At 64.5% G+C, this 51,996-nt stretch carries 47 protein-coding genes; 34 read left to right on the top strand and 13 right to left on the bottom strand.

Features of this window, described 5'->3' with window-relative positions:
• Positions 1-162: 162 nt before the first annotated feature.
• Positions 163-978, bottom strand: coding sequence for a pyruvate, water dikinase regulatory protein (locus tag AB4Y44_RS34930; protein ID WP_028204047.1), 816 nt, complete (start codon positions 976-978; stop codon positions 163-165).
• Positions 979-1,379: 401 nt separating this feature from the next.
• Between AB4Y44_RS34930 and ppsA the strand changes: the two genes are divergently transcribed.
• The 3 genes from ppsA to AB4Y44_RS34915 all read left to right on the top strand — a co-directional run bounded on the left by ppsA (position 1,380) and on the right by AB4Y44_RS34915 (position 5,424).
• On the top strand, positions 1,380-3,779 hold the full coding sequence (gene ppsA / locus AB4Y44_RS34925) for a phosphoenolpyruvate synthase (RefSeq protein ID WP_342921358.1): 2,400 nt from the start codon (positions 1,380-1,382) through the stop codon (positions 3,777-3,779).
• A 143-nt stretch (positions 3,780-3,922) separates the two neighbouring features.
• Positions 3,923-4,408, top strand: a complete 486-nt coding sequence (locus AB4Y44_RS34920) for an NfeD family protein (protein ID WP_342921357.1) — start codon at positions 3,923-3,925, stop codon at positions 4,406-4,408.
• 56 nt (positions 4,409-4,464) lie between these two features.
• Positions 4,465-5,424 carry a stomatin-like protein gene (locus AB4Y44_RS34915; protein WP_342921356.1) on the top strand — a complete coding sequence of 320 codons (960 nt, stop codon included), beginning with the start codon at positions 4,465-4,467 and terminating at the stop codon, positions 5,422-5,424.
• A 78-nt stretch (positions 5,425-5,502) separates the two neighbouring features.
• Here AB4Y44_RS34915 and smpB read toward each other — a convergent pair whose 3' ends face one another.
• Positions 5,503-5,949 (bottom strand): SsrA-binding protein SmpB, encoded by a 447-nt coding sequence (gene smpB, locus AB4Y44_RS34910; protein ID WP_069265630.1) that lies wholly within the window; start codon positions 5,947-5,949, stop codon positions 5,503-5,505.
• A gap of 102 nt (positions 5,950-6,051) precedes the next feature.
• Here smpB and AB4Y44_RS34905 point away from each other — a divergent pair, with 102 nt between their 5' ends.
• Together AB4Y44_RS34905 and AB4Y44_RS34900 are read left to right on the top strand one after the other, a co-directional pair.
• Entirely contained in the window at positions 6,052-6,489 is a 438-nt protein-coding gene (locus AB4Y44_RS34905) for a type II toxin-antitoxin system RatA family toxin (RefSeq protein ID WP_368702078.1), read from the top strand.
• On the top strand, positions 6,486-6,818 hold the full coding sequence (locus AB4Y44_RS34900; RefSeq protein ID WP_342921355.1) for an RnfH family protein: 333 nt from the start codon (positions 6,486-6,488) through the stop codon (positions 6,816-6,818). Before AB4Y44_RS34905 ends, AB4Y44_RS34900 begins: the two co-directional genes overlap by 4 nt.
• 98 nt (positions 6,819-6,916) lie before the next feature.
• Here the strand turns inward: AB4Y44_RS34900 and AB4Y44_RS34895 are convergent, their stop codons facing one another.
• Complete coding sequence (locus AB4Y44_RS34895) at positions 6,917-7,969, bottom strand: DMT family transporter (protein WP_342921354.1); 1,053 nt, start codon at positions 7,967-7,969, stop codon at positions 6,917-6,919.
• Positions 7,970-8,239: 270 nt separating this feature from the next.
• Between AB4Y44_RS34895 and guaB the strand changes: the two genes are divergently transcribed.
• The 3 genes from guaB to guaA all read left to right on the top strand — a co-directional run bounded on the left by guaB (position 8,240) and on the right by guaA (position 12,192).
• Entirely contained in the window at positions 8,240-9,700 is a 1,461-nt protein-coding gene (gene guaB, locus AB4Y44_RS34890) for an IMP dehydrogenase (RefSeq protein WP_342921353.1), read from the top strand.
• A 6-nt stretch (positions 9,701-9,706) separates the two neighbouring features.
• On the top strand, positions 9,707-10,429 hold the full coding sequence (locus AB4Y44_RS34885; RefSeq protein WP_368702077.1) for a hypothetical protein: 723 nt from the start codon (positions 9,707-9,709) through the stop codon (positions 10,427-10,429).
• Positions 10,430-10,608: 179 nt separating this feature from the next.
• Entirely contained in the window at positions 10,609-12,192 is a 1,584-nt protein-coding gene (gene guaA / locus AB4Y44_RS34880; RefSeq protein ID WP_368702076.1) for a glutamine-hydrolyzing GMP synthase, read from the top strand.
• 134 nt (positions 12,193-12,326) lie between these two features.
• On the opposite strand, the gene AB4Y44_RS34875 is transcribed toward guaA, so the two are convergent.
• The 4 genes from AB4Y44_RS34875 to AB4Y44_RS34860 form a co-directional block, all read right to left on the bottom strand.
• On the bottom strand, positions 12,327-13,319 hold the full coding sequence (locus AB4Y44_RS34875) for a sugar-binding protein (protein WP_165979471.1): 993 nt from the start codon (positions 13,317-13,319) through the stop codon (positions 12,327-12,329).
• A gap of 185 nt (positions 13,320-13,504) precedes the next feature.
• On the bottom strand, positions 13,505-14,500 hold the full coding sequence (locus tag AB4Y44_RS34870) for an ABC transporter permease (protein WP_342921351.1): 996 nt from the start codon (positions 14,498-14,500) through the stop codon (positions 13,505-13,507).
• Between the two features lie 158 nt (positions 14,501-14,658).
• A complete protein-coding gene (locus AB4Y44_RS34865) occupies positions 14,659-15,399 on the bottom strand; it encodes an ATP-binding cassette domain-containing protein (protein ID WP_342921350.1) in 741 nt (246 codons plus the stop codon).
• 211 nt (positions 15,400-15,610) lie between these two features.
• Complete coding sequence (locus AB4Y44_RS34860) at positions 15,611-16,084, bottom strand: Lrp/AsnC family transcriptional regulator (protein WP_069265638.1); 474 nt, start codon at positions 16,082-16,084, stop codon at positions 15,611-15,613.
• A gap of 254 nt (positions 16,085-16,338) precedes the next feature.
• On the opposite strand from AB4Y44_RS34860, the gene AB4Y44_RS34855 reads away from it, so the two are divergent.
• The 12 genes from AB4Y44_RS34855 (at position 16,339) to AB4Y44_RS34800 (ending at position 28,370) form a co-directional block, all read left to right on the top strand.
• A complete protein-coding gene (locus AB4Y44_RS34855; protein WP_368702075.1) occupies positions 16,339-17,733 on the top strand; it encodes an amino acid permease in 1,395 nt (464 codons plus the stop codon).
• Positions 17,734-17,776: 43 nt separating this feature from the next.
• Positions 17,777-18,973, top strand: coding sequence for an amino acid aminotransferase (locus AB4Y44_RS34850; RefSeq protein ID WP_368702074.1), 1,197 nt, complete (start codon positions 17,777-17,779; stop codon positions 18,971-18,973).
• Between the two features lie 292 nt (positions 18,974-19,265).
• Positions 19,266-19,676, top strand: coding sequence for a DnaJ family domain-containing protein (locus AB4Y44_RS34845; RefSeq protein WP_342921347.1), 411 nt, complete (start codon positions 19,266-19,268; stop codon positions 19,674-19,676).
• 98 nt (positions 19,677-19,774) lie between these two features.
• Positions 19,775-20,368 (top strand): tRNA adenosine(34) deaminase TadA, encoded by a 594-nt coding sequence (gene tadA, locus AB4Y44_RS34840; RefSeq protein WP_368702080.1) that lies wholly within the window; start codon positions 19,775-19,777, stop codon positions 20,366-20,368.
• A gap of 31 nt (positions 20,369-20,399) precedes the next feature.
• Positions 20,400-21,326, top strand: a complete 927-nt coding sequence (gene ldcA / locus AB4Y44_RS34835; protein WP_368702073.1) for a muramoyltetrapeptide carboxypeptidase — start codon at positions 20,400-20,402, stop codon at positions 21,324-21,326.
• A gap of 310 nt (positions 21,327-21,636) precedes the next feature.
• Positions 21,637-22,359 (top strand): GntR family transcriptional regulator, encoded by a 723-nt coding sequence (locus tag AB4Y44_RS34830; protein WP_368702072.1) that lies wholly within the window; start codon positions 21,637-21,639, stop codon positions 22,357-22,359.
• 299 nt (positions 22,360-22,658) lie between these two features.
• On the top strand, positions 22,659-24,173 hold the full coding sequence (locus AB4Y44_RS34825) for an NCS1 family nucleobase:cation symporter-1 (RefSeq protein ID WP_368702071.1): 1,515 nt from the start codon (positions 22,659-22,661) through the stop codon (positions 24,171-24,173).
• 37 nt (positions 24,174-24,210) lie between these two features.
• Positions 24,211-24,999, top strand: coding sequence for an aspartate/glutamate racemase family protein (locus AB4Y44_RS34820; RefSeq protein ID WP_368702070.1), 789 nt, complete (start codon positions 24,211-24,213; stop codon positions 24,997-24,999).
• Positions 25,000-25,257: 258 nt separating this feature from the next.
• Entirely contained in the window at positions 25,258-26,217 is a 960-nt protein-coding gene (puuE, locus tag AB4Y44_RS34815) for an allantoinase PuuE (protein ID WP_368702069.1), read from the top strand.
• The gene (gene uraD, locus AB4Y44_RS34810; protein ID WP_342921342.1) at positions 26,214-26,735 is read left to right on the top strand and encodes a 2-oxo-4-hydroxy-4-carboxy-5-ureidoimidazoline decarboxylase; all 522 of its coding nucleotides are present in this window, start codon (positions 26,214-26,216) and stop codon (positions 26,733-26,735) included. Before puuE ends, uraD begins: the two co-directional genes overlap by 4 nt.
• An 81-nt stretch (positions 26,736-26,816) precedes the next feature.
• On the top strand, positions 26,817-27,827 hold the full coding sequence (gene alc, locus AB4Y44_RS34805; protein ID WP_368702068.1) for an allantoicase: 1,011 nt from the start codon (positions 26,817-26,819) through the stop codon (positions 27,825-27,827).
• An 18-nt stretch (positions 27,828-27,845) separates the two neighbouring features.
• Complete coding sequence (locus AB4Y44_RS34800; protein WP_342921340.1) at positions 27,846-28,370, top strand: ureidoglycolate lyase; 525 nt, start codon at positions 27,846-27,848, stop codon at positions 28,368-28,370.
• 493 nt (positions 28,371-28,863) lie between these two features.
• Here AB4Y44_RS34800 and AB4Y44_RS34795 read toward each other — a convergent pair whose 3' ends face one another.
• Together AB4Y44_RS34795 and uraH are read right to left on the bottom strand one after the other, a co-directional pair.
• Complete coding sequence (locus AB4Y44_RS34795) at positions 28,864-30,057, bottom strand: urate hydroxylase PuuD (protein WP_368702067.1); 1,194 nt, start codon at positions 30,055-30,057, stop codon at positions 28,864-28,866.
• Between the two features lie 214 nt (positions 30,058-30,271).
• Entirely contained in the window at positions 30,272-30,625 is a 354-nt protein-coding gene (gene uraH, locus AB4Y44_RS34790; protein ID WP_342921338.1) for a hydroxyisourate hydrolase, read from the bottom strand.
• A gap of 589 nt (positions 30,626-31,214) precedes the next feature.
• Here uraH and AB4Y44_RS34785 point away from each other — a divergent pair.
• Positions 31,215-32,624 carry an 8-oxoguanine deaminase gene (locus tag AB4Y44_RS34785; protein ID WP_368702066.1) on the top strand — a complete coding sequence of 470 codons (1,410 nt, stop codon included), beginning with the start codon at positions 31,215-31,217 and terminating at the stop codon, positions 32,622-32,624.
• 70 nt (positions 32,625-32,694) lie between these two features.
• Here the strand turns inward: AB4Y44_RS34785 and AB4Y44_RS34780 are convergent, their stop codons facing one another.
• Complete coding sequence (locus AB4Y44_RS34780; RefSeq protein ID WP_133186718.1) at positions 32,695-33,627, bottom strand: LysR substrate-binding domain-containing protein; 933 nt, start codon at positions 33,625-33,627, stop codon at positions 32,695-32,697.
• 254 nt (positions 33,628-33,881) lie between these two features.
• Here AB4Y44_RS34780 and AB4Y44_RS34775 point away from each other — a divergent pair, with 254 nt between their 5' ends.
• The 4 genes from AB4Y44_RS34775 (at position 33,882) to AB4Y44_RS34760 (ending at position 38,829) form a co-directional block, all read left to right on the top strand.
• Positions 33,882-35,510, top strand: coding sequence for an ABC transporter ATP-binding protein (locus tag AB4Y44_RS34775; protein WP_368702065.1), 1,629 nt, complete (start codon positions 33,882-33,884; stop codon positions 35,508-35,510).
• Positions 35,511-35,576: 66 nt separating this feature from the next.
• Positions 35,577-36,683, top strand: a complete 1,107-nt coding sequence (locus tag AB4Y44_RS34770; protein WP_342921335.1) for an ABC transporter permease — start codon at positions 35,577-35,579, stop codon at positions 36,681-36,683.
• A 39-nt stretch (positions 36,684-36,722) separates the two neighbouring features.
• The gene (locus AB4Y44_RS34765) at positions 36,723-37,652 is read left to right on the top strand and encodes an ABC transporter permease (protein ID WP_342921334.1); all 930 of its coding nucleotides are present in this window, start codon (positions 36,723-36,725) and stop codon (positions 37,650-37,652) included.
• 91 nt (positions 37,653-37,743) lie between these two features.
• Complete coding sequence (locus tag AB4Y44_RS34760; RefSeq protein ID WP_368702064.1) at positions 37,744-38,829, top strand: BMP family ABC transporter substrate-binding protein; 1,086 nt, start codon at positions 37,744-37,746, stop codon at positions 38,827-38,829.
• 150 nt (positions 38,830-38,979) lie between these two features.
• Here AB4Y44_RS34760 and AB4Y44_RS34755 read toward each other — a convergent pair whose 3' ends face one another.
• Entirely contained in the window at positions 38,980-39,189 is a 210-nt protein-coding gene (locus tag AB4Y44_RS34755; protein WP_133186728.1) for a dodecin, read from the bottom strand.
• 188 nt (positions 39,190-39,377) lie between these two features.
• Between AB4Y44_RS34755 and AB4Y44_RS34750 the strand changes: the two genes are divergently transcribed.
• The 5 genes from AB4Y44_RS34750 to AB4Y44_RS34730 all read left to right on the top strand — a co-directional run bounded on the left by AB4Y44_RS34750 (position 39,378) and on the right by AB4Y44_RS34730 (position 45,810).
• On the top strand, positions 39,378-40,277 hold the full coding sequence (locus tag AB4Y44_RS34750; RefSeq protein ID WP_368702063.1) for an NAD(P)-dependent oxidoreductase: 900 nt from the start codon (positions 39,378-39,380) through the stop codon (positions 40,275-40,277).
• Positions 40,278-40,475: 198 nt separating this feature from the next.
• Positions 40,476-42,068, top strand: coding sequence for an ABC-F family ATPase (locus AB4Y44_RS34745; protein WP_368702062.1), 1,593 nt, complete (start codon positions 40,476-40,478; stop codon positions 42,066-42,068).
• A 226-nt stretch (positions 42,069-42,294) separates the two neighbouring features.
• Positions 42,295-43,728 carry an aldehyde dehydrogenase family protein gene (locus tag AB4Y44_RS34740; protein WP_368702061.1) on the top strand — a complete coding sequence of 478 codons (1,434 nt, stop codon included), beginning with the start codon at positions 42,295-42,297 and terminating at the stop codon, positions 43,726-43,728.
• Between the two features lie 165 nt (positions 43,729-43,893).
• A complete protein-coding gene (locus AB4Y44_RS34735; RefSeq protein ID WP_342921329.1) occupies positions 43,894-45,084 on the top strand; it encodes a nitronate monooxygenase family protein in 1,191 nt (396 codons plus the stop codon).
• A gap of 126 nt (positions 45,085-45,210) precedes the next feature.
• Positions 45,211-45,810, top strand: a complete 600-nt coding sequence (locus AB4Y44_RS34730; RefSeq protein ID WP_342921422.1) for an OmpW family outer membrane protein — start codon at positions 45,211-45,213, stop codon at positions 45,808-45,810.
• A gap of 59 nt (positions 45,811-45,869) precedes the next feature.
• Here the strand turns inward: AB4Y44_RS34730 and AB4Y44_RS34725 are convergent, their stop codons facing one another.
• Entirely contained in the window at positions 45,870-46,073 is a 204-nt protein-coding gene (locus AB4Y44_RS34725; RefSeq protein WP_069265662.1) for a DUF1289 domain-containing protein, read from the bottom strand.
• 469 nt (positions 46,074-46,542) lie between these two features.
• On the opposite strand from AB4Y44_RS34725, the gene AB4Y44_RS34720 reads away from it, so the two are divergent.
• The 4 genes from AB4Y44_RS34720 to AB4Y44_RS34705 all read left to right on the top strand — a co-directional run bounded on the left by AB4Y44_RS34720 (position 46,543) and on the right by AB4Y44_RS34705 (position 50,674).
• Positions 46,543-47,643, top strand: a complete 1,101-nt coding sequence (locus AB4Y44_RS34720; RefSeq protein WP_133186742.1) for a polyamine ABC transporter substrate-binding protein — start codon at positions 46,543-46,545, stop codon at positions 47,641-47,643.
• A 120-nt stretch (positions 47,644-47,763) separates the two neighbouring features.
• Positions 47,764-48,927, top strand: a complete 1,164-nt coding sequence (locus tag AB4Y44_RS34715; protein WP_368702079.1) for an ABC transporter ATP-binding protein — start codon at positions 47,764-47,766, stop codon at positions 48,925-48,927.
• Entirely contained in the window at positions 48,924-49,859 is a 936-nt protein-coding gene (locus AB4Y44_RS34710; RefSeq protein ID WP_368702060.1) for an ABC transporter permease subunit, read from the top strand. Before AB4Y44_RS34715 ends, AB4Y44_RS34710 begins: the two co-directional genes overlap by 4 nt.
• The gene (locus AB4Y44_RS34705; protein WP_342921327.1) at positions 49,856-50,674 is read left to right on the top strand and encodes an ABC transporter permease subunit; all 819 of its coding nucleotides are present in this window, start codon (positions 49,856-49,858) and stop codon (positions 50,672-50,674) included. Before AB4Y44_RS34710 ends, AB4Y44_RS34705 begins: the two co-directional genes overlap by 4 nt.
• A gap of 86 nt (positions 50,675-50,760) precedes the next feature.
• Here AB4Y44_RS34705 and AB4Y44_RS34700 read toward each other — a convergent pair.
• Positions 50,761-51,996 (bottom strand): methyl-accepting chemotaxis protein (locus AB4Y44_RS34700; protein WP_368702059.1); only part of this gene is annotated, 1,236 nt, incomplete at its 5' end.

The following is a 51,996-nucleotide window of genomic DNA, read 5'->3' as shown; positions in this document are numbered from 1 at the left end:
CGAGCAGAAAGGTCAGGTGACTGGAAAGCATCGCGCCGAAAAGTTAACAGCTCGGCGCGTCGTTTACAACACCTTCTCGCCATCAAAACAACAATGCCGTTCAGGCTTAACTGAACGGCATTACCGCTCAGATGCGGGCTTTTTCGTTTCAGGCGCGCCGTTTCAATACGACGGCTTGTCGATGCGGATTTCCTGCAGGATCGTGGTGGCGATTTCCTCGATCGACTTGTGCGTCGACGAGAGCCACTTGATGCCTTCGCGCCGCATCATCGCCTCGGCTTCGTTGACCTCGTAGCGGCAATTTTCCAGCGCGGCGTACTTGCTGCCCGGGCGCCGCTCGTTGCGGATCTCGGTCAGGCGCTGCGGATCGATCGAGAGGCCGAAGATCTTCGTGCGATGCGAAAGCAACGCATTCGGCAGCTTGCCGCGCTCGAAATCGTCGGGGATGAGCGGGTAGTTCGCGGCCTTCACACCGTACTGCATCGCGAGATACAGGCTCGTCGGCGTTTTGCCGCTGCGCGACACGCCCACGAGGATCACGTCGGCGTCGGCGAGATTGCGGTCGGACTGGCCGTCGTCGTGCGCGAGCGAGAAGTTGATCGCCTCGATACGGTTCTTGTATTCGTCGGTGTCGGCGTTCTGGTGGCCGCGGCCCATGGCGTGGCTCGACTTGAGCTCCAGCTCCTGCTCGAGCGGTTCCACGAAGGTCTGGAACATGTCCATCACGAGCGCGTTCGCGCGCTTGACGATCTCGTTGGAGTTGCTGTCCACGAGCGTCGTGAACACGATCGGGCGGCGGCCTTCCTGCACGGCGGCTTCGTTGATCTTCTCGGCGGTCGAGTAGGCCTTTTCGGACGAATCGACGAAGGGCACGCGCACGAGGCGAAATTTCTGGTCGAACTGCGACAGGATCGAATGCGCGAAAGTTTCGGCAGTGATCCCGGTACCGTCGGAGACGATGAATACGGTAGGCGGCATCGGTTGAGGCTGGGTACGTGAGCTGCAGGGCCGCTCGGGACAGGCTTGGGCGCCCGGAAAGCCCCGTCCGGCGGGACCGAGGGGCAATTCTCGCCGACTGGCACAAATTCCAGAGTCGGCACGGTAGAATAGCGGCAACCTGTTGGATAAGCAATTGCAGTGCAACCGCGCCAAACAGCCGCCTATCGCGGTGCATTCTGGTGTCAATTCGCAGCGATTCCGTCTAACTTCATGCAATCGCGCGCATCTTCGTGCTTTTCCATTGAATGGAAATTCGTTCGCGCCCCGTGAGCGATTGCTTCTCCAACAGGTTGCGCAAGACGCGAATCCGCTTCCAATGGGCGGACCGCGTTCGAGCCCACTTGCGCAATCGTGAATTTTTTTCACACTTAGGGGCTTGTATGACTAACACCGTTGCCAAGGATCAGGCGTATGTAGTGCCTTTCGAGCAGTTGCGGATGACCGATGTCGAGATCGTGGGCGGCAAGAACGCCTCGCTCGGCGAAATGATCAGCCAGTTGGCTGAGGCAGGCGTGCGAGTGCCCACAGGCTTCGCGACGACCGCGCTCGCCTTCCGCGACTTCCTGAAACATAACAACCTGACCGAACGGATCGCCGCTCGTCTGGAGACGTTCGACGTCGACGACGTGAAGGCGCTGGCCGAAGCCGGCAAGGAGATCCGTCAATGGATCATCGACGCGCCGCTGCAGCCGAAACTCGAAGCGGAGATCCGCGCCGGTTTCGAGACGCTGCAGAACGGTTCGCCGTCTGAGCTCTCGTTCGCCGTGCGTTCGTCGGCAACGGCGGAAGACCTGCCCGACGCGTCGTTTGCCGGTCAGCAGGAAAGCTACCTCAACGTGGTCGGCATCGAAGACGTGCTCGATCGCCTCAAGCACGTGTTCGCGTCGCTCTACAACGACCGCGCCATTTCCTATCGCGTCCACAAGGGCTTCACCCACGCCGAAGTTGCGCTGTCGGCTGGCGTGCAGCGCATGGTCCGTTCGGACCGCGGCGCCGCAGGCGTGATGTTCACGCTCGATACGGAATCGGGCTTCAAGGACGCCGTCTTCATCACGTCGAGCTACGGCCTCGGTGAGACGGTCGTGCAGGGCGCCGTGAATCCGGACGAGTTCTACGTCTTCAAGACCACGCTCGCTCAGGGCAAGGCGCCGATCATCCGCCGCTCGATCGGCTCGAAACTCATCAAGATGGAATTCACGCAGCCGGGCGAGCCGGGCCGCGTGAAGACGGTCGACGTCTCGCACGAACAGCGCAACCGCTTCTCGATCACCGACGAAGACGTGATCGAACTGGCCAAGTACGCCGTCATCATCGAGAAGCACTACCAGCGTCCGATGGACATCGAGTGGGGCAAGGACGGCCTCGACGGCAAGATCTTCATTCTCCAGGCGCGTCCGGAGACCGTGAAGAGCCAGGCCGCCGGCAAGGTCGAGCAGCGCTTCAAGCTCAAGGGCCAGTCGCAGGTGCTCGCAACGGGCCGCGCGATCGGCCAGAAGATCGGCGCGGGCCGTGTGAAGGTGATTCACGATCCGTCCGAAATGGAACGCGTGCAGCCGGGCGACGTGCTCGTCGCCGACATGACCGACCCGAACTGGGAGCCGGTGATGAAGCGCGCTTCGGCGATCGTCACGAACCGTGGCGGCCGCACCTGTCACGCCGCGATCATCGCGCGTGAGCTGGGCGTGCCGGCCGTGGTGGGCTGCGGCGACGCGACCGACGTGCTGAAGGACGGCGCGCTCGTGACGGTTTCGTGCGCAGAAGGCGACGAAGGCCGCATCTACGACGGGCTGCTCGAAACCGAAGTCAGCGAAGTGCAGCGTGGCGATCTGCCGGCCATTCCGGTCAAGATCATGATGAACGTCGGCAACCCGCAGCTCGCGTTCGACTTCTCGCAACTGCCGAATGCAGGTGTTGGCCTCGCGCGTCTCGAGTTCATCATCAACAACAACATCGGCGTGCACCCGAAGGCGATTCTCGAGTACCCGAATGTCGACGCGGACCTGAAGAAGGCCGTGGAAAGCGTGGCCCGCGGCCACGCCTCGCCGCGCGCGTTCTACGTCGACAAGCTCACGGAAGGCATCGCCACGATCGCGGCGGCGTTCTATCCGAAGCCCGTGATCGTGCGTCTGTCGGACTTCAAGTCGAACGAGTACAAGAAGCTGATCGGCGGTTCGCGCTACGAGCCGGACGAAGAAAACCCGATGCTGGGTTTCCGCGGCGCGTCGCGGTACATCGCCGAAGACTTCGCGCAGGCGTTCGAAATGGAGTGCCTGGCGCTCAAGCGTGTGCGTGAAGAAATGGGGCTTTCGAACGTCGAGATCATGGTGCCGTTCGTGCGTACGCTCAAGCAGGCGGAGCGCGTAGTCGGCCTGCTCGAGAAGTTCGGCCTCAAGCGCGGCGTGAACGACCTCAAGCTGATCATGATGTGCGAAGTGCCGTCGAACGCGATCCTCGCTGAAGAGTTCCTGCAGTACTTCGACGGCTTCTCGATCGGCTCGAACGACCTCACGCAACTCACGCTCGGCCTCGACCGGGACTCGGGCATGGAACTGCTGGCCGTCGACTTCGACGAGCGCGATCCGGCCGTGAAGTTCATGCTCAAGCGCGCGATCGAAACCTGCCGCCGTCTGAACAAGTACGTCGGCATCTGCGGTCAGGGCCCGTCCGACCATCCGGACTTCGCCCAGTGGCTCGCGGAAGAGGGCATCGCTTCGATCTCGCTGAATCCGGACTCGGTTGTCGAGACGTGGCAGCAGCTGGCGAAGTCGCAGTCGAAGTAAGCGCGGTGCCGGGGGATTCAATCCTCGGCGCATACGGAGCTTGATGCAGCTTCCCGTGCGTCGTTGCACGCTGCGGAAAAAAGTGTCAGCTTCGTGCTATAACACCCCGGTCTATCCGGGGTGTTTTACTTTGGGAGGTCGTCGTGGGTCCGCATGGTTTGTTCTGGTGGATTGCCGCTGGCGTGCTCATCGTCGCCGAGCTGATGACCGGCACCTTCTACTTGTTGATGATCGCGCTCGGCTTTCTCGCCGGCGCGCTCAGCTATGAGCTTGGCTGGCCGCTCGACGTGCAACTGCTCGTCGCGGCGGCGGTCGGGCTCGCGGCCGTGGTTACGCTGCGGCGCTCGCGCTTTGGCCGCCGCCGGCGCATGACCGACGCCTCGACCGATCCGGGCGTGAACCTCGATATTGGCGCGACGCTTGTCGTCGCAGCCTGGCGCGACGGCCGCGCACGCACGATGTATCGCGGCGCCGAATGGGACGTCGAACTCGCGCCCGGCGAGCCCGAAGACGCGCCGCTCTACGAAATCAAGGCGGTACGCGGCAGTTGCCTCGTCGTGGCGGCGAAGCGCGAGCGGCGCGAAGCCAATGCGCCCGGCGCCGCTCGCGACGACGCGCGCCACGCGTGACGGGCCGCATTCAAAATCACACCAACACACCACACAGATGCGAACGGAGGTCCCGTATGCAAGTCCCAGTCGTCGGCCTGATTCTGCTCGTGATCGTCGTCGTGCTGATCGCGCAGACCATCAAGATCGTGCCGCAACAGCATGCCTGGGTGCTCGAACGGCTTGGGCGCTACCACGCCACGCTCACGCCGGGTCTGACGATCGTGCTGCCGTTCGTGGATCGCGTGGCCTACAAGCACGTGCTCAAGGAGATTCCGCTCGACGTGCCGAGCCAGGTCTGCATCACGCGCGACAACACGCAGCTTCAGGTCGATGGCGTGCTGTACTTCCAGGTGACCGATCCGATGAAGGCGTCGTACGGCTCGAGCAATTTCGTGTTCGCGATCACGCAGCTTTCGCAGACCACGCTGCGCTCGGTGATCGGCAAGCTCGAACTCGACAAGACCTTCGAGGAACGCGACTTCATCAACCATAGCGTCGTGTCGGCGCTCGATGAAGCCGCATCGAACTGGGGCGTGAAGGTGCTGCGCTACGAAATCAAGGATCTCACGCCGCCGAAGGAAATCCTCCACGCCATGCAGGCGCAGATCACCGCCGAGCGGGAAAAGCGCGCGCTCATCGCGGCCTCGGAAGGGCGCAAGCAGGAACAGATCAACCTGGCGGCCGGCGCGCGCGAGGCGGCGATCCAGAAGTCGGAAGGCGAGCGTCAGGCGGCGATCAATCAGGCGCAGGGTCAGGCGGCCGCCATTCTGGCGGTGGCCGAGGCGAACGCGCAGGCCATCCAGAAGATCGGCAACTCGATCCAGGCGCAGGGCGGCATGGATGCCGTCAACCTCAAGGTGGCCGAACAGTACGTGAATGCCTTCGCCAATCTGGCGAAGCAGGGCAATACGCTGATCGTGCCGGGCAACATGGGCGACCTGAGCACGATGATCGCTTCGGCGCTGACGATCGTGAACCGCGCGGGCCTGCGCGAGGGGCAGATCAGCGGGGCTGGGGCGACGAAGGGCGCATGAGCGCTCAGGTCGCCGGAAATGACAACGGGCCGCGCTAGCGGCCCGTTGTCCATCTGAACGCTTGCTGCTGCGGACCAATCACGTGGGCGAGCGCATCAGGCGCGCCTTCTCGCGCTCCCAGTCGCGCTTCTTCTCGGTTTCGCGCTTGTCGTGCAGCTTCTTGCCCTTGGCGAGGCCGATTTCGCACTTCACGCGGCCGCCCTTGTAGTGAAAGTTCAGCGGCACGAGCGTGAAGCCGCGCTGCTCGACCTTGCCGATCAGCTTGTCGATTTCCTCGCGATGGAGCAACAGCTTGCGGGTGCGCGTGGGGTCCGGCTGGATGTGCGTCGAGGCCTCGGGCAGCGGGCTGATGTGCGTGCCGATCAGGTAGAGTTCGCCGTCCTTGATCACGACGTAGCTTTCCTTGATGTTGGCTCGCCCGGCGCGCATGGCCTTGACTTCCCATCCTTCCAGCACGAGCCCGGCCTCGTGGCGCTCTTCGATGAAGTAATCGAAGAACGCTTTTCTGTTGTCGATGATGCTCATAGGAAAATGGGATTGGCCCAACTCGTTTAAAATTACGATTTTAGCAAAGCGGGCTTCCGAAAGCCCGTGGCGCTTTCACCCTAGCCACGCATTGCGCAATTTATGGCGGATGTCCAGAAAACCGTGTTGATTCGCCATTCGGCGGAACAAATGTTCGACCTCGTCACCGACGTCGCCGACTACCCCAACTTCCTGCCGTGGTGCGGCGGCGTCGAGATTCGCCGTCAGGACGACAGCGGCATGGAGGCGAAGATCGACATCAACTTCAAGGGCATCAAGCAACACTTCGCCACGCGCAACTCGCAAAAGCGGCCCGAGCGCATCGACATGGAATTCGCCGATGGTCCGTTCCGCAAGTTCACGGGCTACTGGCGTTTCACGCCGCTGCGCGCCGACGCCTGCAAGATCGAGTTTGCGCTGCATTACGAGTTTTCAAACATCATTCTCGAAAAGCTCATCGGGCCGGTGTTCCATCACATCGCGAACACCTTCGTCGACTCCTTCGTGAAGCGCGCCGATCAGCGCTACGGCAGACCATGAGCGCGAATCTCTCCATCGACGTTTGCTATGCACTGCCGGATGCGCAGACGCTCATCAGCATCGAACTGCCCGCGGGCGCGACCGTCCAGCAGGCCATCGACGCGAGCGGCATTCTCGCGCGCCATCCCGAGATCGATCTGGCGAAGCTCAAGGTGGGCGTCTACGGTAAGCTCAAGCCGCTCGACACCGTTCTCGCCGACCACGACCGAGTGGAGATCTATCGGCCGCTGATCGTCGACCCCAAGATGGCGCGCCAGCGCCGCGTCGAAAAGACCCGCAAGGAAGGCTCGATCGAAGGGCGCAAATGGTTGCCCAAGGACTCGCGCTAAGGTTCCCGCCCGGTGTTGCAACGGATTTGCCGCACAAACGGAATGGGCGGGACAGCTTGCGCTGTCTCGCCCATTCGGCATTTTTTGGCCCGGTGCGCTCAGGCGGCGGTCGTGCGGCCGTTTTGCTTCGCGTCGGCGTCGGGTTGCGCGAGGCGGGTTTCGTTGCCGATGCCCGGCAGATCGCCGTCCGGCACGATGCCGTCGCCGTGCGCGGTGTCTTCGGGGCCGCCCGAATGCTGGCGCACCGACCAGCTCACGCCCGCCACCAGCAGCACGATCGCCGCGATCTCCAGCCCGCGCGGCAGCCGGTGATCGTAGATAAACCCGTAGAGCAGGGCGAACAGCGTCTCGAACACGATCATCTGGCCCGAGAGCGTGAGCGGCAAGCGCTTGGCGGCGGCGTTCCAGAGGCCGTTGCCGAGCCACGAGGCGCCGATCGCGAGCACCAGATTCAACTGCCAGAACGTGGTCCAGCGGCCGGCGGCCACGGTGTCCTGCACCCAGTGCGACGGCACGAGGAGAATGCCTGGCCAGAGCAGGCCGCCGAGCGCGCCCGTGACCACGCCCCAGAGGACCGACCATTCGTTGCCGCTGAAGTGCGCATTGCGCTGCAGATAACGCGCGTTCTCGACCGCGAACCAGGTCCAGCACACGAGCGCGCCGACGGCGCAGCCAATGCCCGCGATGCGCGTGAGGATGCTCGCGCCGCCTGCGTCGCCGGCAGCCGTGAACACGTCCACGTTGATGCAGACGATGCCGGCCGCGATCATCGCGAGCGGCCAGGCCAGACGCGAAAGCGGCACGGCGCCATGGTCGCGTCGCCCGAGCAGCGTGACCGTGACGGGCAGCACGCCGACGATCAGCGAGGCCGGTGCAATGCCCACCAGATGGATGGCGCTCGCGAGAAAGAGGTAATAGAGCACGTTGCCCACGAGCGCGAGTTTCACGAGCGCGACGAGATCGGCGCGCGTCATGCGCGGCCAGACACGGCGCAGCATGGGCAAAAGCGCGGCGAGCGAAACGAGCCCATACATCGCGTAGCGGCCCGCGCTCAGGAGCAGTGGCGAGAACTCCGCCAGTTGCCGGGGCACGACGAACACCGTTCCCCATAATGCGCCGGCGAGCACGCCGTACAACACACCACGCTGCATTTGTATTGCCTCCAGATACTTCGGGTGGCCCAAGGCGGGCCGTTTTGACAGGACGGCCCGAAGCTTAACTGGAGGTGTGCGCACCCGTCTTGTTCAATCCTGCAGCGTGCGCCCGATATTCGGGTCGGAGGCGTGCCATGCCCGCACGGCTCGCACCGGCAGGGCCGGAGCGTGGAAATAATCCCGAAAACGGCGCTAAGCTACTGTTAGCGCTGATGATTTCCAGGGCGCTATCGCGTATAATCTGCTTTTGCGCCTATAGGATTTGCCATGCGTCTGATCCAGAAAGCACTCACGTTCGATGACGTGCTCCTCGTCCCCGCCTTTTCCGACGTTCTCCCGCGCGACACCAGCCTGAAGACCCGGCTGACCCGCAATATCTCCCTGAACATTCCGCTCGTGTCGGCCGCTATGGATACCGTCACGGAAGGCCGTCTGGCGATCGCCATGGCGCAGCAGGGCGGTGTCGGCATCGTTCACAAGAACCTCACGCCGGCCGAGCAGGCGCGCGAGGTCGCGAAGGTGAAGCGCTTCGAGTCGGGCGTCGTGCGCGATCCGATCACGGTTCCGCCGCAAATGAAGGTCGCCGACGTCATCGCGCTCTCGCAGCAGCATGGCATTTCGGGCTTCCCGGTCGTGGAAGGCGCGCAACTCGTCGGCATCGTCACGAACCGCGACCTGCGTTTCGAAACGCGTCTGGATGAGCCGGTGCGCTCGATCATGACGCCGCGCGAACGGCTCGTCACCGTCAAGGAAGGCACGCCGCTCGTCGACGCCAAGGCGCTCATGCACAGCCACCGCCTCGAGCGCGTGCTGGTCGTGAACGACTCGTTCGAACTGCGCGGCCTCATGACCGTCAAGGACATCACCAAGCAGACCGAGCACCCGGCCGCCTGTAAGGACGAGCACGGCAAGCTGCGCGCGGGCGCGGCAGTCGGCGTCGGTCCGGACAACGAAGAGCGCGTCGAGCTGCTGGTGCAGGCCGGCGTGGACGTGATCGTCGTGGATACGGCGCACGGCCACAGCAAGGGCGTGCTCGAGCGCGTTCGCTGGGTCAAGAAGAACTTCCCGCACGTCGAAGTGATCGGCGGCAACATCGCCACGGCCGACGCGGCGCGCGCGCTCGTCGAGTACGGCGCGGACGGCGTGAAGGTCGGTATCGGCCCGGGCTCGATCTGCACGACGCGTATCGTGGCCGGCGTGGGCGTGCCGCAGATCAGCGCGATCTCCAACGTCTCGGAAGCGCTCAAGGGCACGGGCGTGCCGTGCATCGCCGACGGCGGCGTGCGCTACTCGGGCGACGTTTCGAAGGCGCTGGCCGCCGGCGCGAACGCCGTGATGATGGGCAGCATGTTCGCGGGCACCGAAGAGTCGCCGGGCGACGTGTTCCTGTATCAGGGCCGCCAGTACAAGTCGTATCGCGGCATGGGCTCGGTCGGCGCGATGAAGGACGGCGCCGCGGACCGCTACTTCCAGGACAACTCGGCGAACATCGACAAGCTCGTGCCGGAAGGCATCGAAGGCCGTGTCGCCTACAAGGGTCCCATCAACGCGATCCTGTTCCAGCTGATCGGCGGCGTGCGCGCATCGATGGGCTACTGCGGCTGCCGTACGATCGAAGACCTGCATGCGAAGGCGGAGTTCGTGCAGATTACCGGCGCCGGCCTGCACGAGTCGCACGTGCACGACGTGCAGATCACGAAGGAAGCGCCCAACTATCACGTGGACTAAGCCCCGATGAAGCCGCTGCTGCGCGTGCTGCTGATTGTCGATGCGTTGACGTTGCTGGGGTTCGGCGTGCTGTTCGTTCTCACGCCCTGGACCCTCGTCTACGACGCGTTGCAACTGGTGCAAACGCAGCCGGCGCTCGTTGGGCAGGCGTTCGGCGTGGTGCTGCTGGGTTTCGCGTGGCTTGCGCTGCGCGCGGCCTTCCACGGGGAGATGACACTGCCTGTGGGCCGTACCGTAGGGCACGTCAACTGGATCGCCGGCGTGCTGATGCTGGTCTGGCTGATCGGGCTGCGTGCGCCGCAGCTCACGGGTTTTGGCCAGTTGGTGGCGGGTGCGGTCGGGGTGTGGATGATCGTCCTCGGCCTCGGCGGCGTCCGGCTCGCGGGCGCGGTGCGCAAGCGCCAGAAGGGGCAGGCGAGCGGCAGTTCCACGCAGCAGCGCAAGGCGGAAAAGGCGCAGTCCGATCGTCGCGAGGAGCCGGTGTCGTACGCGAAGCCGGGTTTTCTGCGAACGATGGCGTGGGGCGGTGCGCAAGAGGCAAAACGGCCGGCGGCGCCGGTCGAACCCGTTGTGGAAGTCCCGACCGTGACGCCCGCGGCGGTTCCGCCGGTTACGCCCCGTCCAGCGCCGGTTACGCCGCCGCCCGCCAGTCCGGCGCAGGCTCGAGAGGCTCGCCAGACGGCTCGCGACGAAGCGGCCGACGCACCGAGGCCGCCGCTGCGTGGCTGAGGCCGCGCGCAAACCCGGCCTCCCAAACAGCAGACGCAGTGCGCCCGAAGCACACCCGAACTTGCGCCACCCGGTGCCGCCGTAGCACGGCGCTCCGGTCCTGATGAATTCACGCTGCGCGCGTTTGAACTGTCGCGCGGCTTTCCGTATCCGTTCTTTTTTAGGTCTCGTCCGCAGCCATGCACGACAAAATCCTGATCCTCGACTTCGGCTCGCAAGTCACCCAGCTCATCGCGCGCCGCGTGCGCGAAGCCCACGTCTATTCGGAAATCCATCCGTACGATGTGGACGACGCATTCGTGCGCGAATTCGCACCGAAGGGCATCATCCTTTCCGGCGGCCCGAATTCGGTCACCGACACCGACACGCCGCGCGCGCCGCAAGCCGTGTTCGAACTGGGCGTGCCGGTTCTCGGCATTTGCTACGGCATGCAGACGATGGCCGAGCAGCTCGGCGGCAAGGTGGACGGCGGCCACCTGCGCGAGTTCGGCTACGCCGAAGTGCGCGCGCGCAACCACACCAGCTTCCTCGAAGGCATCGAAGACTTCCGCACGAGCGAAGGCCACGGCATGCTCAAGGTGTGGATGAGCCACGGCGACAAGGTCACGGAAATGCCGGCGGGCTTCCAGCTGATGGCATCGACGGAATCGTGCCCGATCGCGGCCATGGCCGACGAAGCGCGCCACTTCTACGGGCTGCAATGGCACCCGGAAGTCACGCACACGGTGCAGGGCCGCGCGATGCTCGAGCGCTTCGTGCTCGGCATCTGCGGCGCGAGGGCCGACTGGGAGATGGGCCACTACATCGACGAAGCCGTCGAGACGATCCGCAAGCAGGTGGGCAACGAGCACGTGATTCTCGGCCTCTCGGGCGGCGTGGATTCGTCGGTGGCGGCGGCGCTGCTGCATCGTGCGATCGGCGACCAGCTGACCTGCGTGTTCGTCGATCACGGCCTGCTGCGTCTGAACGAAGCCGAGCAGGTGATGTCGATGTTCGCCGACAACCTCGGCGTGAAGGTGATCCATGTCGACGCGAGCGAAGCGTTCATGTCGAAGCTCGCGGGCGTGACCGATCCGGAAGCGAAGCGCAAGATCATCGGCGCGGAGTTCGTCGAAGTGTTCCAGACCGAAGCGGGCAAGCTCACCGACGCCAAATGGCTCGCACAGGGCACGATCTATCCGGACGTCATCGAGTCGGCCGGCAAGGGCAAGAAGGCCGCGCACACGATCAAGAGCCACCACAACGTGGGCGGCCTGCCGGAGACGCTCAACCTCAAGCTGCTCGAACCGCTGCGCGAGCTCTTCAAGGACGAAGTGCGCGAACTGGGCGTGAAGCTCGGCCTGCCGCACGAAATGGTCTATCGCCATCCGTTCCCGGGCCCGGGCCTCGGCGTGCGCATTCTCGGCGAAGTGAAGCGCGATTTCGCGGATCTGCTGCGCCGTGCCGATGCGATCTTCATCGAGACGCTGCGCAACATGATCGACAAGGAAACCGGCAAGTCGTGGTACGAACTCACGAGCCAGGCGTTCGCCGTGTTCCTGCCGGTGAAGAGCGTTGGCGTGATGGGCGACGGCCGCACCTACGAGTATGTCGTTGCGCTGCGCGCGGTGCAGACGCTCGACTTCATGACGGCGCACTGGGCGCACCTGCCGCACGAACTGCTGGGCCACGTGTCGAATCGCATCATCAATGAAGTGCGCGGCATCAACCGTGTGGTGTACGACATCTCGGGCAAGCCGCCCGCGACGATCGAGTGGGAGTGATGTTCTCCCGCTAGCCTGCTGGCGATGCGAAAAACCCGCGTTCGGCACGGTGTGCCGGCGCGGGTTTTTTACTTCTGGTGCGTGCCGGTCGGCATCTGTGCAGACTGCGCCCCAGGCTACGCACGGTGATGCCCTCAATGCTTCAGACACGTATCCGCATTCTTCCAGGTGCAAACATCAAGACCCGTGTGAACGATCGGCTTCACCGTCTTTCCTTCGGCGAGGTCGCGCATCACCATCGCCGCCTGATAGCCCATTTCCTCAGGCCGCTGCCCGACCAGCGCATTGACCTTGTGGTCCTTGAGGGCTTGCAGCTCCGGTCCGAGTGTATCGGCTGAAACGATCACGAACTGGCCGCTGTTGATCTTGTCCATGATCGGCGCGACGACCTGCGAATACGCCTCGGGGGCGAAGAGCGGCCAGCCGCCCTCGAACACGAACGCCTGAAGCGTGCTGGCGTTCGCGGTGAGCGTGTCCTGCATCATCTGGTTCGCTTTCGCGGCGTCGTCGTTCACGTAGAGCGGGCAGGCGCTGATCTCATGCCAGTTGTTTTCACCCGCCAGCTTCTTGATGCCTTTTTTGCCCGAGAGCACGTCGCGCGTGCCCTGGGCGCGCTGGTTGATATTCTCGGCTGCGGGGTTGCCCATCACGAGACAGATGTTGCCGCCCTTGGGCATCAGCGTCTTCAACTGCTCGCCGAGCTTCACGCCCAGCTCGTAGTTGTCGGTGCCCACATACGCCTTGCGCAACGACTGGTCCTTCGGCAGCAGATCGGCGTCCGCGGTGATGATCGGGATCTTCGCGTTGCGGCGGCGGATCACCTCGGCAATGGCCGGCGCGTTCGACGGCGAAATGGCAATCGCCGCGACGCCCTTGGTCAGCAGGTCGTCGACGATCTGTACTTCGGCGCTTTCGTCCGCCGCTGTCGCGGGGCCCGTGTAGTAGCAGTTGTAGCCCTGTTTGCTGAGCTCCTTGTTGGCCCGGTCGCAGCCCTGGTGCATGAGGTCGAAGTACGGATTGTCGAGGCCCTTCACGACCAGCGCGAGGGTCTTGTCGGCTGCGTAGGCGGAAGAGGCCAGCATCGCGAGCCCTCCGATCGCAGCGAGATACTTCCACGCTTTCTTCATGGTTTCCTCCTGTTCGGCGCCGGTTGTACGGCGCGCGTGTCTCGTACAGTTTTCGTCATCGGAAGGAAAGCCCGCGCCCGTGCCTTGGGCTTTCTGCGGAACCGCGCGCAATGAGTCGCGCTTCTTGTGATGGCTGACGGCCGGCGGTTCCGCGTGCAGTCCGGCCGCGCCTCCCTGAATTCCGTTCAGTCTCCTTGCCGCTCGCCGCCGAGCCGGTTGAACAGCACGGCGATGATGATGAAGCCGCCCACCACCGTGCCCTGCCAGAACGAATCGACGCCGAGCAGGATCAGGCTGTTGCGGATCACTTCGATGAGCGCGGCGCCGACGATCGTGCCGAACGCGCTGCCTACGCCGCCCGCGAGATTGGTGCCGCCAATCACCGTGGCGGCGATCACGCGTAGTTCGTCGCCGGTGCCAAGGCCGGTGGTCACCGCGCCGAGCCAGCCCACTTCGAGAATGGCTGCGACGCCTGCCATCAGGCCGCCCAGCACATAGACCGAGCAGATCACGCGCCGAACCGGCACGCCCGTGAGATTGGCCGCATGACGATTGCCGCCGACCGCGAAGACATAGCGGCCCCAGCGCGTGAAGGCGAAGGCGAACCAGAACAGCACGCCGAGGACGATCAGAAACCACACGGGATTAGCCACGCCGAGCGTTTTGCCGCCGCCGAGCACGAGGAGCTTGTGGCCGTCGGGTCCGAATTCGAAGATGGTCCGGCTCCCGGAGATCACGAGCGCGAGGCTGCGGCCCACGCTCAGCATGCCGAGCGTCACGACGAACGGCTGCATGTTGAGATAGGCGATGAGCAGGCCGTTCACGAGGCCGACCACGCCCGCGGTGAGCAGGCCGAGGCCGATGCCGGCCCAGATCGGGTAGCCCGCGTTCATGGTGACGGAAAGCACGATGCCGCTCAGGCCGATCGTCGAGCCGACCGAAATGTCGATCCCGCCCGTGACGATGATGGCCATCATCCCCAGCGCAACGATGGCGACGAAGGCGAAGTTGCGCGTGACGTTGAATAGATTTTGCTGGGTGGCGAACGTCGAGGTGACGAACGAGAGCAGGACGCAGGCGGCGAGCGTCGCGAGCACCACCCAGAACACCTGGCTCGCGAGCAGTCCGCTCCAGCGGGTGTGGGTCTTCGCGGATTGGGGATCGTCAAGCAGTGTCGGCATCGGATTCGGCCTTTGCGGCGCATCGTTCAATTTCGGGTCTCCTGTCGGCCGCACTTAGCGCTTCAGCGCTTAGTGCGGCCCCATGCAAAGCGGTCGGCACGCACTTAGCGCTTCAGCGCTTAGTGCGGCCCCAAGCAACGCCTTCGCGCGGGCCGGCTTCAGGCGGTGGCGATGGCTCCGGTGATCAGGCCGGTGACCTCCTCCGGCGAAGAGGCTTCGGTCTGCTTGTCCGCCACCTTGCGCCCGCGCCGCATGACCACCACGCGGTGGGCGACTTCGAAAACGTCGGGCATGCGGTGACTGATGAGAATCACGGCAATGCCGTGTTCCGACAGGCGTTTGATGAGGTCGAGCACCTGTGCCACCTGACGCACGCTGATCGCGGCGGTGGGTTCGTCCATGAGCACGAGCCGCGCCTCGGACAGTCGCGTGCGTGCAATCGCCACGGCCTGGCGCTGGCCGCCCGACATCTGCCGGACGAGATCGCGCGGACGCGTTTCGGACTTCAATTCCTTGAACAGTTCGGCGGCGCGCCGAAACATGGCCGCGTGATCGAGCACGCGAAAGGGCCATATGCCGATGCGCGGCTCGCGCCCGAGAAAGACGTTGGCCGCCGCCGTGAGGTTGTCGCACAGCGCGAGGTCCTGATACACGACTTCGATGCCCTTGGCGCGGGCATCCACGGGGCGGCTGAAATGAACGGGCTTGCCGTCGATGAGGACTTCGCCATGAGAGGGCGGGAAGTTGCCGGCGATGACCTTCACCAGCGTCGATTTTCCGGCCCCGTTGTCGCCCATGAGTCCGACCACCTGGCCGGGTTCCAGGCTCAACGTCACGTCGGTCAGCGCCTGGATGGCGCCGAAGTGCCTGGAAACGCCTCTGAGCTCAAGAAGACTCATGGACTGTCGCGCTCGCGCTTGTGAAGCCGCCCGTTGCCGTGTCCAGGGTGGCCAGGAGACATGCTAACTAGCATGTTTTTTAGAGCACGATGGGGCTTTTAGCAAGACTATTTCATCAGGCGGTCTTGCGACGCCGCGAGCAGGCCGCTGATGAGATAAAATTGCGTTTTCGCCGAAAACCCCCGCCAGACCGACCTGGCGCGCGCTTGTCTCAGGCTTCCAGCGGCATCGCGCTCGTCCCCTTGAGCTCATCGAGGCAGACGATCGATTGCACGCTGTTCACGCCGGGGGCGCGCATCAGCGTATCGAGCAGGAACTCGGAAAGCGCCTTGAGATCGCGCGCCACCACCTTCAGAACGTAGTCGATATCGCCAGTCACGGAGTAGCACTCCTGCACCTGCGGCAGCGTCGCAACGAGTTCCTTGAACTTGACGAGCTCGCGCATGTGCCCGCGTTCCATCGTCACCTGAATGAAGGCGACCACGCCGAAGCCGAGCGCCTGCGCGTCGAGGCGCGTCTCGTAGCGCCGGATCACGCCGAGCTCTTCGAGCCGCCGGTGACGCCTGAGTGTCTGCGCGGGCGAAAGCTTGATCGCGGCCGCGAGTTCGAGGTTCGAAGCACGTCCGCGCTCCTGCAGTGCGGCGAGAAGCCGCATGTCGATCGTATCGAGCGCGAGATTTTGCATTTATCTTGCGTGAGATGGGTTTGGGGAGAGAGGGAATTGTATCAATCAGGGTTTGCCTGCGTACGAGATGAAATCATATTTTTCCGCGTCAACTATACACTGGGCGCACCCGATCGGGCTGGCAGCCAATACCACCAAGCCCGGCAGCGCGCCGATGCAGAACGTTGTGCGCGCAATTTTATTTCGTGGAGCGGAGCCTGCGTCCTACCCGGATGCTTTGGCCCCGCGCAGATAAGTCGGAGACAGGACGAGACATGGTTTCAAACGACACGCGTGAAAATCGCGGCCAGCTAAAACGCGGCCTCAAGAATCGCCACATTCAGCTCATTGCGCTGGGCGGGGCGATCGGCACGGGCCTGTTCCTCGGCATTGCGCAGACGATTCAGACGGCCGGCCCTTCGGTGCTGCTCGGCTACGGCGTCGCCGGCATCATTGCGTTCTTCATCATGCGGCAACTGGGCGAGATGGTCGTGGACGAGCCCGTCGCCGGTTCGTTCAGCTATTTCGCCGACAAGTATTTCGGCCCGTTCGCGGGCTTTCTGTCGGGGTGGAACTACTGGGTGCTCTACGTGCTAGTGAGCATGGCCGAGCTTTCGGCGGTCGGCATCTACATGCACTACTGGTGGCCGGCGCTGCCCACGTGGGTCTCGGCGCTCGTGTTCTTCGTCGTGATCAACGGCATCAACCTCACGAGCGTCAAGTCGTACGGCGAACTCGAGTTCTGGTTCGCCATCATCAAGGTGCTCGCGATCGTCGGCATGATCACCTTCGGCGGCTGGCTGCTGTTCTCGGGCTCGGCGGGTCCTGAAGCGAGCGTTTCGAACCTCTGGCGCAATGGCGGTTTCTTCCCGCACGGCGTCTCGGGCCTCGTCATGGCCATGGCGGTCGTGATGTTCTCGTTCGGCGGCCTGGAGCTGGTCGGCATCACCGCGGCAGAGGCCGATGATCCGTCGCACAGCATTCCGCGCGCGACGAACCAGGTGATCTACCGCATCCTGATTTTCTACATCGGCGCGCTCGGCGTGCTGCTCTCGCTCTACCCGTGGCAGAAGGTCGTGGCCGGCGGCAGCCCCTTCGTGCTGATCTTCCACGCGATGAACAGCGACCTCGTGGCCAACGTGCTGAACCTCGTCGTGCTGACGGCGGCGCTCTCGGTCTACAACAGCGGCGTGTACTGCAACAGCCGCATGCTCTACGGTCTCGCGCAGCAAGGCAATGCGCCGAAGGCGCTGCTCAAGGTGAGCCGACGCGGCATTCCGCTGGCGGCGCTCGGCCTGTCGGCGTTCGTCACGGCCGCCTGCGTGATCATCAACTACTTCATGCCGGGCAAGGCGTTCGAACTGCTGATGGGGCTCGTCGTGTCCGCGCTCATCATCAACTGGGCGATGATCAGCCTGATTCACCTGAAGTTCCGCCGCGAGAAGGCCCGCGCGGCTCAGACGACCACGTTCCGCAGCCTCGGTTATCCGCTGACGAATTACGTGTGTCTCGCGTTCCTCGGCGGCATTCTCGTTGTAATGTATCTGATTCCGGATCTGCGCATTTCCGTGTACCTGATTCCGGTGTGGCTGGGCGTGCTTGGGCTCGCCTACCGCCTGTGGTGCCGCAAGTCGGCGCCGGCGCTGCAACGCGGCGTGCCGGCACCGTAAGCGCAGATATTCGTCCCGAATTTCGTCCTGAGAGTTAAACAGCATGTTCGAACACATCGATGCCTACCCCGGCGACCCGATCCTCTCGCTCAACGAGAATTTCCAGAAGGACCCGCGGCAGAACAAGGTCAATCTGAGCATTGGCATTTACTTCGACCACGAAGGCCGTCTGCCCGTCATGAAGGCCGTTCACGCGGCCGAGGCGGCGATTCTCGAGGAGCCGGGTCCGAAGCCGTATCTGCCGATGGCCGGTTTCGCGCAGTACCGCGACGCCGTGCAGGCACTGGTGTTCGGCGCCGACTGCCCGTCGCGCGCGGCCGGCCGCATCGCGACCGTGCAGACGCTGGGCGGCTCGGGCGCGCTCAAGGTCGGCGCCGATTTCATCAAGCGCTACTTTGCGACCAGCCAGGTGTGGGTGAGCGATCCGACGTGGGAGAACCACCGTTTCATTTTCGAGCGCGCGGGCTTCACGGTGAACACGTACCCGTACTACGACGAGGTGACGGGCGGCCTGAAGTTCGAGGCGATGCTCTCGGCCATCGACGCGCTGCCGGCGAAGAGCGTCGTGCTGCTGCACGCGTGCTGCCATAACCCGACGGGCGTCGACCTGGATCGCGCGCAGTGGGAGCAAGTGATCGACGTGCTGCAAAAGCGCGACCTGCTGCCGTTCGTCGATATGGCGTATCAGGGCTTCGGCGCGGGCCTCGAGGACGACGCGTTCGCCGTGCGCGAGCTTGCGCGCCGTGGCGTGCCGACGCTCGTGGCGAATTCGTTCTCGAAGAACTTCTCGCTCTACGGCGAGCGTTGCGGCGGACTGCATGTGATCTGCGAAGATGCGGCAGCCGCCGACCGCGTGCTCGGCCAGCTCACGGGCTCGGTGCGCGCGAACTACAGCAATCCGCCGACTCATGGTGCGAAGATTGTCACGCGCGTGCTGGGCACGCCGGAACTGAAGGCGTCGTGGGAGCAGGAGCTGGCGGCGATGTGCGAGCGCATTGCGCGCATGCGCGTGGCGATTCACGACGGCCTGCGCGCGCATGCGGGCGAAGCGGCGCTCGCGCGCTACGTGAAGCAGCGCGGCATGTTCACGTACACGGGCTTGAACGAGAAACAGGTCGAGCGCCTGAAGGAGGAATTCGGCGTGTACATCCTGCGCTCGGGCCGCATGTGCGTGGCAGGCCTGAACGAGAAGAACGTGAGCGTGGTGGTCGACGCGGTCGGCAAGGTGATGAAGGACTAAGGGAAGGGCGGGGCTGCGTGCCCCTGGATGCTTCCAGCGCCGCTGGGGTGCCGGTATGAGCCGGACACGCCAGCGGCGTTTTCGCATCCAGCCCCCAGAATCGCATGCCGTATCCTCCGGCAACGCCGCCTGCCATCAGGCGATTCCGTATTTCGTCGCCAGTGTCAGTTCATCCGCATCAAAGCGCCGGTCTGTCAAGCTGCAGGGGGTAGATGGCACACATGCCGGCCGCGCACGGCCTTCCAGGCCTTACCCTGATAGAATGCGTGAGCCGCAACGTAGTGGATTGCTGATGAAATTGCTTGATGCCCTCGTCGAACAACGGATTGCCGCCGCGGCCGCGCGCGGTGACTTCGACGACCTGCCCGGCGCCGGTGCGCCGCAGACACTCGACGACGACCTGCTCGTGCCCGAAGAAGTGCGCATAGCCCACCGCATCCTGAAGAACGCGGGCTTCGTGCCGCCCGCAGTCGAACAGCTGCGGGCCTTGCGCGACCTCGAGGACGAGCTCGCCACGGTGGGCGACAAGGCCGCGCAATGCCGTCTGCGCGCGCGCATGCTGGCGCTTGACATGGCGCTCGAATCCTTGCGCGGCGGACCGATGGTCGTGCCGCACGAATATCGCCGCCGCATCGCGGAGCGTTTGTCCGAACGCGCAGCGGGCGAGCCCGGCCTCCCGGGGCTCCCGGCGGGGGCGGCGTGACGGGCTCTCCCGTCCAGCCAGACGCCCCCGGCGGCGAACGCGAAGAGGCGCACCCCGTGGTCACTTCGCCTGCGGGATCGGTTCCCGCCGATCCGCTCGTGACGGCGTCCACCGCCGCGCCTCAATCCGACGTCCAATCCGACCCCGTCTCCGAGCGTGACCGGCATTTCATGCGCCTCGCGCAGGCCGCCGCCAAAGCGGCGCGCGCCGCCGGCGAAGTGCCCGTGGGCGCGGTGCTCGTGCGTGGCGACGAAGTGATCGCCTCGGGCTTCAATCACCCGATCGGCGCCCACGATCCCTCCGCGCACGCCGAAATGGCGGCCTTGCGCGCGGGCGCGCACGCGCTGGGTAACTACCGCTTGCCGGGCTGCGAACTCTATGTGACCCTTGAACCGTGCCTGATGTGTGCCGGCGCGATCATGCACGCGCGCATCGCACGCGTGGTGTTCGGCGCACATGACCCGAAAACCGGCGCGTGCGGCAGCGTGGTCGACGCCTTCGCCAACGAGCAGCTCAATCATCACACGAGCGTGTCCGGAGGCGTGCTGGCGGACGAATGCGGCGAGGCGCTGCGCGCGTTCTTCGCCGATCGGCGCCGCGCGAGCCGGGAAGCGCGCCGCAAGGTTCGGGAACAGGCTGAGCAGGCGCAGGGAGGGACTGGCGTGGCCGGTCCGGACGAACCCGCGGGTTGAATCTCAATCTCACGGTTGAATCGAATTCGACATGACCATTCATCGCACCATCGAGCTGGTTGCTCCGTCCGGTTATCCGCATGATGCGGAAGCGGTGCACCGAGCACTTGCCCGGTTGAAGGCGCAAGGCCATCACGTCAACGGCGTGCAGTCGACCGAGCGGCGCTATCAGCGCTTTGCCGGCACGGATGGCCAGCGCGCGGCCGAACTGAATCGCCTCGCCGACCCATCGCGTGACCTGCCGGACATCGTACTCGCCGTGCGTGGCGGCTATGGCGCGGTGCGCATCCTGCACGGTCTCGACTACGACGGACTGCAGCGGCGTTTGACGGATCAGCCCATCGCGTTCGTGGGGCATAGCGATTTCACCGCCATCCAGCTCGCGCTGCTCGCGCGCGCCGGGCTCACGACGTTCGGCGGCCCGATGCTTTGCAGCGACTTCGGTGCCGAGAGCCTCAGCAGCTTCACGATGCGTCACTTCTGGGATGCGCTCTCGAAACCGAACTACACGCTTAAGGTCAACACGCCGCAGGCCCAGTCGACGAATGTTTCGGGCACGCTCTGGGGCGGCAATCTGGCGGTGCTGACTTCGTTGATTGGCACGCCTTATTTGCCGCCAGTCGAGGGCGGCATCCTGTTCGTCGAAGACGTGAACGAGCAACCGTTTCGCATCGAGCGCATGATTTACCAGCTGCATCTGACCGGCATTCTTGCTCGCCAGCAAGCCCTGGTGCTGGGCGACTTCACCGGCCACAAGCAGTTCGATTACGACAACGGCTACGATCTGCGAGAAATGGTGGAGCAGGTGCGTGCCCTGGTTGGCATTCCAGTCGTGACGGGCCTGCCGTTCGGCCATATTCCGGATATGGTCACGCTGCCGATGGGCGCACCTGCGCAGTTGACCACCACCGCACACGGTTTCGAACTGACCGTGAGCGGGTATCCGCATCTAAGTTGATTCCGCCTCGACACAGAAGCGCTTTCGGGCGCTTTTTTCACGGAGTCTTATGCAACTAACGGCCAGTTCCGGGCGGCGTCTGACAATGTTCATGCCAACGCTTCTTTTCTAGATTGTTGACAAAAAAATATGCCTGGTTTGGGGCAGTGAATCACCATGCAGGTGCTGAATTCCCCGAAATAAAGCGCATTTCACCGATAAGAGGCGCGTGGCAGCCGCTGTGGACGTGGGGATCTTCCCCAGGTTCGCCCACAAAATTGTTGACAATATTTATGTCCAACCTAGGATACCCAACATAGAGACACGAGCCATGCGAAAGACCGATATCGACGCCGAAGCAACCGGCATGAAGCCCGAGGCAATCGCCGCGCGAATCCGCGCGGCGATTCTCGAGCACCGGCTGCCGCCCGGCGCGAAGTTGACCGAAGCACAGTTGTGCGAAGTATTCGGCGTGAAGCGCGGCCCGATCCGCCAGGCGCTCGCGCTGCTCGCGAAGGACCATCTCGTGGATCTGGAGCCCAATCGTGGCGCGTTCGTCGCAAGCCCGTCGCTCCAGGAAGTGCACGAGGTGTTCGAGATGCGGCGGATCATCGAGTTGGCAGTAGTCGGGCGCATTTGCAGCGCGCAGCACGGCAACCGTCGGCTGAAGACCATCGGCGAGACGATCCGGCGCGAGCGCAAGGCCTTTGAAGGGCGCGACTTTCCGACGTGGATCCGGCTTTCGGGCGAGTTTCATACGTCGCTCGCCACGCTCACCGGCAATACGGTGCTGTGCGATTGCCTGGGCGGGCTGGTGGCGCGCTCGACGCTGATTTCAGCGCTATACGAATCGCCTGGACGTAGTCCGTGTTCGTTCGACGATCACGAGGCGATTCTCGCGGCGCTCGAGGCCGGAAACGAAAAAGAGGCTGTCGACCTCATGGTGCGCCATTTGCAGGCCGTCGAGCTCAGGATGCTCGACCGGCCGGCGGGCGCTTCGGTCGATTTGCAGGAAGTGTTCAGCGCGCGCGAGGCGACCTCGCTTGCACGCTGATGCACTTCTAAGGCGGCACTGAAACGGATTGCAGTAAGGGATTGCAGCAACGCGCGGCGGCCCGCTACGAACGGTGGGCGCCGCGGCTGAAAAGGATGGAGTGGGGCGCATGCAGTGCATGCGTACGGCAAGAACAGGCACAGCGTTACAGGGCGCCAGCAGGCGGCGACCGGCGCAGTGCCTGCGAAGGCCAGACCATTCGGGGATATCGCGGCGGCCGCGTCCAGCGGCGGTACGCACGCGTTTCGAGGCGTTCAGGCGTCTTTTTTCCGTCGGCATATCCATCCAAGGAGCGGATCATGGCTCAGTTCAGCGCGTCACCTGGCAGTCCGGCAGTGCCCAACTTCGAATCCGGCGAAAGCAGCGAATCCGCAGACAATCTGCGCTTGCCGGCCGGCTACAGCGAGCGGCTCTACAACCACGACCTTGCACCGCTCAAGGAGCAGACCTGGGGCGCGTACAACATCTTCGCGTTCTGGATGTCCGACGTGCATAGCGTCGGCGGCTATGTGTTCGCGGGGAGCCTCTTCGCGCTCGGCCTCACGAGCTGGCAAGTGCTCGTCGCGCTGATCGTCGGCATCTCCATCGTCAATGTGCTCTGCAACCTGATCGCGCGGCCGAGCCAGCGTCACGGCGTGCCGTATCCGGTGGCATGCCGCGGCACCTTCGGCGTGCTCGGCGCCAACATTCCCGCCGTGATTCGCGGCCTCATCGCCGTGGCGTGGTACGGCATCCAGACCTATCTCGCTTCGAGCGCGCTCGTGATCGTCGTGCTCAAGTTCGTTCCGCAACTCATGCCATACGCCGACGTGCACAAGCACGGTTTGCTCGGGCTTTCCGCGATCGGCTGGGCCGGCTTCATGACGCTCTGGGTGCTGCAGGCGTTCGTGTTCTGGAACGGCATGGAGACCATCAAGAAGTTCATCGACTTCGCGGGGCCGGCGGTCTATGTCGTGATGTTCGCGCTCGCGGGCTACATGGTGTATCGCGCGGGCTGGCACAACATCGGCCTGAATCTCGGCGGCGTGAAGTATCACGGCACCGAAGTGATTCCCGTGATGATTACGGCGATCTCGCTCGTGGTGTCGTATTTCTCGGGGCCGATGCTCAATTTCGGCGACTTCTCGCGCTACGGCAAGTCGCTCAAGAGCGTGCACAAGGGCAACTTCTGGGGGTTGCCGGTCAACTTCCTCGCCTTCTCTCTCGTCACGGTCATCACGACGTCGGCAACGCTGCCTGTGTTCGGAGAACTGATTACCGATCCCGTCGAAACGGTCGGCCGCATCGATCATCCGACCGCGGTGATTCTCGGCGCGCTCACGTTCACGATTGCGACCATCGGCATCAACATCGTCGCGAACTTCGTGTCGCCCGCGTTCGATTTTTCCAACGTCGCGCCGCGGCTCATCAGCTGGCGTGCGGGTGGCATGCTCGCCGCCGTGGCTTCGATCTTCATCACGCCGTGGAATCTCTTCAACAACCCGGCCGTGATTCACTACACGCTCGACGTGCTTGGCGCCTTCATCGGGCCTTTGTATGGTGTCCTGATCGTCGACTTCTATCTCGTGAAGCGTGGTCGTCTTGCCGTGGATGATCTCTACACGGTGTCGCCGAAGGGGGCGTACTGGTATCGCAACGGCGTGAACTGGCGTGCGGTGTCGGCCTTGCTGCCCGCGGCGGTGATCGCGGTTCTCTGTGTGATGGTGCCTTCGCTCGGCGGCGCGGCGAACTTCTCGTGGTTCATCGGCGCCGTGCTCAGCGCGTTGTTCTACCGCGCGCTCACGATGGGCGAACGCGCTCGCGCAAACGCATGAGCTTCGCGCAAAACCAGGCATCGACGAAGGAATCGAAATGCGCATCAAACTGATCAATCCGAACACCACGCAGCGTATGACCGCCGCGATGGAGCAGTGCGCGCGCGCCGTGATCGCACCGGGCACGGAAGTAGTGGCGGTGAGCCCGACGATGGGCCCGCCGTCGATCGAAGGCTATTACGACGAGGCGCTCGCCACCCCTGGCCTGCTCGCCGAAGTGGAGGCGGGCGAGCGCGAAGGCTTCGACGGCTACGTGATCGCATGTTTTGGCGACCCGGGCCTGTACGCGGCGCGCGAGTTGGCGCGCGGGCCCGTCGTGGGCATCGCGGAGGCCGCGATGCATGCGGCGAGTGTGCTCGCGCCGGGCTTCTCGGTCGTGACGACGCTCTCGCGCACGCGCGCCATGGCCTGGCACCTTGCCGAGCGTTACGGCATGACGCGTTTTTGCCGCAACGTGCGCGCGATCGATGTGGCCGTGCTCGAACTCGATGAACCGGGATCGGCCGCGCGCCGCGCGATCGTCGACGAGTGTGGTCGCGCGCTCGAAGAAGATGGCGCAGACGCGATCGTGCTCGGTTGCGCGGGCATGACGAGCTTATGCGCGCAGGTGGAGGACGCGCTCGGCGTCCCGGTGGTCGACGGCGTGACGGCCGCCGTGAAGTGGGTGGAGGCGCTCGTCGCGCTGCGCCTCACGACCGCCAAGCGCGGCGACTTCGCGCGCCCGCTCGCCAAGCGCTATGACGGCGAATTCGCGCGTTTCAGCCCGGCGAATCCCGCCCCGGCCACGGAAACGCAGCCGCCCGTGCGGCCGCTGCGCTACGGGTAAACGCGCAGCGCGTGCAAGCGGAGATAGCCGCCCGGATCACGTCATATCGGGCGGCCACATACACCTCGCTTGACCCGTACTATCTGAGCGTGCGTATGGGCGCGTACAGGTGATTTCGCTACACTGGTCCGGTCCTGTAAGCAGGTTGCGCGGACCGTCCGCGAGGCCCTGCGAAGCAGCGCCAGCGGCCGCTTCACGGTGCCTCGCCGTTGTGCGGATATTGCGTTTCATTCTCTCTATTCGATTGATTCGACCAGCATGCCACTCGATCCCCAATATCCCCGCGATCTGATCGGTTATGGCCGGTATCCGGTGCAGGCCAACTGGCCCGGCCAGGCGCGCGTCGCGGTGCAGTTCGTGCTCAACTACGAAGAGGGCGGCGAAAACTGCGTGCTGCACGGCGACCCCGGCTCCGAGCAGTTCCTCTCCGAAATCGTGGGCGCCGCGGCCTATCCCGCGCGCCATATGAGCATGGAGTCGATCTACGAATATGGCTCGCGCGCGGGCGTGTGGCGCATCCTGCGCGAATTCGAAAAGCGCGGCCTGCCGCTCACCGTGTTCGGTGTGGGCATGGCGATCGAGCGTCATCCCGAAGTCGCGCGTGCGTTCGTCGAGCTGGGCCACGAGATCGCGTGCCATGGGTATCGCTGGATTCACTACCAGGACGTCTCGCCCGCCAAGGAAGCCGAGCATATGAAACTCGGCATGGAAGCGATCGAGCGCGTGACGGGCGTGCGCCCGCTCGGCTGGTACACGGGACGCGACAGCCCGAACACGCATCGCCTCGTGGCCGAGTATGGCGGCTTCCTCTACGACTCCGATTACTACGGCGACGACCTGCCGTTCTGGACGGACGTGGAGGTCACGGGCGGCACGTCGGTGCCGCAACTGATCGTGCCTTACACGCTCGACACCAACGACATGCGCTTCGCATCGCCTCAGGGCTTCAACACGGCGGACCACTTCTTCACCTATTTGCGCGACGCATTCGACGTGCTTTACGAAGAAGGCGACGAAGCGCCGAAGATGCTCTCGATCGGCATGCACTGCCGGCTGCTCGGGCGCCCCGGGCGTTTTCGCGCGCTGCAGCGCTTTCTCGATCACATCGAAAAACACGAGCGCGTGTGGGTCACGCGCCGCGTGGACATCGCGCGCCACTGGCGCGAGCATCATCCCTATCAACGGCAGCAGAACGACCACCGCGGGGCCGCCGCATGAAGGCAATGCACTACACCCTCGAACAGCTGAATCAAGCCTCGGTCGACGCCTTCGTGGCGGCGCTTTCGGGCATCTTCGAGCACTCGCCCTGGGTCGCCGCTGCGGCCGCGCAGCAGCGCCCGTTTGCGAGCATCGACGCGCTGCATCGCACCATGTCGCAGGCCGTGGAAACCTCGGGCGAAGCGCAGCAGCTTGCGCTCATCAACGCCCACCCGGAGCTTGCGGGCAAGGCCGCCGTGCGCGGCGAGCTGACCGCCGAATCCACGCGCGAGCAAAGCGGTGCGGGTCTGAACCAATGCACGCAGGAAGAATTCGACAAGCTGCTCGCGCTCAACGGCGCGTATCGCGAGAAGTTCGGATTCCCATTCATTCTCGCGGTGCGCGGCTATGACCGCCACGGCATCATCGCGAACTTCGAGGCACGCTTGAACAACAGCCGCGCCGATGAAATGCGCGCGAGCCTCGACCAGATTTACCGCATTGCGCGCTTCAGGCTGGACGAGCTGATCGACGCGTAACGTGGCGATGCGCCCCCGGCTTTTCGCGGAAGGGGCGCAGCGCCGTTTTGATCTACAGAAAAGACACGAAGGAAGACAACGATGGCACTCCCGACTCTCGACCCCAACGCCCCCGATTTCACGCGCCGCTTCGTGAATCTCGCGGACCCGCGCCTGGGCGCGCAGGCGCTCGAGGCGAGCGACGACTTCTTCGCGCCGAAGGATCGCATGCTCAATCCGGAGCCGGCCGTCTTTATTCCGGGCAAGTACGACGAACACGGCAAGTGGATGGACGGCTGGGAGACGCGCCGCAAGCGCACGACCGGCTATGACTGGTGCATCGTGAAGCTCGCGCGTCCCGGCGTCATCAAGGGCCTCGATGTCGACACGAGCCACTTCACGGGCAACTACCCGCCGGCGGCGTCGGTGGAGGGCGCGTACGTGACCGATGGCGCACCTACTGCCACGACGCAATGGACGGAGATCGTTCCCTCGACCTCGTTGAACGGCAATAGCCACCATTACGTGGAAGTGTCGAGCGACAAGCCGTACACGCACCTGCGCGTGAATATCTATCCCGACGGCGGCATCGCGCGTCTGCGCGTGTACGGCCAGCCGCAGGTGGACTGGGCGGGCGCGAGCCGCACCGAACTGTTCGACCTGGCTGCGATGGAAAACGGCGCGTACCTGGTTAGCGCGAACAATCAGCACTTTGGCATGGCCTCGACGCTCCTCATGCCGGGCCGCGGCGTGAACATGGGCGACGGCTGGGAAACGCGCCGCCGCCGGGAGCCGGGCAACGACTGGGCGATCATCGCGCTCGCACAGCCGGGCATCATCAAGAAGATCGAAGTCGATACGGCGCACTTCAAGGGCAACTACCCCGATCGCTGCTCGTTCCAGGCCGCGCGCGTGGTGGGCGGCACGGACAGCTCGCTCGTGACCCAGGCCATGTTCTGGCCGATGCTGCTTGGCGAGCAGAAGCTGCAGATGGACAAGCAGCACTACTACGAAAGCGAGCTCGCGGCACTTGGCCCGGTGACGCACGTGCGCTTCAACATCATCCCGGACGGCGGCGTGTCGCGTGTGCGCCTCTGGGGCACGCTCGCCTGATACGCTGACGAGGCCATCATGAGTGAAACAAGGACGACGCTGACGATCGAGCCGCTCACGCCCGAGGCGTTCGCGCCTTTCGGCGACGTGATCGAGCTCGCGGGCGCGAAGCAGATTCCGATCAATCTGGGCACGACCATCCGCTTTCACGATCTCGCGAAAGTGGATGTGACCGACGAGGGCGGGCGCACGCTCGTGAATCTCTTTCGCGGGCAGCCGCGCGAGCTGCCGTTCGAAGTGAAGATGCTGGAGCGCCATCCGCTGGGCAGCCAGGCATTCGTGCCGCTCAACGACAAGCCGTATCTCGTGGTGGTCGCGCCGGCAGGCGATCTGGACGTCACCCGGATTCGCGCGTTCGTTTCGCGCGGTTGGCAGGGCGTGAATTATGCGAAGGGCGTTTGGCACCACCCGCTGATTGCGTTGGGCGAGGTGAGCGATTTCATCGTCGTCGACCGCGGTGGGGATGGGCTCAATCTCAACGAGCAGGATCTGCCTGAGTCGCTTTGGTTGACGGAGGAAGCGATGAAGGCAGCGATGCGCTGATTCGTGCATTTACGCAGCAGTACGTATCAACAGGAAAAAGCTACGTCCGAGACGTGGCTTTTTTTGCGTTTGGCGGATGAAGTAGGGTGGTGGACCCAAGTCGAGCCGGCTACTCAAGGCGCGGTGAAACGTGGCGAGTCATGCACGGCTGTGTGCGACGCTTCGATACTTCGATTGGATCAGGTGGTGAGGGTCGTTGGCATACGCGCTCTGTATGATTTGCTCAGCGGGCACCCGACTGCGTGATGCATCTGTCGCCAGCGCGAATGGTTGAGCAGTGTTCGCGCTCGTTGCATCTTGCACGCCGCGCTCCGCGCATTCGTCGAATGCCTGACGCCGATTCGCCATATCCCGCGCATCGCTCGCAGCCCAACGCGCAACCCCTTCGCAATGACCTTCTCAAAAGAAAAAGGACCCGAAGCGCAACGCATTTCGGGTCCATCCAGTTACAGCTCACGTAGCGCGCGGCAAACCACTCGCGCCGCCAACTACGTCACTGCTTCGCACCATCCTGGAACCAGGCGGCGATCTTCTGCCGCTCGTCGTCGGTCATGTGCGTGACGTTGCCAAGCGGCATCGCCTTGAGCGTCACGGCCTGCTGATAGAGCCGCTGCGCGTTCTGCGAAATTTCGTCGGGCGTATCGAGCATCACGCCGGCCGGCGCCGCGCCCATCAACGTCGGGTGCGCCGAGTGACAGGCCGCACAGCGCTGCTGCAGGATCGGCTGAATGTCGGAAACCTTCAGCGACGGTGCGTTCGCGGCTTCGGCCTGCGGCACGACCGGGCGCGGCAGCGTCCACACCAGCGCGACAAACATCAGCGCCACGCCGCCGATCGGCAGATACCAGAGCTGCTGACCACGGTGACGCATCACGAAGAACTGACGAATCAGCGCGCCGGCCAGCATGATCACCACGAGCACGGCCCAGTTGTAGGCGTGGGCGTAGGTCATCGCGTAGTGGTTCGAGAGCATCGCGAACACCACGGGCAGCGTGAAATAGGTGTTGTGCACCGAGCGCTGCTTGCCGCGCTTGCCGTAGATCGGGTTCGGCACTTCGCCCTTGAGCATCGCAGCGACCATCTTGCGCTGGCCCGGGATGATGACGAAGAACACGTTGGCCGACATGATCGTCGCGAGCATCGCGCCCATGATGAGGTACGCTGCACGGCCCGAGAAGATGTGGCAGGCGAGGTAGGCGGCGATCACGACATAGAGGCCCACGCACACGCCCAGCAGCTTGTCCTTCGTGCCGAGCACGCGGCACAGCGAGTCATAGACGATCCAGCCCGCGGCGAGGAAGCCGAGCGCCGAGAAGATCGCGACGACCGGACCCATGTCGAGCACGTTCTTGTCGATCAGATACGTGTTCGGCGCCATCAGGTACAGCACCGTGAAGAGCGACGCGCCCGAGAGCCACGTGGTGTACGACGGCCACTTCGACCAGTGAAGGTCGTCCGGCATTTCAGGCGGCGCCACGGTGTACTTCTGCATGTTGTAGAAGCCGCCGCCGTGCACGTGCCACAGCTCGCCGAACACGCCGCGACGGCGCTGGTTCGGGTCCGTGGGCGGTTTGAGGCTGTTGTCGAGCGCGACGAAATAGAACGACTCGCCAATCCAGGCGATCGCCGCGATGACGTGGAACCAGCGCAGTGCGAGGTTCAGCCAATCGGTAATAAAGCCTTCCATGAAACGTCTCCAGTCCTGATGCATTGCGCGCGCGTCCGAACGCACGTGCTAACTGCGGGGTATGAGCGCGCTGCTGAGCGTCGGGGCCGCTGGGCGACCTTCGCGCTGGCGCGCTGCCGTTGTTGTTCGTTTGACCTCGGGCTTGATGACCCGGGCCAGAAGATCGCCCGGAATGCCCTATGAGTTCGTGTTGCGGTGGCCGCCCAATTGACGCTCAGCTGCCCCGATAGGTGCTGTACGACCACGGCGAAACGAGTAGCGGCACGTGGTAGTGCGAGCCCGCGTCGGCGATGCCGAAGCGCAGCACCACGCGGTCGACGAAGCGCGGCTCGGGCACTTTCGTGCCGAGCGCGGCGAAATAGTCGCCGGCGTGGAACACGAGTTCGTATTCGCCTTTGGCGAGTGCTTCGCCTTCGAGCAGCGGCGCGTCGCAGCGGCCGTCTTCATTGGTGGTGACGGTCTTGAGCGCGCGGCGCGCGTCGCCCGAGAGCGCAAAGAGCTCGACCTTGATGCCCGCGCCGGGACGGCCGTTCGCGGTGTCGAGCACGTGGGTAGTCAGCTTGCCCATTCGCAGTTTTCCTTGTGAGTGCCTGGTGCGATTGCGAGGTTTCAGCGGCAGCTCTCGATCCCATGCATGATGCATTGCGGCGGATCGAGGCTCCACGTCAGTGGCTACATACCCGTCGGCGGATCGAATCGAGCGCCGTGAACGCATTTTAAGAACGATCGCCCCCGGCGCGCGCGAGCGATAGGAAAGATAAAGCTACACGCATGAGGGTGAGCCCTGGGGGCTGCGTGGATGCTGTCGCTCATTGCGCCCCGGATTCAGGCGTCCCTTGCTGGCATCGTAGCGACGCCAAAAATCGACCTTTATATGCGTAGCGTAAATTTGGGTATCGCAGCGGCGCGAATTGCCACGACTATTTTGGTTGCGGATCGTAGAGGCCATGCGCAGCGCGTGCTGCGCGTCCCGAAGACGGCAGTGGACGCCGGGTAACCGGGCCAGCGGCGTCCTCGTCGGGACGCGTCGGCACCGGGCGCCTGGGCGACCGGCGAGGCCGGCGGGTGAGGCGAGGGCGTCTGGTTCACATGCCGCGCGCGAGTCCGAACGAATGGCCAGGGCTCGCGGCGGCACGACAACGGAGCGAACAAGGACGATGGAACCCACTCTCGCACAGCGGCGAGACCCGCAAGACCCGCAAAAGCCCGGCAAGACATTGCTGGTGAAAAACGCCGACATGCTGGTGACGATGGACGGCGCGCGCCGCGAGATTCGCGGCGGCGGCCTCTACGTCGAAGGCAACCGCATCGTCGCGGTCGGCCCGACGGCGGAACTGCCCGCCGCGGCCGACGAGGTGATCGACGCCAGCGGTCACCTCGTGACGCCGGGGCTCGTCAACACGCACCATCACATGTATCAGAGCCTCACGCGCGCCGTGCCGGCCGCGCAGGACGCCGAACTGTTTGGCTGGCTCACCAGTCTCTACAAGGTATGGGCGAACCTCACGCCCGAGATGATCGAGATCTCCACGCTCACCGCGATGGCAGAGCTGCTGCTCTCGGGCTGCACGACCTCCAGCGATCACCTGTACATCTATCCGAACGGCAGCCGTCTCGACGACAGCATCCGCGCGGCGCAGCGCATCGGCATGCGCTTTCACGCGAGCCGCGGCAGCATGAGCGTCGGCCAGAAGGACGGCGGCTTGCCGCCCGATGCCGTGGTCGAGCGCGAGGACGCGATTCTCGCTGACACGCAGCGTCTCATCGAGACGTATCACGACGAGGGCCGGTACGCGATGCTGCGCCTCGTCGTGGCGCCGTGCTCGCCGTTCTCGGTAAGCCGCGACCTGATGCGCGAATCGGCGGCGCTCGCGCGGCATTACGGCGTGTCGATGCACACGCATCTCGCCGAGAACGTCAACGACATTGCTTACAGCCGCGAAAAGTTCGGCATGACGCCCGCCGAATACGCCGAGGACCTCGGGTGGGTGGGCCGCGACGTCTGGCATGCGCACTGCGTACAGCTCGACGACCACGGCATCGGTTTGTTCGGCCGGACCGGCACCGGCGTCGCGCATTGTCCGTGCTCGAACATGCGGCTTGCCTCGGGCATCGCGCCCGTGAAGAGGATGCGGCTCGCGGGCGTGCCGGTCGGGCTCGGCGTGGATGGCTCGGCGTCGAACGACGGCGCGCAGATGGTGGCCGAGGCGCGCCAGGCCATGCTGCTCGCGCGCGTGGGCTTCGGCCCGGATGCCATGACCGCGCGCGAAGCGCTCGAAATCGCGACGCTCGGCGGCGCACAGGTGCTGGGCCGCGACGACATTGGCGCGCTCGCACCCGGCATGGCGGCCGACTTCGTGGCGTTCGACCTGCGCCAGCCGCTTTTCGCAGGCGCGCTGCACGATCCCGTCGCCGCGCTCGTATTCTGCGCACCCTCACTGGTCGCGCTGAGCGTGATCGGCGGGCGCGTGGTCGTGAAGGAGGGCGTGTTGCAGACGGTGGAGCTCGGGCCGGTCATCGAGCGGCATAACCGGCTCGCGGCGCAGCTCGTGCAGATGGCGCGCTGAAGCTGGCAAGCGCGCAACGCTTAGGCGTATAGAAAGGTCAGGCGGCCGCAGCAGCGTGCGGCCGTGCTGTTCAAGGCTTGTCGATCAGCGTCTTCGTCGCTTCGGCGATGAGGCTGCGCAACCAGCGTACTTCGTCCGAGTAATGACAGCGTTCGTGCCACAACTGGTAGTACTGCATCGGCGGGAAGTCGAGCGGCGCGGGCACGACCGTGAGCGGCAGGAAGCGCGCATAGTGGTCGGCGAACAGGCGCGTGGTCGTGAAGACCAGGTCCGACTTCACGAGCACGTAGGGCGCGAGATTGAAGTAGGGCAGCGTGACGACCACGTGGCGCTTGAGGCGTTCGCGCGCGAGGTGCACATCGATGGCGCCGCGCTGGCCCACGGAGTACGGCGTGGGCGCGAGATGCGGTGCGTTCAGATACTGGTCGAGCGTGAGCCCGCCGCGCTTGGCGAACGGGTGTGTGTTGCTCATCAGGCAGACGATCTGGTCGACGAACAGGTTCGAGAGGTGCAGCTGTTCGGGCGGCTCGGGCCAGTTGCCGATGACGATATCGAGCTTGCCTTCCTCGAGCGCGAGCTCGTAGTCGAACGCAGGCCCGAGCGAGTGAAACTCGAGCGTGGCGTTGGGCGCGGCCAGGCGGAAGCGCTCGACGACGGTCGGCACGAACAGGACGTTCAGATAGTCAGGACAGCCAATCCGATAGCAGCGGATGGAGGTGGCCGGATCGAAATTGTGCTGCTGGAAGCGGATCCGCTCGATCTCGCGCAGCGCGTTCTGGACGGGTTCGAGCAGGCGCAGGCCGTACTCGGTCGGCACCATGCCGGACTTGCCGCGCACGAGGAGGGGGTCGCCGGTGATGTCGCGCAGACGGCGCAGCGCCGCGCTGATTGCGGGCTGGGACTGATTGAGCTTGACGGCCGCGCGTGTCACGCTGCGCTCCATCAGAAGCGTGTGCAAGACGCGCAAGAGGTATGTGTCGATCGCCTCGCGTTGCTGACTCATGAATTCTCCGAATTATATGTTCTGGCTGATCGATGAGGCTTAGGGGTATATCGTTTTTAATATGGACAAAAAGTGGCGTCAAGCGAGGCTAACCCCGAGGCCCGCGCGGAATCGCCCGTGCAGCGAGGCAACAGCGATTTTTGGCGGCTCGACCTTCGCAGGGCTAACAGGTATCGTCACCCCCGCACGGCGGCGCGCGGCGGCCAGCATCAAACGGTTATCGGACAGCAATAACGTACAACGGCGGAACCTCCATGGGTGATTCTTCTTCACGTCAGGCAACGCTTGCGCAAAACGGCAGCGGCGTGCCGCGCCTCGCGCTTGCCGGCATCACGAAGCAGTACCCGGCGGTGCGCGCGAACGACGACGTCACGCTCTCGGTCGCGCCAGGCGAAATCCACGCCTTGCTCGGCGAGAACGGCGCGGGCAAGAGCACGCTCATGAAGATCGTCTACGGCGCGGTGCGACCCGACGCGGGCGAGATTCGCTGGGAAGGCCAGGCCGTCGAAATCGCGAGTCCGGCTGCGGCGCGCAAGCTCGGCATCGGCATGGTGTTCCAGCATTTTTCGTTGTTCGAAACGCTTACCGTCGGCGAGAACATCGCGCTCTCGCTCGACGAACCGTTCGACCTGAAAACGCTCGGCAAGCGCATTCGCGAGGTATCGGCGCAATACGGCCTCGATGTCGATCCGCAGCGCCATGTGCATAGCCTCACGGTGGGCGAGCGTCAGCGCGTGGAGATCGTGCGCTGCCTGCTGCAGAATCCGCGTCTGTTGATCATGGACGAACCGACTTCGGTGCTCACGCCGCAAGCGGTGCGCAAGCTGTTCGGCACGCTGCGGCGTCTCGCTTCCGAAGGCTGCAGCATTCTTTATATCAGCCACAAGCTCGACGAGATCCAGGAGCTTTGCGACACGGCCACCGTGCTGCGCGGCGGCAAGGTCACGGGCCGCGTCATTCCGCGCGAAGAAACGCATGCGTCGCTCGCGCGGCTGATGGTCGGGCGCGAACTGCCCGACTACACGCGGCGCGCGCACGCGCCCGGCGACGTGCTGCTCGAAGCGCAGCATCTGTCGATGCCGAGCGACGATCCGTTCGGCACCTCGCTGAACGACGTGTCGTTCAGCGTGCATGCGGGCGAGATACTCGGTATCGCCGGCGTCTCGGGCAACGGCCAGGCGGAACTGCTCGCCGCGCTCTCGGGCGAGGCGCAAGCGGCCCGTTACGGGGTGAGCGCCGATGCCGTCAGGATTTGCGGCAAGCCCGCGGGACGCCTTTCGGCCGGGGCGCGCCGCAAGCTCGGCTTCGCGTTCGTGCCGGAGGAGCGCCTCGGGCGCGGCGCGGTCCCGGCCATGTCGCTTGCCGAAAATGCCTTGCTCACGGCGCACCGCGAAGGCATGGTGCGCTCCGGGTGGCTCAGGACGGGTGCGATGCGCGCGTTCGCCGAGCGCTGCATCGGCGCGTTCGATGTGCGCTGCGGCGGCCCGGATGCGCTCGCGCAGAGCCTCTCGGGCGGCAATCTGCAGAAGTACATCGTGGGGCGCGAAATTCTCCAGGCGCCGAAGGTGCTCGTGGTCGCGCAGCCAACCTGGGGCGTGGACGTGGGTGCGGCTGCATTCATTCGCCAGCAGTTGCTCGATCTTTCGGCGCGCGGCGTGGCGATACTCGTGATCTCGGAAGAACTGGAAGAGCTTTTCGACATTTGCGACCGCATTGCCGTGCTCGCGGGCGGACGCCTTTCGCCCGCGCGTTTGACGGGCGAGACGAACGCCGAGGAAATCGGCCGCTGGATGGCGGGGCTCTTCGGCGAGCGCGCGGATCGCGGCGACGGCGGCGGCCGGCCCGACGGCGAGCCGCCCGCGCAGACCGTGGCGAACGCATGATCGGCGACCTATAACAACACGCGCAAGCACATCGACCACCCGAGACCGACCAGCGACTTCACGACCATGATCTTCCCATACCGACTCGAAGCCCGCACGACGCCGTCGCGCACGGTGCGCATCGCCGTGCCGCTCATTGCGGCGCTGCTCACGCTCGCCATCGGCTTCCTGATCTTCGGCCTCGTGGGCCGCGATCCCTTGCAGGCGATGCACGCGTTCTTCATCGAACCGCTGTCGAGCATCAACGGCTGGTCCGAGCTCCTGCTCAAGGCCTCGCCGCTATGCCTGATCGCGCTCGGTCTCGCGGCGGGATATCGCGCCAACGTGTGGAACATCGGCGCGGAAGGGCAAATGGTGCTGGGCGGCATCGCGGCGAGCGGCGTGGCGATCTATTTCGATCAATCGACCGGCTGGTGGATCCTCTTCCTGATGATGTTCGCGGGCGTGCTGGGCGGCATGGCGTGGGCGGCGATTCCCGCGTGGCTCAAGAGCCGCTTCAACACCAACGAGATCCTCACGAGCCTGATGCTCACCTACGTCGCCACGCAGTTGCTGATCTGGCTCGTGAGCGGTCCGTGGCGCGACCCGCAGGGCATGAACTTTCCGCTCTCCGAAATGTTCAGTGGCGACGCGCTCTATCCGACCTTCGGCGGCGACTGGCGCATCCACTGGCTGCGCGGCACGCGTTTGAACGCATCGATCTTCCTGACGCTCGCGGCCATTCCGCTCGTCTGGCTCTTCATGCGCCGCAGCTTCGCGGGCTATCGCATGAGCGTGGGCGGTCTCGCACCGCTCGCTGCGCGCTATGCGGGCTTCTCGGAGAGAAAGACGATCTGGACCTCGCTGCTGCTTTCCGGCGGCCTCGCGGGCCTCGCGGGCATGGGCGAGATTGCCGGCCCGATCGGCCAGCTGCAAGCGACGTGGTCGCCGGGCTACGGCTTCACGGCGATCATCGTCGTGTTCGTGGGGCGTCTGCATCCGGTCGGCATCGTGCTCGCGAGCCTCCTGATGGCGCTGCTCTACCTGGGCGGCGAAGCCGTGCAGACATCGCTGCAGTTGCCGCAGGCGCTTTCCGGCGTGTTCCAGGGGCTGCTGCTGTTCTGCCTGCTCGGCGCAGACCTCTTCGTGAACTATCGCGTGCGCCGCCGTCATCCGGTCGCGGTTGCGAACTGACCAGCGCAATCCAGAGAACAATCAAACGGGCCACACGACATGGATATCCAGCAAGCCAGCTCGCTCGCCTCGAGCGCCGTCACCGCCGCCATTCCGCTCATGTTCGCGGGCGTGGGCGAACTCGTCACCGAGAAGTCGGGTGTGCTCAACCTCGGCGTCGAAGGCATGATGCTGATGGGCGCCGTCACGGGCTACGCGGTCACGACCATTACCGGCAACCCATGGCTCGGCCTCGTGGCGGGCATGGCCGCCGGCATCGTGATGTCGTTGCTGTTCGGCTTTCTCGTGCTCACCATGCTCGCCAACCAGGTCGCCACGGGCCTCTCGCTCACGATCTTCGGTGTCGGGCTCTCGGCGTATGTGGGCAAGCCGTACACCTCGGCCGCCACCTCGGCGACCATCGCGAACTGGCCGATTCCGGGGCTGTCGCAACTGCCCGTGGTCGGGCAGGCGTTCTTCAGCCTCACGCCTGTCGACTACCTCGCGTTCATCATGTTCGCCGTAGTCGGCTGGTTCCTCTATCGCACGCGCGCCGGGCTCGTGCTGCGCTCGGTGGGTGAGTCGCCGCAGGTCGCGCACTCGGTGGGCTTTCCCGTGATCGGCGTGCGCTATGGCGCGACGGCCTTCGGCGGCGCGATGGCGGGCCTCGCGGGCAGCTACTACTCGGTGGTGCAGCTGCATCTGTGGCAGGAGCAGATCACGGCAGGGCGCGGCTGGATCGCGCTCGCGCTCGTCGTGTTCGCGACGTGGCGCCCGGGGCGCCTCCTGATCGGCGCGCTGCTCTTCGGCGCGGTCACGGGCGCGCAGTTCTATGCGCAGGCCGTGGGCGTGCCGGTGCCCACGCAGTTCCTCGCCATGCTGCCGTACGTCGCGACAATCGTCGTGCTCGTACTCATCTCGCGCAACCCGAACACGATCCGCCTGAACGCGCCAGCTTCGCTCGGCAAGCCGTTCTTTGGGGCCGCCTAGACGGGGCCGCCCAGGCAGCGCCATTTATCCGGAATGCTAACCAACACGCCTTGAACGCTCGCAGTTCCCCATTCACGACAGGAGATCCACGATGAAAAAAACCGTCCTGACCGCTTTCGCCGTCGCCGCCACGTGCGGCACGGCGGCCCTCGCGCCCGCGGCCCATGCCGCCGACGTGCCGGGCGTCGCGTTCGTCTATCTCGGCAATCCGGGCGATGCCGGCTGGACCTTCGCGCACGATCAGGGCTCGAAGGTCGCCGAGCAGAAGTTCGGCAACAAGATCAAGATCACGCGCGTGGAAAACGTGCCGGAGTCGGCGGACTCGGAGCGCGTGTTCCGCGACCTTGCGAACAAGGGCAACAAGATCATCTTCGGCACGAGCTTCGGTTATCAGGACTTTCAGCTCAAGGTGGCAAAGGACTTCCCGGACACCGTGTTCCTGCACGCAACGGGCTACAAGAAGGCGCCGAACTTCGGCACCTATGACGTGCGCATGTATCAAGGCGCGTATCTCGCGGGCGTCGCGGCCGGTTACGCGACAAAGACGAACACGCTCGGTTTCGTCGCCTCGGTGCCGATTCCCGAGGTCGTGCGCAACATCAACGCGTACACGCTCGGCGCGCGCTCGGTGAATCCGAAGGTGCATACCAAGGTCATCTGGATCAACAGCTGGTTCGATCCGGGCAAGGAGAAGCAGGCCGCCGAAACGCTGATCGGCCAGGGCGCCGACGTGCTGCTGCAAAACACCGATTCGAGCGCCACGCTCGCCACCGCCGAAGAGAAGAAGGTCCACGCGTTCGGCTGGGATTCGAACATGAAGAAGTTCGGCCCGCACGCACACCTGGGCTCGGTCGAGGCGAACTGGGGCGTGTACTACGTCGCGGCGATCCAGCAGGTGCTCGATGGCAAGTGGAAGAACGACCCCGTGTGGTGGGGCATTCCGCAAAAGGCCGTGGATCTCGGCGACGTCAACACGTCCGAGCTTTCGGCCGACGCGCAAAAGGCCGTCGCCGCGAAGCGCGAACAGATCGCGGGCGGCAAGTGGGACGTCTTCACGGGCCCGATCAAGGATCAGACGGGCACGGTCAAGATTCCGGCCGGCAAGACGTTGACCGACCCGGAACTGCAACGCCTGAACTGGTACGTCGAAGGCGTGGACGGCTCGCTGCCGAAGTAGGCATGAACCGCGCGCTCGCGCCGCCTTATACGGCGCGGGCGCGAGTGCATTCTTCGTACGATTCCGACGTACGTACGCGAAACGGCTGCGTGTAGCGCTGAGAGGCGCGCGCAGCCGTTCGACTTTCTAGCAGCGCAACGCAGCGCCGCGTCAGTCGTCGATGCGTATGCCGACCTTGATCGTGACCTGCCAGTGCGAAACCTGATCGTTTTCGATCAGGCCGCGCGTTTCCACGACCTCGAACCAGTGCAGGAAACGCAGCGTCTTCGACGCCCGTGCGATGGCGCAACGAATGGCGTCGTCGCTGGACACCTTGGATGAGCCGGTAAGTTCGATCTGCTTGTAAACGTGGTCGTTCATGGCAGTGTCTCCTCGTGGTCGCGCAGCGTCGGCGCGTCAATCGAGTATAGGTAACGGACCGGGGCGCAAGGGCAAAGATGGGAGAAGCGCGGCGCCAGTTATCATGGCGCCTCGCGCGAAAACGAGCATTCGACGTGCCCGTTTTACGGGCGTGAAAGCGCAACGGCGATCGACAGGAGGCGGAGAAGATGGACGGGCAGGTATTGGGTTTTTGCGGACCGGGGCTGATGGGCGCGCCGATGATCCGTCATTTGCTGCGCGCCGGGCACGCCGTGCGCGTGTGGAACCGCTCCCCGGCGAAGGCGCAGGCGCTGATCGCCGATGGCGCGCAAGTGGCCGCGACGCCCGATGAACTCGCGCGCGAGGCCGACGTGGTGCTGCTGTGCGTCGCCGACGCGGCGGCGGTCGAGCAGGTGGTGTTCGGCGAGCACGGGCTCCTGGCCGGTACGCCCGGCGCGAGCCTGCGCGTGCGCCGCATCGTCGATCATTCGAGCATTTCTCCCGACGCGACGCGCAGGCTCGCGGAGCGCGCCGCGGCGCTCGGCGTGGGTTGGGTCGACGCGCCGGTTTCGGGCGGCGTGGCGGGCGCGCAGAACGGCACGCTGGCGATCATGGCGGGTGGCGCCACGGCCGACGTCGAAGCCATCACGCCGATCCTTGGCGCCTACGCGGCACGCGTGACCCATATGGGTGGCGTGGGTGCGGGTCAGACCACCAAGTTGTGCAACCAGGCCATCGTCACGGCCACGGTGGCCGCGATTGCCGAAGCGGTGAGCCTCGCGCGGCGCAGCGGCATCGATGCGGCGAAGCTGCCCGACGCGCTCGCGGGCGGCTGGGCCGATTCGACGCTGCTGCGCACGTTCGTGCCGCGCATGACGCAAGGCGGGCTCGAATCCATCGGCGCACTCAAGACGTTCCAGAAAGACGTGGACACGATCGCCGCCGCGGCCGCGCAGACCGGCACGCCCATGCCCGTCTCGGGCACGGTCCAGCAATTGCTGCGTCTGGCGGCAGCCATGGGCCTCGCGCAGGCCGATTTTTCGGGCTTCATCGACGTGCTGCAGACACCGCGCAGCGGCGAAGCGTGACCTGATCAGGCACCCGCCGGCCTCGCGGGCGATGCGGCCCCGTTGTAACCGGCGCGCATGGCGGCCTTCACATTGCTCACTTCTTGCCGTGTCATGCTGCGCGGAGCAGGGCTGTCCGCGCGGCTGGAACTCGCGCGCGAAGTGGCATAACCTGCTAAAATTACAGGTTTTTCGTCGATCTACTTTCCGGGACGCGCTGTGCTCTCTACCGCCAACATCACCATGCAATTCGGGCCGAAGCCCTTGTTCGAGAACATCTCGGTCAAATTCGGCGAAGGCAACCGCTATGGCCTGATCGGCGCGAACGGTTGCGGTAAATCCACGTTCATGAAGATCCTCGGTGGGGATCTCGAACAGAGTTCGGGCAACGTCATCCTCGAGCCGAACGTGCGTCTGGGCAAGCTGCGCCAGGACCAGTTCGCGTACGAAGACGTGCGCGTGCTCGACGTCGTCATGATGGGCCACACCGAAATGTGGGCCGCGATGACCGAGCGCGACGCGATCTACGCGAACCCCGAAGCCACCGACGACGACTACATGCACGCCGCCGAACTCGAAGCGAAGTTCGCCGAGTACGACGGCTACACGGCCGAAGCGCGCGCGGGCGAACTGCTGCTCGGCATCGGCATCGGCACGGAGTTCCACAACGGCCCGATGAGCGGCGTGGCGCCGGGCTGGAAGCTGCGCGTGCTGCTCGCGCAGGCGCTGTTCTCGAAGCCGGACGTGCTGCTGCTCGACGAACCGACCAACAACCTCGACATCAATTCGATCCGCTGGCTGGAAGATGTTCTGAACGAGTACAACTCGACCATGATCATCATCTCCCACGATCGACACTTCCTGAACCAGGTCTGCACGCACATGGCGGACATGGACTACGGGACGCTGAAGGTCTGGCCGGGCAACTACGACGACTACATGCTCGCTTCGGCGCAGGCGCGCGAGCGTCAGCAGGCCGCGAACCAGAAGGCGAAGGAGCGCGTGGCCGACCTGCAGGACTTTGTGCGCCGCTTCTCGGCGAACAAGTCGAAGGCACGCCAGGCCACCAGCCGCCTGAAGATGATCGACAAGATCAAGATCGAGGAATTCAAGCCCTCGTCGCGCCAGAACCCGTTCATCCGCTTCGAGTTCGAGAAGAAGCTGCACAACATCGTCGTGGTCGCGGAAGAGATCACGAAGACGTACGAGCGCCGCATCTTCAACAAGCTCAGCATCAGCGTGCAGCCGGGCGAGCGCATCGCGATCATCGGCGAGAACGGCGCGGGCAAGACCACGCTGCTGCGCTCGCTGCTCGGCAACCTGGCCGTCGATAGCGGCTCGGTGAAGTGGGCGGAGAATGCGAACGTGGGCTACATGCCGCAGGACACGTACGAAGAGTTCCCGGCCGACGTCACGTTGATGGACTGGATCGACCAGTACCGCCAGGAGGGCGACGACGAGCAGTCGGTGCGCGGCACGCTGGGGCGTCTGCTCTTCAATGCCGATGACATCAAGAAGTCGGTCAAGGTGCTGTCGGGCGGCGAGAAGGGCCGCATGATCTGGGGCAAGCTGATGCTCGGCCGCCACAACGTGCTGCTGATGGACGAGCCCACTAACCACATGGACATGGAGTCGATCGAGTCGCTGCAGATTGCGCTCGAGAAGTTCGAAGGCACGCTCGTTTTCGTGTCGCACGACCGCGAGTTCGTGAACGGCCTCGCCAACCGCATCATCGAGATAAAAACCGATGGCACGGTCAAGGACTACAGCGGCAACTACGAAGACTTCCTGGTCAGCCAGGGACTGCAGTGAGTTTCGGTCGCTGATCGAAGCGTGAGATGAAAACGGGCGGCGCGTGAGCGTCGCCCGTTTTGTTTTTGGCCGCTGCAGGTTTGCTTTACGTTTGCGTCAACCACGCTAGAATGCAGAATCGCCGCGGCGCAGCGCGAATATGCGTGGACAAGACGCACAGAGCTTTGCATGGAATGGCAGTATGCGCTCAAGCGCTAACTGCCATCGACAGACAGGAGACGAGTAGATGAACGACTACACGCAGTTCTACATCAGCGGCCAATGGGTCGCCCCGCACGGCAAGGGCACGATCGACGTGATCGACTCGGGCACCGAGGCGGTGATGGGCCGCATCCCCGAGGGCATCGAAGCGGACGCCGAAGCCGCAGTCGCCGCCGCGCGCGCCGCCTTCGACAGCTGGGCCGCGACGCCCGCCGCCGAGCGCGGGGCGTATCTGCAAAAAATCGCCGACAGCCTCAAGGCCCGTACCGACGAACTCGCGCAGCTGATCGCAGGCGAAGTGGGCATGCCGCTCAAGCTCGCGCGCGCCATTCAGGTGGGCGGTCCGGTCTACAACTGGGGCGCTTACGCGCAGCTCGCCAGCGAGTTCCAGTACGAGGAGCGCGTGGGCAACTCGCTCGTCGTGCGCGAACCGGTGGGCGTCGTCGCGGCCATCACGCCGTGGAACTATCCGCTCAACCAGATCACGCTCAAAGTCGCCGCCGCGCTCGCCGCCGGCTGCACCGTTGTGCTCAAGCCCTCCGAGGTCGCGCCGCTCAACGCATTCGTGCTCGCCGAGGCCATCCACGAAGCCGGCCTGCCCGCGGGCGTGTTCAATCTCGTGACGGGCTATGGGCCGGTGGTGGGCGAGCTGCTCGCGCGCCATCCGGACGTCGACATGGTGTCGTTCACCGGCTCGACGCGGGCGGGCAAACGCGTGTCCGAAGTCGCGTCGGCCACGGTCAAGCGCGTCGCGCTGGAGCTGGGCGGGAAGTCGGCCGCCGTCGTGCTAGACGACGCCGACTTCGCGGCCGCCGTGAAAGGCACGGTGGGCGCGTGCTTCCTCAACTCGGGGCAGACCTGCTCGGCCCACACCCGCATGATCGTGCCGGAGTCGCGCTACGAAGAAGCGCGCGACCTCGCGAAGCAGGCTGCCGAAGCGTTCAGGGTGGGCGATCCGCGCGACGAGAAAGCGAAGCTCGGCCCGCTCGCCTCGAAAGTGCAGCAGGAGCGCGTACTGCACTACATCGAGCGCGGCATGGCCGACGGCGCCGAGCTCGTGACGGGCGGCCCCGGCATGCCCGAAGGCGTGACGCAGGGCTTCTTCGTGAAGCCGACCGTGTTCGGCCGCGTGCCGCGCGACGCCGCCATCGCGCAGGAAGAGATCTTCGGCCCGGTGCTGACGATCCTCACGGCCAAGGACGAAGACGACGCCGTGGCGATCGCCAACGACTCGCTCTACGGCCTTGGCGGCGCGGTCTGGGCCGGCAGCGACGAGCGCGCAATGCGCGTGGCGCGCCGCATCCGTACGGGCCAGATCGACATCAACGGCGGCGCCTGGAACATGGCCGCGCCCTTCGGCGGCTTCAAGCAGTCGGGACACGGCCGCGAAAACGGCGCATATGGCCTCGAGGAGTACCTGGAATACAAGTCGATGCAGTTCAAGGTGCCGAAGGGCTGATGAGGCATCTCGTCGCGCGCTATCGCAAATCTTTTAATGCGACGTGTTGATGCAAATCATAAACGCGGGTTTCTTTACAGAAGTCCGCGTTTTTGTTTGATGTGCATCAATGTCATATGTGGGGCACGCGCGACCATAAGCGCTTTGTCATCGACAGAGCACAACATGTTTCCTGGACACTCCTTCGCTCCGCTCCAGATTCGCGGTCGTCAACTCCTGCCCGTCGTGCAGGGCGGCATGGGTGTCGGCATCTCGGCACACCGGCTGGCTGGCAGTGTGGCGCGTGAAGGCGCGCTCGGCACGATCGCGAGCATCGACCTGCGCCATCATCACAGCGATCTGATGGACATGTGCCGCGCGGACCCGCGGCACGAAACGCTCGCTCGCGCCAACCTCATTGCGCTCGGCCGCGAGATAGCGGCGGCACGCAAGCTTGCCGGCGGCAACGGCATGATCGCCGTGAACGTCATGAAGGCGGTGAACGCCCATGCCGACTACGTGCGCACCGCCTGTGAGCAAGGCGCCGACGCCATCGTCATGGGCGCCGGTTTGCCGCTCGATCTGCCCGATCTCACGGCGGGCGTGGACATCGCGCTCGTGCCGATCCTGTCCGACGCACGCGGCGTCGCGCTCGTGCTCAAGAAGTGGATGAAGAAGGGCCGCCTGCCCGACGCCATCGTGATCGAGCATCCTGCCTACGCGGGCGGCCACCTCGGCGTGACCGACATCGCCGACATGGGCAACGAGCGCTTCGCCTTCACGCAGATCTTCGAGGAACTCGAAGGCGTCTATGCCACGCTCGGCATTTCGCGGCGCGACGTGCCGCTCGTCGTGGCGGGCGGCGTGAACAGCCACGAAGCCGTGCGCAAATGGCTCGAGGCGGGCGCGAACGGGGTGCAGGTCGGCACGCCGTTCGCGGTGACCGAGGAGGGCGACGCGCACCCCGACTTCAAGCGCGTGCTCGCCGACGCGAAGCCTGAAGACATCGTCGAGTTCGTGAGCGTGACGGGCCTGCCCGCACGCGCGGTGAAAACGCCGTGGCTCGAACGTTACCTGCGCAACGAGTCGCGCATTCGCACCAAGATCGGCTCGCTCAAGCTTGCTTGCCCAACCGGTCTCGAATGTCTTTCGGCCTGCGGGCTGCGCGACGGCATCGAGAAGTTCGGCCACTTCTGCATCGACACGCGCCTCGCTGCGGCGTTGCGGGGCGACGTCGCAAACGGCCTGTTCTTCCGCGGCCGTGAAGCGTTGCCGTTCGGCAATGCGATCCGCAGCGTCCGCGACCTGCTGGAGTTGCTGCTGACCGGCGTTGCGCGACCTGCGGTCGCACAACGCGCAGCGTTCGCACTGGCTTGATACGTATCAAAACGGCGCCAGACCCCGTCTCTGACAATTTGTAGGCCTTCAAGGCTAGACCTACAGACACGGGGATTGACGATGTATCAAGCAATTAGAAAGGCAGCAGCCGCTGCCGCGCTCACCATGGGCGCGGCCTTCCTGGCGGTGCCGGCCAGCGCGGCCGGTTCTCCCGACTCGGGCATTTACGCGGGCGACTGGCTGGTGCGCCTGCGCGCAATCGAGATCGCGCCGGACGCGCGTGGGAACGGTACGCTCGGCGCGATTGGTGCCGACGTGAACAACGCCATCGTGCCCGAGCTCGACTTCACCTACATGGCGACCAACAACATCGGCGTCGAGCTGATTCTCGGTACGTCGCGCAACCAGGTGACCTCGAATATCGGCGCACTTGGCGGCGTGGGCGTGCTGCCGCCTACGTTGCTGCTGCAGTATCACTTCAACAACGCGGGCAGGGTGCGGCCGTACGTGGGCGCGGGCATCAACTACACGCTGTTCTACAACAACGGTCTGCACGCGGGCGGCCAGTCGGTTTCGATCGACAACCACAGTTGGGGTCCGGCGCTGCAGTTCGGTATCGACTTCCAGGTGACGAAGCGCATCTTCGTGAACGCGGATATCAAGAAGATCTGGATGCACACTGACGCGTCGATGGGTGGCACGTCGCTCGGCACATTGCATATCGATCCGCTCGTGGTGGGTCTGGGCGTCGGCATGAAGTTCTGATCGATCGCCTGACCATCGCTTCTTCTAACGCCGGCTTGCCCGGCGTTTTTTATCCGCGTTCAGGCGCGGTCCTTCTGGAAGCGCATGGCGGTGCCGTCGCGCTCGATGCGCTCCCACACGGCGCGCTTTTCCTCGTCGCTGAGAAAAACCCAGTTGGAGACTTCCACGGCGGTCCGTCCGCAGCCTTTGCAGACGTCGTCAAAGAGTGTCGAGCACACACCGATGCACGGGCTGTCGGGGAGGTCGTGAAGATTGGATGCCATTGAAGAACCTTGGGGCGTGGCTGCCGGGCGTCGCGCGCGCCGGCTTCGGTACGAAACGCCGCTATGTTAACCGATACGGCGCGAGGCGGCCGCCCGTCCTTCCAGGCGAGCGGCGGCGACGCACGATGCGTGATGAATCGGCCAGGCCGCTGCAAGCCGATAGCAAGGTGGAGGGCGGCGCCGCGTCCCACTGGCAGCCGGGCGTCGCGCGCATGCGCCATCGAAGCGGTTTTTTGTGGACACGGCCCGTGAAACGGCTAAAATTGCGCGCGATTTACCGTCCGCGCACGGCTTGCCGGCCTTCCAGGGCCCATGTTCCGTTTGCGCGACACGCCCGCGTTTTATTTCTTGCCGGGCGGGTTTGATGGTAGGTTCTGGGGAAGTCAGGGGAGCCGTGCGCAGGTGACACGAAGCACGGCACGAAGCGAGGCAGGCAGCCGGCCGGAGCCGGTCAGGATCGGAGAACGGGATGAAGAAAGGGGTTGTGGCGCAACTGGCCGCGCTCGCACTGTGCGCGGCGCCGTGGATGACGTCGGTGGCGAAGGACACGCAGCTGAACGTGTACAACTGGTCCGATTACATCGCCAAGGACACGATTCCGAACTTCACCAAGCAGACCGGCGTTCAGGTCAAGTACGACAACTACGACAGCGACGACACGCTCCAGGCCAAGCTGCTCGCTGGCAACTCGGGCTACGACATCGTCGTGCCGACCAGCAATTACGCGGGCAAGCAGATCGCCGCCGGCATTTTTGCGCCGCTCGACAAGTCGAAGATCCCTAACCTCAAGTACCTCGATCCGCAGCTGATGGCGCTCGTCGCCGGCGCGGATCCGGGCAACAAGTACGCGGTGCCCTGGGCGTACGGCACGACGGGTCTCGCCTATAACGTCACGAAGGCGCAGCAGATCCTCGGCAAGAACGTGCCGCTCGACAACTGGGACATCCTCTTCAAGCCCGAGAACATCTCGAAGCTGAAGGCCTGCGGCGTGTCCGTGCTCGACGCGCCGGACCAGATGTTCGCAGCCGCGCTGCACTACATCGGCAAGGACCCGCTCTCGACGAATCCGGACGATTATCGCGCGGCGCTCGCGATGATGAAGAAGATCCGCCCGTACATCACGCAGTTCAACTCGTCGGGCTACATCAACGACCTCGTGGGCGGCGACATCTGCTTCGCGTACGGCTGGTCGGGCGACGTCGTGATCGCCAAGCACCGCGCCATCGACGCGAAGAAGCCCTACAAGATCGAGTACTACATCCCGAAGGGCGGCGCGCCGATCTGGTTTGACGTGATGACCATCCCGAAGGATGCGCAGCACAAGGAAGCCGCGCACGAGTGGATCAACTATATCGAGACGCCGCAGGTCCACGCAGCGATCACGAACGCGGTCTACTACCCGAGCGCGAACGCGGAAGCGCGCAAGTACGTGGATAAGGACATCGCCAACGACCCGGCCGTGTACCCGCCGCCCGAAGTCCTGAAGACGCTGTTCCTGCTCAAGCCGCTGCCGCCCGAGATCCAACGTCTGCAGACGCGTCTGTGGACCGAGTTCAAGTCGGGCCGCTGACGCGGTCACAGCCGCGGTTGAAATCCGATCCCGTTTTACCCCGAGCCCTCGGCACGATGCCGGGGGCTTTGTTCGTCAACCCCGTCCAGCATTCACGCAGAAACAGGCAGGGCAGAGAGAATCATGAGTGACCAGTCGAGCGCGCCGGCATCCGTCGGTTCGCTGCCTTCGGGCTTCACCGCGGTAGATTCGGCCGCGGACAACTTCGTGCAGATCGTCGATGTCGTCAAGAAGTTCGGCGAGACGACAGCCGTCAAGGGCGTCAATCTGTCGGTGAAGAAGGGCGAGCTGTTCGCGCTGCTCGGCAGCTCGGGCTGCGGCAAGTCCACCTTGCTGCGCATGCTCGCGGGTCTCGAGACCGTGACGTCGGGCAAGATCCTGATCGACGGCGAGGATCTCGCGTCGATGCCGCCTTACCGCCGTCCGGTCAACATGATGTTCCAGTCGTACGCGCTCTTTCCGCACATGACGGTGGAGTCGAACGTCGGGTTCGGGCTGCGCCAGGAAGGCGTGAAGAAGGGCGAACTGAAGGACCGAGTAGCCAACGCGCTCGAACTCGTGCAGATGACGCGCTTTGCCAGGCGCAAGCCGCACCAGCTCTCGGGCGGCCAGCAGCAGCGCGTGGCGCTCGCGCGCTCGCTCGTGAAGCGCCCGAAGCTGCTCCTGCTCGACGAGCCGATGTCGGCGCTCGACAAGCAGATTCGCCAGCGCACGCAAATCGAACTCGTCAACATCCTCGACAAGGTCGGCGTCACCTGCATCATGGTCACGCACGACCAGGAAGAAGCGATGACGATGGCGGGGCGCCTCGCGGTGATGAGCGAAGGCGAGATTGTCCAGCTCGGCACGCCCAACCAGGTGTACGAATTCCCGAACAGCCGCTTTTCGGCGGAGTTCATCGGCTCGACCAATCTTTTCGATGGCAACGTGGTCGAGGACGAGCCCGATCACGTGTTCGTCGAGTGCGCCGAGTTGCCGGTGCGTCTCTACGTGAATCACGGCATTACCGGTCCGCTCGGCATGCCCGTGACGATCTCGGTGCGCCCGGAGCGCATCTCGCTCACGCGCAAGCCGCCCGAGGGCGTGTTCAACTGGGGCAAGGGCGTGGTCAAGAACATCGCCTACATGGGCGGCTACTCGCTGTACCACGTCAAGCTCGACTCGGGCAAAACGGTGATCGCGAACATGTCGAGCCTCGCGCTCTCCGAAATCGACTCCCCCACCTGGGAAGACGAAGTCTACGTGCGCTGGAGCGCATCGGCCGGTGTGGTGCTGACGTCATGAGCGCGACGACTCTCCGCAGCATCCTGAACTGGCCGGCGAAGCGCTTCAACCTGACCGGGCGCACGGCCGTCGTGGCGGGCCCGTTCATCTGGTTGCTGCTGTTCTTCCTCGTGCCGTTCATCCTGGTGGTGAAGATCAGCTTCGCCGACCAGCAGCTCGGCATTCCGCCGTACACGGAGCTGATGTCGTTCGCGGATGGCATCTGGCATATCTCGCTCGACCTTTCGCACTACGCGTTCCTGTTCCAGGACAGCCTGTACTTCGCGACCTATGTGAATTCGGTCGTGGTGGCGGCGATTTCGACGCTGCTATGCCTCTTCATCGGCTATCCGATGGCGTATTACATCGCGCGCTCGAATCCGGCCTCGCGCAACATCCTCATGATGGCCGTGATGCTGCCGTTCTGGACGTCGTTCCTGATCCGCGTGTACGCATGGATCGGCATCCTGAAGAACAACGGACTGCTGAACAATTTCCTGATGTCGATCGGCGTCATTCATTCGCCCATTGAGCTGTATCACACGAACACGGCGGTCTATATCGGCATGGTGTATTCGTATCTGCCGTTTCTCGTGATGCCGCTCTACGCGCACCTCGTGAAGATGGACCTCACGCTGCTCGAAGCCGCCTACGATCTCGGTGCGAAGCCGTGGCGCGCGTTCGTGGAGATCACGCTGCCGCTCTCGAAGAACGGCGTCATCGCCGGCTGCCTGCTCGTGTTCATTCCGGCGGTGGGCGAGTACGTGATTCCCGAGCTGCTCGGCGGCGCGAACACGCTGATGATCGGCCGCGTCATGTGGAACGAGTTCTTCGACAATGCCGACTGGCCGATGGCCTCCGCCGTGACCTGCGCGATGGTGCTGCTGTTGCTCGTGCCGATGGCGCTGTTCCAGCACTATCAGGCGAAGGAACTGGAGGGCCGCGGCAAATGAAACCGAATCGCGTTCTGCAGTTCATCGCGCTCGGCCTCGGCTTCGCGTTCCTCTACATTCCGATCCTGAGCCTGGTCGTCTACTCGTTCAACGAGTCGCAACTCGTCACGGTGTGGACGCGCTTTTCCACGCGCTGGTATCAGGCGCTCATCACCGACGACGAACTGATCACCGCCGCGTGGCTCTCGCTGCGCATCGCGCTGATGACGGCGTTCGCCTCGGTGTTCATCGGCACGTGGGCGGGCTTCGTGCTCGCGCGCATGGGGCGCTTTCGCGGCTTCACGCTCTTCTCGGGCATGATCAACGCGCCGCTCGTGATTCCCGAAGTGATCCAGGGCATTTCGCTGCTGCTCCTGTTCGTGGAAATGGGCAAGCTGATCGGCTGGCCCGCGGGGCGCGGCGTGTTCACGATCTGGATCGGCCACGTCATGCTGTGCATTTCGTACGTCGCCATCATCGTGCAGTCGCGCGTGCGCGAGCTGAACCCGTCGCTCGAAGAGGCGGCGCTGGATCTTGGCGCAACGCCGTTCAAGGTGTTCTTCCAGATCACGCTGCCGCTCATCTCGCAGGCGCTTGCGGCGGGCTGGCTGTTGTCGTTTACGCTGTCGATCGACGATCTGGTGCTCTCGGCGTTTCTTTCCGGCCCGGGCTCGACCACCTTGCCGCTCGTGGTGTTCTCGCGCGTGCGCCTGGGCCTGAACCCGGAGATGAACGCTCTCGCGACGCTCTTCATCGCCGTCGTGACGGTGGGCGTGATCGCCGGCAACTACTTCATGCAGCGCGCAGAGCGCAAACGGACGGCGATGGCGGTCTGAGTGCCGTCGCGCTTCGAAGCGCATGCAACAAACGGCGCGCGGGCAGCCATGTCCGCGCGCCGTTTTGCTTTTTTGCAGCGTAGTCCTTACAGCCGGTATCCCATGCGAAAACCTCCCCAGTGCCGACCGTTCACGAAGATCGGCGCGGAGGCGTCCTTCATCATCACGAACGTGCCGCCACCCATGTCGCGACGGTAGGTTTGCAGCAGGAACGGCTTGGTGTGCGAACCGGCGGCGCGGCCCGCGCGGTCGCTGAATATTCGATGATTGCGGCAGTTCGCGGCATTCCACACCGGGTCGGCGCCCTGCGGATGCGAGAACTTGCGATTGTGGGTCGGTATGTAGCCGCGCGGATCGATCGCGACGCAGAAGGCGACGCGTTCGTCGAACGCGAGCAGCGGTTCGAGGATCGGGGGCAGCACACGGTCGGTGAAGGCGGTGAAGCGCGTCAAATGCTGCTGCGGGTTCGTATTCGGCACGGGGGTGTAGACGCTGTCGAACAGATCCGCTTCGCCGATCTCGCCGCGCGCCAGCGCGCCTTCGAACAGCTTGCTCACCTGGGCGGCGGCGCGCTGCACTGTCTCGATGAAGCGGGTGTCGTCGGTTTCCACGCCGGTTGCGGCGGACAGCTCGATGAGCGTTTCCGAGACCTCGAGCAGCTTGCCGAGCTGATCCTTCGCCTGCACGAAGTTGCGCCCCGAATCTTCGACGCCCGCGACCATTTCGCCCACCTGGCTTTCGAGCCCGTCGCATTTCGTTTCGATCTCGCCCGTGAGCTGGGCGATCTGGCCGGCGTGCTCGTCGAGTTGCATGATCGCCTGGCCGGTGCTGTGCACGGCCTCGCCGATCGTGTGCGTGCCCTCGCGCACGCGATGCGCGCGTTCGGTGTTGGCGGTGCCCTCGGCGATGAGTTGCTCGGTCTGCTGCGTGAGTTGTCCGAGCGTCTGCTCGATCTGGCCGGTGGCCTGCGCCGTCTTGGCGGAGAGGTTTTTCACCTCGGCCGCGACCACGGCGAAGCTCTTGCCGGACTCGCCCGCGCGCGCCGCTTCGATGGCCGCGTTGAGCGCGAGAAGCTGGGTTTGCCGCGCGATCAGGGAGATTTCCTCGGAGACCTTCGAGACATGCGCGAGCGCGCTTTTGAGCGCCCGGATCTGCGTCTCGATGACGGTGACGCTCTCCACGAGACCGTGAATGTCGGCGAGCGACTCCTCGATGGTCTGCTGCGACTGCTGCACGGTGGCGGCGGTGCCGGTGCTCAGCTCTCGCATGGCGCGGGCCGCCGTGGCGATCTGATGGTTGCCGGCGAGGGTGTGGGCTGCCGA

The sequence above is a fragment of the Paraburkholderia sp. BR10937 genome, from assembly GCF_040965695.1.
Lineage (GTDB): Bacteria > Pseudomonadota > Gammaproteobacteria > Burkholderiales > Burkholderiaceae > Paraburkholderia.
The sequence above is the reverse complement of the archived record's forward strand: the minus strand, read 5'-3'. Positions and strand labels throughout refer to the sequence as shown.

Excerpts from the sequence above, each read along its gene's own strand:
- AB4Y44_RS34930 (WP_028204047.1), bottom strand. The coding sequence starts at position 978 with ATGCCGCCTACCGTATTCATCGTCTCCGACGGTACCGGGATCACTGCC.
- ppsA (WP_342921358.1), top strand. The coding sequence starts at position 1,380 with ATGACTAACACCGTTGCCAAGGATCAGGCGTATGTAGTGCCTTTCGAG.
- AB4Y44_RS34915 (WP_342921356.1), top strand. The coding sequence starts at position 4,465 with ATGCAAGTCCCAGTCGTCGGCCTGATTCTGCTCGTGATCGTCGTCGTG.
- smpB (WP_069265630.1), bottom strand. The coding sequence starts at position 5,949 with ATGAGCATCATCGACAACAGAAAAGCGTTCTTCGATTACTTCATCGAA.
- AB4Y44_RS34905 (WP_368702078.1), top strand. The coding sequence starts at position 6,052 with ATGGCGGATGTCCAGAAAACCGTGTTGATTCGCCATTCGGCGGAACAA.
- AB4Y44_RS34900 (WP_342921355.1), top strand. The coding sequence starts at position 6,486 with ATGAGCGCGAATCTCTCCATCGACGTTTGCTATGCACTGCCGGATGCG.
- AB4Y44_RS34895 (WP_342921354.1), bottom strand. The coding sequence starts at position 7,969 with ATGCAGCGTGGTGTGTTGTACGGCGTGCTCGCCGGCGCATTATGGGGA.
- guaB (WP_342921353.1), top strand. The coding sequence starts at position 8,240 with ATGCGTCTGATCCAGAAAGCACTCACGTTCGATGACGTGCTCCTCGTC.
- AB4Y44_RS34885 (WP_368702077.1), top strand. The coding sequence starts at position 9,707 with ATGAAGCCGCTGCTGCGCGTGCTGCTGATTGTCGATGCGTTGACGTTG.
- guaA (WP_368702076.1), top strand. The coding sequence starts at position 10,609 with ATGCACGACAAAATCCTGATCCTCGACTTCGGCTCGCAAGTCACCCAG.
- AB4Y44_RS34875 (WP_165979471.1), bottom strand. The coding sequence starts at position 13,319 with ATGAAGAAAGCGTGGAAGTATCTCGCTGCGATCGGAGGGCTCGCGATG.
- AB4Y44_RS34870 (WP_342921351.1), bottom strand. The coding sequence starts at position 14,500 with ATGCCGACACTGCTTGACGATCCCCAATCCGCGAAGACCCACACCCGC.
- AB4Y44_RS34865 (WP_342921350.1), bottom strand. The coding sequence starts at position 15,399 with ATGAGTCTTCTTGAGCTCAGAGGCGTTTCCAGGCACTTCGGCGCCATC.
- AB4Y44_RS34860 (WP_069265638.1), bottom strand. The coding sequence starts at position 16,084 with ATGCAAAATCTCGCGCTCGATACGATCGACATGCGGCTTCTCGCCGCA.
- AB4Y44_RS34855 (WP_368702075.1), top strand. The coding sequence starts at position 16,339 with ATGGTTTCAAACGACACGCGTGAAAATCGCGGCCAGCTAAAACGCGGC.
- AB4Y44_RS34850 (WP_368702074.1), top strand. The coding sequence starts at position 17,777 with ATGTTCGAACACATCGATGCCTACCCCGGCGACCCGATCCTCTCGCTC.
- AB4Y44_RS34845 (WP_342921347.1), top strand. The coding sequence starts at position 19,266 with ATGAAATTGCTTGATGCCCTCGTCGAACAACGGATTGCCGCCGCGGCC.
- ldcA (WP_368702073.1), top strand. The coding sequence starts at position 20,400 with ATGACCATTCATCGCACCATCGAGCTGGTTGCTCCGTCCGGTTATCCG.
- AB4Y44_RS34830 (WP_368702072.1), top strand. The coding sequence starts at position 21,637 with ATGCGAAAGACCGATATCGACGCCGAAGCAACCGGCATGAAGCCCGAG.
- AB4Y44_RS34825 (WP_368702071.1), top strand. The coding sequence starts at position 22,659 with ATGGCTCAGTTCAGCGCGTCACCTGGCAGTCCGGCAGTGCCCAACTTC.
- AB4Y44_RS34820 (WP_368702070.1), top strand. The coding sequence starts at position 24,211 with ATGCGCATCAAACTGATCAATCCGAACACCACGCAGCGTATGACCGCC.
- puuE (WP_368702069.1), top strand. The coding sequence starts at position 25,258 with ATGCCACTCGATCCCCAATATCCCCGCGATCTGATCGGTTATGGCCGG.
- uraD (WP_342921342.1), top strand. The coding sequence starts at position 26,214 with ATGAAGGCAATGCACTACACCCTCGAACAGCTGAATCAAGCCTCGGTC.
- alc (WP_368702068.1), top strand. The coding sequence starts at position 26,817 with ATGGCACTCCCGACTCTCGACCCCAACGCCCCCGATTTCACGCGCCGC.
- AB4Y44_RS34800 (WP_342921340.1), top strand. The coding sequence starts at position 27,846 with ATGAGTGAAACAAGGACGACGCTGACGATCGAGCCGCTCACGCCCGAG.
- AB4Y44_RS34795 (WP_368702067.1), bottom strand. The coding sequence starts at position 30,057 with ATGGAAGGCTTTATTACCGATTGGCTGAACCTCGCACTGCGCTGGTTC.
- uraH (WP_342921338.1), bottom strand. The coding sequence starts at position 30,625 with ATGGGCAAGCTGACTACCCACGTGCTCGACACCGCGAACGGCCGTCCC.
- AB4Y44_RS34785 (WP_368702066.1), top strand. The coding sequence starts at position 31,215 with ATGGAACCCACTCTCGCACAGCGGCGAGACCCGCAAGACCCGCAAAAG.
- AB4Y44_RS34780 (WP_133186718.1), bottom strand. The coding sequence starts at position 33,627 with ATGAGTCAGCAACGCGAGGCGATCGACACATACCTCTTGCGCGTCTTG.
- AB4Y44_RS34775 (WP_368702065.1), top strand. The coding sequence starts at position 33,882 with ATGGGTGATTCTTCTTCACGTCAGGCAACGCTTGCGCAAAACGGCAGC.
- AB4Y44_RS34770 (WP_342921335.1), top strand. The coding sequence starts at position 35,577 with ATGATCTTCCCATACCGACTCGAAGCCCGCACGACGCCGTCGCGCACG.
- AB4Y44_RS34765 (WP_342921334.1), top strand. The coding sequence starts at position 36,723 with ATGGATATCCAGCAAGCCAGCTCGCTCGCCTCGAGCGCCGTCACCGCC.
- AB4Y44_RS34760 (WP_368702064.1), top strand. The coding sequence starts at position 37,744 with ATGAAAAAAACCGTCCTGACCGCTTTCGCCGTCGCCGCCACGTGCGGC.
- AB4Y44_RS34755 (WP_133186728.1), bottom strand. The coding sequence starts at position 39,189 with ATGAACGACCACGTTTACAAGCAGATCGAACTTACCGGCTCATCCAAG.
- AB4Y44_RS34750 (WP_368702063.1), top strand. The coding sequence starts at position 39,378 with ATGGACGGGCAGGTATTGGGTTTTTGCGGACCGGGGCTGATGGGCGCG.
- AB4Y44_RS34740 (WP_368702061.1), top strand. The coding sequence starts at position 42,295 with ATGAACGACTACACGCAGTTCTACATCAGCGGCCAATGGGTCGCCCCG.
- AB4Y44_RS34735 (WP_342921329.1), top strand. The coding sequence starts at position 43,894 with ATGTTTCCTGGACACTCCTTCGCTCCGCTCCAGATTCGCGGTCGTCAA.
- AB4Y44_RS34730 (WP_342921422.1), top strand. The coding sequence starts at position 45,211 with ATGGGCGCGGCCTTCCTGGCGGTGCCGGCCAGCGCGGCCGGTTCTCCC.
- AB4Y44_RS34725 (WP_069265662.1), bottom strand. The coding sequence starts at position 46,073 with ATGGCATCCAATCTTCACGACCTCCCCGACAGCCCGTGCATCGGTGTG.
- AB4Y44_RS34720 (WP_133186742.1), top strand. The coding sequence starts at position 46,543 with ATGAAGAAAGGGGTTGTGGCGCAACTGGCCGCGCTCGCACTGTGCGCG.
- AB4Y44_RS34710 (WP_368702060.1), top strand. The coding sequence starts at position 48,924 with ATGAGCGCGACGACTCTCCGCAGCATCCTGAACTGGCCGGCGAAGCGC.
- AB4Y44_RS34705 (WP_342921327.1), top strand. The coding sequence starts at position 49,856 with ATGAAACCGAATCGCGTTCTGCAGTTCATCGCGCTCGGCCTCGGCTTC.